This is a genomic window from Gardnerella sp. DNF00753 (assembly GCF_049244275.1).
GTDB lineage: Bacteria > Actinomycetota > Actinomycetes > Actinomycetales > Bifidobacteriaceae > Bifidobacterium > Bifidobacterium greenwoodii.
Genome location: NZ_CP058393.1, coordinates 115,343 through 173,013 on the forward strand (window position 1 = coordinate 115,343; position 57,671 = coordinate 173,013).

General features: G+C 41.7%; 49 protein-coding genes and 1 pseudogene (1 of these 50 cut by a window edge). 33 read left to right on the top strand and 17 right to left on the bottom strand.

Annotated features, from left to right (window positions below; genetic code table 11):
* Positions 1–215 precede the first annotated feature (215 nt).
* From HXT33_RS00510 to HXT33_RS00520, 3 genes are all read left to right on the top strand, one after another.
* Entirely contained in the window at positions 216–773 is a 558-nt protein-coding gene (locus HXT33_RS00510) for a peptidase (protein ID WP_421787103.1), read from the top strand.
* Positions 774–1,372: 599 nt separating this feature from the next.
* Positions 1,373–2,623, top strand: coding sequence for a Fic family protein (locus HXT33_RS00515; protein ID WP_421787105.1), 1,251 nt, complete (start codon positions 1,373–1,375; stop codon positions 2,621–2,623).
* 8 nt (positions 2,624–2,631) lie between these two features.
* Positions 2,632–3,687: an FAD:protein FMN transferase gene (locus HXT33_RS00520; protein ID WP_421787107.1), complete on the top strand. Its 1,056-nt coding sequence runs from the start codon at positions 2,632–2,634 to the stop codon at positions 3,685–3,687.
* 337 nt (positions 3,688–4,024) lie between these two features.
* Here the strand turns inward: HXT33_RS00520 and HXT33_RS00525 are convergent, their stop codons facing one another.
* Positions 4,025–5,434 (bottom strand): sensor histidine kinase, encoded by a 1,410-nt coding sequence (locus HXT33_RS00525; RefSeq protein ID WP_421787109.1) that lies wholly within the window; start codon positions 5,432–5,434, stop codon positions 4,025–4,027.
* Between the two features lie 6 nt (positions 5,435–5,440).
* Positions 5,441–6,142, bottom strand: coding sequence for a response regulator transcription factor (locus tag HXT33_RS00530; protein ID WP_004135887.1), 702 nt, complete (start codon positions 6,140–6,142; stop codon positions 5,441–5,443).
* Positions 6,143–6,281: 139 nt separating this feature from the next.
* On the opposite strand from HXT33_RS00530, the gene HXT33_RS00535 reads away from it, so the two are divergent.
* The 10 genes from HXT33_RS00535 to HXT33_RS00580 all read left to right on the top strand — a co-directional run bounded on the left by HXT33_RS00535 (position 6,282) and on the right by HXT33_RS00580 (position 16,953).
* Positions 6,282–7,046, top strand: coding sequence for an ABC transporter ATP-binding protein (locus HXT33_RS00535; protein ID WP_116712553.1), 765 nt, complete (start codon positions 6,282–6,284; stop codon positions 7,044–7,046).
* Positions 7,043–7,768 carry an ABC transporter permease gene (locus tag HXT33_RS00540; protein WP_119487076.1) on the top strand — a complete coding sequence of 242 codons (726 nt, stop codon included), beginning with the start codon at positions 7,043–7,045 and terminating at the stop codon, positions 7,766–7,768. The genes HXT33_RS00535 and HXT33_RS00540 overlap by 4 nt, the downstream gene beginning before the upstream one ends.
* A 59-nt stretch (positions 7,769–7,827) precedes the next feature.
* A complete protein-coding gene (locus HXT33_RS00545; protein ID WP_004132068.1) occupies positions 7,828–8,592 on the top strand; it encodes an ABC transporter permease in 765 nt (254 codons plus the stop codon).
* 311 nt (positions 8,593–8,903) lie between these two features.
* On the top strand, positions 8,904–10,646 hold the full coding sequence (locus HXT33_RS00550; RefSeq protein WP_421787112.1) for an FTR1 family iron permease: 1,743 nt from the start codon (positions 8,904–8,906) through the stop codon (positions 10,644–10,646).
* A gap of 90 nt (positions 10,647–10,736) precedes the next feature.
* Positions 10,737–11,381, top strand: a complete 645-nt coding sequence (locus HXT33_RS00555) for an iron transporter (RefSeq protein WP_246906102.1) — start codon at positions 10,737–10,739, stop codon at positions 11,379–11,381.
* Positions 11,382–11,489: 108 nt separating this feature from the next.
* Complete coding sequence (locus tag HXT33_RS00560) at positions 11,490–12,761, top strand: DUF2318 domain-containing protein (protein WP_119521409.1); 1,272 nt, start codon at positions 11,490–11,492, stop codon at positions 12,759–12,761.
* Positions 12,762–12,771: 10 nt separating this feature from the next.
* Positions 12,772–14,106, top strand: a complete 1,335-nt coding sequence (locus tag HXT33_RS00565; protein ID WP_004135872.1) for an ABC transporter permease — start codon at positions 12,772–12,774, stop codon at positions 14,104–14,106.
* Complete coding sequence (locus HXT33_RS00570; protein WP_004135870.1) at positions 14,096–15,391, top strand: ABC transporter permease; 1,296 nt, start codon at positions 14,096–14,098, stop codon at positions 15,389–15,391. The genes HXT33_RS00565 and HXT33_RS00570 overlap by 11 nt, the downstream gene beginning before the upstream one ends.
* Before the next feature lie 53 nt (positions 15,392–15,444).
* Entirely contained in the window at positions 15,445–16,290 is an 846-nt protein-coding gene (locus tag HXT33_RS00575) for an ABC transporter ATP-binding protein (protein WP_004134099.1), read from the top strand.
* A 45-nt stretch (positions 16,291–16,335) separates the two neighbouring features.
* Positions 16,336–16,953 carry an FMN-binding protein gene (locus HXT33_RS00580; protein WP_421787116.1) on the top strand — a complete coding sequence of 206 codons (618 nt, stop codon included), beginning with the start codon at positions 16,336–16,338 and terminating at the stop codon, positions 16,951–16,953.
* Between the two features lie 141 nt (positions 16,954–17,094).
* Here HXT33_RS00580 and HXT33_RS00585 read toward each other — a convergent pair whose 3' ends face one another.
* Positions 17,095–20,403, bottom strand: coding sequence for an InlB B-repeat-containing protein (locus HXT33_RS00585; protein WP_421787118.1), 3,309 nt, complete (start codon positions 20,401–20,403; stop codon positions 17,095–17,097).
* A gap of 221 nt (positions 20,404–20,624) precedes the next feature.
* Here HXT33_RS00585 and HXT33_RS00590 point away from each other — a divergent pair.
* Positions 20,625–20,951 (top strand): annotated as a pseudogene (locus HXT33_RS00590) (DUF3800 domain-containing protein); the annotation flags it as partial.
* Positions 20,952–21,079: 128 nt separating this feature from the next.
* On the opposite strand, the gene HXT33_RS00595 reads toward HXT33_RS00590, so the two are convergent.
* Complete coding sequence (locus HXT33_RS00595) at positions 21,080–21,316, bottom strand: hypothetical protein (RefSeq protein ID WP_004135860.1); 237 nt, start codon at positions 21,314–21,316, stop codon at positions 21,080–21,082.
* A 260-nt stretch (positions 21,317–21,576) separates the two neighbouring features.
* Here HXT33_RS00595 and HXT33_RS00600 point away from each other — a divergent pair, with 260 nt between their 5' ends.
* Positions 21,577–21,858 (top strand): hypothetical protein, encoded by a 282-nt coding sequence (locus HXT33_RS00600; RefSeq protein WP_004135859.1) that lies wholly within the window; start codon positions 21,577–21,579, stop codon positions 21,856–21,858.
* 4 nt (positions 21,859–21,862) lie between these two features.
* On the opposite strand, the gene HXT33_RS00605 is transcribed toward HXT33_RS00600, so the two are convergent.
* Entirely contained in the window at positions 21,863–22,366 is a 504-nt protein-coding gene (locus HXT33_RS00605; protein WP_032841559.1) for a hypothetical protein, read from the bottom strand.
* A 193-nt stretch (positions 22,367–22,559) separates the two neighbouring features.
* Between HXT33_RS00605 and HXT33_RS00610 the strand changes: the two genes are divergently transcribed.
* From HXT33_RS00610 to HXT33_RS00635, 6 genes are all read left to right on the top strand, one after another.
* The gene (locus tag HXT33_RS00610; protein WP_004135855.1) at positions 22,560–23,300 is read left to right on the top strand and encodes a response regulator transcription factor; all 741 of its coding nucleotides are present in this window, start codon (positions 22,560–22,562) and stop codon (positions 23,298–23,300) included.
* Complete coding sequence (locus tag HXT33_RS00615; RefSeq protein ID WP_102695034.1) at positions 23,294–24,517, top strand: histidine kinase; 1,224 nt, start codon at positions 23,294–23,296, stop codon at positions 24,515–24,517. Before HXT33_RS00610 ends, HXT33_RS00615 begins: the two co-directional genes overlap by 7 nt.
* 273 nt (positions 24,518–24,790) lie before the next feature.
* Positions 24,791–25,084, top strand: coding sequence for a DUF2089 family protein (locus HXT33_RS00620; RefSeq protein ID WP_004134118.1), 294 nt, complete (start codon positions 24,791–24,793; stop codon positions 25,082–25,084).
* Positions 25,081–25,254 carry a hypothetical protein gene (locus HXT33_RS00625; RefSeq protein WP_004129684.1) on the top strand — a complete coding sequence of 58 codons (174 nt, stop codon included), beginning with the start codon at positions 25,081–25,083 and terminating at the stop codon, positions 25,252–25,254. The genes HXT33_RS00620 and HXT33_RS00625 overlap by 4 nt, the downstream gene beginning before the upstream one ends.
* 118 nt (positions 25,255–25,372) lie before the next feature.
* Positions 25,373–25,684, top strand: coding sequence for a type II toxin-antitoxin system RelE/ParE family toxin (locus HXT33_RS00630; protein ID WP_421787120.1), 312 nt, complete (start codon positions 25,373–25,375; stop codon positions 25,682–25,684).
* Complete coding sequence (locus tag HXT33_RS00635) at positions 25,678–25,965, top strand: addiction module antidote protein (protein WP_004129679.1); 288 nt, start codon at positions 25,678–25,680, stop codon at positions 25,963–25,965. The genes HXT33_RS00630 and HXT33_RS00635 overlap by 7 nt, the downstream gene beginning before the upstream one ends.
* Positions 25,966–26,054: 89 nt before the next feature.
* On the opposite strand, the gene HXT33_RS00640 is transcribed toward HXT33_RS00635, so the two are convergent.
* Together HXT33_RS00640 and HXT33_RS00645 are read right to left on the bottom strand one after the other, a co-directional pair.
* Positions 26,055–26,726, bottom strand: a complete 672-nt coding sequence (locus HXT33_RS00640; RefSeq protein WP_421787122.1) for an ABC transporter ATP-binding protein — start codon at positions 26,724–26,726, stop codon at positions 26,055–26,057.
* A gap of 6 nt (positions 26,727–26,732) precedes the next feature.
* Positions 26,733–28,931 (bottom strand): hypothetical protein, encoded by a 2,199-nt coding sequence (locus HXT33_RS00645; protein WP_421787124.1) that lies wholly within the window; start codon positions 28,929–28,931, stop codon positions 26,733–26,735.
* A gap of 586 nt (positions 28,932–29,517) precedes the next feature.
* Between HXT33_RS00645 and HXT33_RS00650 the strand changes: the two genes are divergently transcribed.
* The 3 genes from HXT33_RS00650 to HXT33_RS00660 are packed head-to-tail and all read left to right on the top strand — an operon-like array spanning position 29,518 to position 31,874.
* Complete coding sequence (locus HXT33_RS00650) at positions 29,518–29,979, top strand: hypothetical protein (RefSeq protein ID WP_004129675.1); 462 nt, start codon at positions 29,518–29,520, stop codon at positions 29,977–29,979.
* A gap of 34 nt (positions 29,980–30,013) precedes the next feature.
* Positions 30,014–30,667: a LuxR C-terminal-related transcriptional regulator gene (locus tag HXT33_RS00655; protein ID WP_375169140.1), complete on the top strand. Its 654-nt coding sequence runs from the start codon at positions 30,014–30,016 to the stop codon at positions 30,665–30,667.
* Between the two features lie 34 nt (positions 30,668–30,701).
* Positions 30,702–31,874 carry an exodeoxyribonuclease V gene (locus tag HXT33_RS00660; protein ID WP_421787126.1) on the top strand — a complete coding sequence of 391 codons (1,173 nt, stop codon included), beginning with the start codon at positions 30,702–30,704 and terminating at the stop codon, positions 31,872–31,874.
* Positions 31,875–32,222: 348 nt separating this feature from the next.
* On the opposite strand, the gene HXT33_RS00665 is transcribed toward HXT33_RS00660, so the two are convergent.
* The 5 genes from HXT33_RS00665 to nrdH form a co-directional block, all read right to left on the bottom strand.
* A complete protein-coding gene (locus tag HXT33_RS00665) occupies positions 32,223–32,816 on the bottom strand; it encodes a hypothetical protein (protein WP_410296386.1) in 594 nt (197 codons plus the stop codon).
* A 364-nt stretch (positions 32,817–33,180) separates the two neighbouring features.
* Complete coding sequence (gene nrdF / locus HXT33_RS00670) at positions 33,181–34,260, bottom strand: class 1b ribonucleoside-diphosphate reductase subunit beta (RefSeq protein ID WP_004134133.1); 1,080 nt, start codon at positions 34,258–34,260, stop codon at positions 33,181–33,183.
* Between the two features lie 102 nt (positions 34,261–34,362).
* Positions 34,363–36,597, bottom strand: a complete 2,235-nt coding sequence (gene nrdE / locus HXT33_RS00675) for a class 1b ribonucleoside-diphosphate reductase subunit alpha (RefSeq protein ID WP_410313753.1) — start codon at positions 36,595–36,597, stop codon at positions 34,363–34,365.
* Between the two features lie 68 nt (positions 36,598–36,665).
* Positions 36,666–37,166 (bottom strand): class Ib ribonucleoside-diphosphate reductase assembly flavoprotein NrdI, encoded by a 501-nt coding sequence (gene nrdI, locus HXT33_RS00680; protein WP_004134137.1) that lies wholly within the window; start codon positions 37,164–37,166, stop codon positions 36,666–36,668.
* A gap of 3 nt (positions 37,167–37,169) precedes the next feature.
* Positions 37,170–37,430: a glutaredoxin-like protein NrdH gene (nrdH, locus tag HXT33_RS00685; protein WP_004134139.1), complete on the bottom strand. Its 261-nt coding sequence runs from the start codon at positions 37,428–37,430 to the stop codon at positions 37,170–37,172.
* Positions 37,431–37,792: 362 nt separating this feature from the next.
* Between nrdH and gndA the strand changes: the two genes are divergently transcribed.
* Complete coding sequence (gene gndA / locus HXT33_RS00690; RefSeq protein WP_421787130.1) at positions 37,793–39,247, top strand: NADP-dependent phosphogluconate dehydrogenase; 1,455 nt, start codon at positions 37,793–37,795, stop codon at positions 39,245–39,247.
* A 101-nt stretch (positions 39,248–39,348) separates the two neighbouring features.
* On the opposite strand, the gene pgl is transcribed toward gndA, so the two are convergent.
* The 4 genes from pgl to HXT33_RS00710 all read right to left on the bottom strand — a co-directional run bounded on the left by pgl (position 39,349) and on the right by HXT33_RS00710 (position 45,415).
* On the bottom strand, positions 39,349–40,173 hold the full coding sequence (gene pgl / locus HXT33_RS00695) for a 6-phosphogluconolactonase (RefSeq protein ID WP_019260666.1): 825 nt from the start codon (positions 40,171–40,173) through the stop codon (positions 39,349–39,351).
* Between the two features lie 90 nt (positions 40,174–40,263).
* Positions 40,264–41,205 carry a glucose-6-phosphate dehydrogenase assembly protein OpcA gene (locus HXT33_RS00700; RefSeq protein WP_102695020.1) on the bottom strand — a complete coding sequence of 314 codons (942 nt, stop codon included), beginning with the start codon at positions 41,203–41,205 and terminating at the stop codon, positions 40,264–40,266.
* Positions 41,202–42,782 carry a glucose-6-phosphate dehydrogenase gene (gene zwf / locus HXT33_RS00705; protein WP_004135828.1) on the bottom strand — a complete coding sequence of 527 codons (1,581 nt, stop codon included), beginning with the start codon at positions 42,780–42,782 and terminating at the stop codon, positions 41,202–41,204. Before zwf ends, HXT33_RS00700 begins: the two co-directional genes overlap by 4 nt.
* Positions 42,783–42,913: 131 nt before the next feature.
* A complete protein-coding gene (locus HXT33_RS00710; RefSeq protein WP_421787132.1) occupies positions 42,914–45,415 on the bottom strand; it encodes an acyltransferase family protein in 2,502 nt (833 codons plus the stop codon).
* Positions 45,416–45,604: 189 nt separating this feature from the next.
* On the opposite strand from HXT33_RS00710, the gene HXT33_RS00715 reads away from it, so the two are divergent.
* Positions 45,605–46,099 (top strand): inorganic diphosphatase, encoded by a 495-nt coding sequence (locus HXT33_RS00715; protein WP_308582051.1) that lies wholly within the window; start codon positions 45,605–45,607, stop codon positions 46,097–46,099.
* Positions 46,100–46,188: 89 nt separating this feature from the next.
* Here the strand turns inward: HXT33_RS00715 and HXT33_RS00720 are convergent, their stop codons facing one another.
* The gene (locus HXT33_RS00720; RefSeq protein ID WP_116794375.1) at positions 46,189–46,980 is read right to left on the bottom strand and encodes a beta-carotene 15,15'-monooxygenase; all 792 of its coding nucleotides are present in this window, start codon (positions 46,978–46,980) and stop codon (positions 46,189–46,191) included.
* A gap of 273 nt (positions 46,981–47,253) precedes the next feature.
* Between HXT33_RS00720 and HXT33_RS00725 the strand changes: the two genes are divergently transcribed.
* The 7 genes from HXT33_RS00725 to HXT33_RS00755 form a co-directional block, all read left to right on the top strand.
* Positions 47,254–48,027, top strand: a complete 774-nt coding sequence (locus tag HXT33_RS00725) for a winged helix-turn-helix transcriptional regulator (RefSeq protein ID WP_116794374.1) — start codon at positions 47,254–47,256, stop codon at positions 48,025–48,027.
* Between the two features lie 9 nt (positions 48,028–48,036).
* Positions 48,037–48,708, top strand: a complete 672-nt coding sequence (gene nth / locus HXT33_RS00730) for an endonuclease III (RefSeq protein ID WP_415704018.1) — start codon at positions 48,037–48,039, stop codon at positions 48,706–48,708.
* A gap of 136 nt (positions 48,709–48,844) precedes the next feature.
* Entirely contained in the window at positions 48,845–50,335 is a 1,491-nt protein-coding gene (locus HXT33_RS00735; RefSeq protein ID WP_421787629.1) for an ABC transporter substrate-binding protein, read from the top strand.
* Positions 50,336–50,382: 47 nt separating this feature from the next.
* Positions 50,383–53,142, top strand: coding sequence for a valine--tRNA ligase (gene valS, locus HXT33_RS00740; protein ID WP_421787135.1), 2,760 nt, complete (start codon positions 50,383–50,385; stop codon positions 53,140–53,142).
* A gap of 119 nt (positions 53,143–53,261) precedes the next feature.
* A complete protein-coding gene (argS, locus tag HXT33_RS00745) occupies positions 53,262–55,058 on the top strand; it encodes an arginine--tRNA ligase (RefSeq protein WP_421787137.1) in 1,797 nt (598 codons plus the stop codon).
* Positions 55,059–55,314: 256 nt separating this feature from the next.
* Complete coding sequence (gene brnQ, locus HXT33_RS00750; protein WP_421787139.1) at positions 55,315–56,862, top strand: branched-chain amino acid transport system II carrier protein; 1,548 nt, start codon at positions 55,315–55,317, stop codon at positions 56,860–56,862.
* A 370-nt stretch (positions 56,863–57,232) separates the two neighbouring features.
* A protein-coding gene (locus tag HXT33_RS00755; RefSeq protein ID WP_004135811.1) for an ABC transporter substrate-binding protein crosses the window boundary here: on the top strand, positions 57,233–57,671 show its 5' end (the start). Its footprint extends 842 nt past the window's final position; only the first 439 of its 1,281 coding nucleotides appear in the window; its start codon is at positions 57,233–57,235; its stop codon lies off the right edge, out of view.

Consider the following 57,671-nt stretch of genomic DNA (forward strand, 5'->3'; position numbering starts at 1 on the left):
TACGCGCTTTTACTTGAATATTTTTGTAATTTTGTTGATATTTTCTGTGTTGGACGCTTATTTTTGCTCTTGACTTTTTCGAACGGGGGGGGGTATGTTAATAACAGCTTTCAGCTAGATACTCTATCTGAAAGTTATCCACAAGAGATTGATTTTGTGGGTTTATGTTTTTCACTGCGTTTTAAGCGTGGTGGAGAAGAAGAAAGGAAAATATTATGTTGAATAAGAAGGCTATCGCCGCACTCGCTGCTGGCGCCACCCTCGTTTCCGGCTTGGCTTTCGCCGCCCCAGCAATGGCTGACGGTGATCAGACTGCTCCAAAGACTGATCAGACTGCTCCAAAGGCTGATCAGGGTAAGGCTCCTGCTGCTGGTGATGAAGCTACTTATGATAAGTCATTCTATAAGACTGAGGACTCTCAAGATCTTGCTGATCGTTTGAATAAGGAGAAGAAAGAGAAGGAAGAGAAGGCTAAGGCTGAAGACGAGAAAGATAAGTATGAGCATTCTCCATTTGGCAATAAGGACATGGATTACAAGAAGTGTGTGAAGCTTTACGGTAAAGATTCTCTCGAGTGCAAAGCTGTCGCTGACTACCTCAAGCGTCATGGTCAGAAGGTTGATGACAAGACTAACGATAAGAAGGCTGACAAGAAGGCTGAAGCTAAGAAGGCTGCTCCATTGGCTAAGACTGGTGCTGCTGTAGCTTTGGCTGCTGTTGCTGCTTCCGTGCTTGCTGGCATGGGTGTTGCTCTTCGCAAGATCCGTCACTAAGCTTTTAGCACATTAAGTGTGTTGATTGTTTAATGATTTGTGAGCGTGCTGTATGTGAGTATGGTGCGCTCACTTGTTAAATCTTTCACTCAACGTGCTGCGAATGCTGTCTAGTGCTTTGTGGCGGGTTTGCTTTCGGGCTTTTGCATGATTCTACTGTTTTGCCAAATCTCTTTCTTCACGGTAGTGTTGTGCGCTGGCTTTCGGGGGCGTGACTGTTGAGTGTTTGGCTGGCTTGTTTGTTAGGGAAACGAGTCGGTTTTGTTAAAGGGCTTGGGTTTGGTGCTACTAGGGGCATCAGGCTCCAAGCCCTTTCTTCGTATGCGTTCCTATTTATGCTAAGCGACTAAAACAGCACGCGCGTGAGTAGTTTATACCGCTGTTTTGCCAAAATGTCGGTATAGATGAATGTTTTTTGCGTGCTATGCCTTCATTTTGCGAAAATGTAGGTATAGAATAGATTTTTACGTTAGCTATGCAATCATTTTGTGATAAATGCGTTGTTTGTATATAAGCAAAATATTGCAAGACATTACTACAAAATCATCAATAGCATAAACGCAATAATGTAAACGCAATAATATAAATGGAGTCGCATTATGGATTACAAAACAATACGCACAATAGTTGCAATGTCTAAAAGTAATGCAAAACCTTGTGATATTGTGGAAGAAGAATATCGATTGCGCATTGATAATCCTGCAACCTATCGTTCTGGAATCATATTTGATGCGCATGAGATTTTTGCAATGTGTGTAACGGATCTTGTAACGTGCATGAATTATATTGCGAATACTGAAAAAGCGGTTGAAAAAGCGTGGAGTAGGTTGCCGCGGTTTGCTCAGCGCGAGTATTTAATGCAACTTATTGCAAAAGAAGTGCAAAATACCAACATTATTGAAGGTGTTCACAGCACTAGAAAAGAGCTTTCCAAAGCACTTGATGCTGCAAACGAGCAGAATAAGCATACGCGTTTTAGTGAATTTACTAAGCTTTTTCTTGAACTTGCAGATTCAAATGAATGTGACACTTCGATTCCACAAACCTTGCAAGATATACGAAAAATCTACGACAGTATTATGCAGGGCGAATTAGAAACAAATAATATTCCAGATGGTGAGATTTTTAGGAGTGGAAAAGTAAGTATTCGCGATGGTGCAAATAATGTAGTACATGATGGAGATGCAACGGAAGCGGAAATTCAAAAGCATTTAACGCAGATGTTGCGTTTGATGAATAGTAGTGACGTTCCAACGCTTATTAAGGCGTGCATGTGCCACTATGTTTTTGAGAGCGTGCATCCATTTTATGATGGAAACGGTAGAACTGGGCGGTTTTTGCTTGCTTTGCAATTGCATGAGCAGATTTCGATGCCAACAATTTTGAGCTTAAGTTCTATAATTTATGCAGAAAAGTCTGGATACTATGCTGCTTTTTCTAAAGCTCAGGAACTGTTTAATTGCAATGATTTAACTATGTTTTGTTGCACAATGTTGGAATATATTGTAAAAGCACAGGGCGAAGTGTTTGAGAATATTAGTGTGCAATTAAAGCACATTATTTACTGTATGGGTAAGCTGCGTGAGCTTTTTCCAGAGGAAGAAATTTCTAAAGTGCAGCGTGAAGCTCTGTCTATTTTGTTGCAAAATAAGCTTTTTTCGTATAATCCAACTCCAATGACTCGCAAGCAACTAAGCGAATACGTTGGCAATGCAATTGATGAGAAGATTGGTGAGAGAAAGATTGTGAGCGCGCTTAACGGTTTGATTGATCTTGGAATGGTTGATTCTATTGGCGAACGCCCTCTTCGGTATGAGCTTTCTAAAAAAGCGAATGAAATGTTTTCGTGAGGAAAGCGATGTTTAGGAACGTTGTGGCGATTGAGCGCGCGCTTGGAACGGGGATTATTATTTCCAGCAGCAAGCCGATTCCTGAGCGCGCTGAGCAGCGGATTCGCGCTTTTGTTGAAGAGTATGAATCGGTGCTTTCGCGTTTTCGTGCAGATTCGCTTGTTTCGCGCATGGCTTGTGCGGAGCATGGCGGCGATTTTGAGTTTCCATCGTGGGCGCAGCCGCTTTTTGCGATTTATGACGAGTTTTACGCTGCCACGCACGGAGCTTTTGATGCTTGCGTTGGCGCGGATCTGCTTGCGCTTGGCTATGATAATTCCGTGCAATTCGTTCCGGAGTCGAAAGCTGGCGAAGGTAAGGATGAGAATATCAGCAGTGGCAGCTGGAGCAAATATCGCCGTGCTCTGCCAGTTGCGTGGGCAGATATTTCGCGAGATAGTGGCAGCGCAACGCTTCACACGAATCAGCCAGTGCAGCTTGATTTTGGGGCAGCTGGAAAGGGCTATTTTGTAGATCTTGTAGCGAAGATTATTAAAGATGGGCTTAGCGGCGATTCGCCTTCGGATTGTGATTCGACTGCGGATTGCGATTTTTTGGTAAACGCTGGCGGAGATATGTGCGCTTGTTTTAGTGAAGAAAATAGCCAAATAAAAGTGGCTCTGGAAAATCCTTTTGACACAACTCAAGCGGTAGGTGTGGTATCAATTGCAAGCGGAGCGCTGTGTGCATCGTCTAGTGCAAGAAAGCGTTGGAAAGTAAAAGACGCAAGTTATTTAGGAAAAGATGCAAATGGCTTTGAGTCTAATTTAATTGCGACTCACTTGATTAACGCTTTAGATGGAACTCCTGCGCAAAAACTTTCTGCAAGTTGGACTTACCTTCCTGCTAAAACTTGCGCTTTTCCAACTGCTTACGCTGATGCGCTCGCAACTGCGTTGTTCGTATCGCAAGAAAGCGATTTGCAAAAAATCGTGCAAACTACCGGCTCTGAGTTTGCAGTAATCTCGCCAAATCATGCGCTTCGTAAAACGGCCGCCTTCCCCGCGCGCTTTTTTGCTGAATAATGCTGGGTAATGCCGAATGGTGTTGACTAATGCTGAATAATGCCAACTAATGCCCAATAATGACTATGCGAGCTAGCTTGCTTGCAAGAATCGAAGCTAGACGCAAGCAATACGGTAGCGTTGCAATCAGCTTCCACTTTCAAATGTGCATAGTAAAATTGTAGAATAAATTTTACTGTAAAGTAAAAAATTGCAGAGAAGAAGATTATGTGTGATGTCTTATAAAACAGTTGATTCTTTAATGCGACATCTTAGAGATAACGGCTTAATTATTTCTGGTAGTGTACAAAAAAGACAACTAATAAATACTGGATATTTGGGTTATAGGCCAAAAGACCTATAACCCAAATTTTTTACTTGGCATTGTTAACTCAACCTTAAACCCACCGTATTTGCTTCTACTTATATCAACTGTTCCATTATGAGCGCCAATAATCTGCTGAACAATCAGCAAACCCAAACCATGCCGTTGCTCTGCAGTACTTGTATCGCAAATCATATAGTGCGGTTCATGATTAAGCTTTTCGATTTTTTCATCTGAAACACCTATACCGTTATCTTCAACACAAATAATACAATTATTATTATTTGCAGCAACGGATACATAAATCGTACACCCATTTTCATTATGAGATATGCTGTTCTGAATAAGATTAGATATTGCTCGTTTTAATAAATCTTTGTCTACATTAATATTGCAAACAGTCAATTCTGTGTCCGTTTCCCATTTAATCGAAAACTCATCTTGCATACCCATATTCATAAAATCCACAACAACTTGCCTAACAACAGCAACAACATTTTCTTCTTTTTTCATAATTGGTTGCATATTGTATTCAAGTTTTGAAGCCAGATTAAGGTCATTAATCAAATTCTTCATTCTGGCACTTTGCTTAATAATCATCGTCGCTTTTTTACGATCTTCTTGCGAAATATGTAGAGAATTTTCTAACTGTCCCGCATATCCCATCACCATAGATAACGGCGTACGAATATCATGCGAAACCCCAGCTATCCAATTTGCTCTTGCAGTCTCCCTTTTTCTCAATTGTTCTTTTTGTATTTGCAAAATATCGGAAGCAGAATTTATGTTAGATGAAATTTCTGAAAGCGCTCCTGTTTCTGGAATATGCACGCTTTCTCCACTAGATAAACGTTGTATCCCTTTTGTAATCGGATTAATTGATTTTAGTAGTTTTATATTAGCTATTAAATAAATTCCAAGAATCAGCAAAATGTTGATAAATAATACGCTTAAAACAATCTGCGGAAAATTTGAGATTAAACTGTAGTTCCAACTTGGTCGCGTATGTTTCCAAAAGCTGTTGTGTGGAAATCCGACTACAACAACTCCACCCTTATTTCTGCCAGTGTAAGTTGGATAACCGTCAATGTAGCCAACGCTCAAATTAGCTATATCAGACAAAGTATAGTCGTTTGGAATACCCGCAGGAACATTTTCTGTTTTCCACACGACTTTCAACGTATTATTATCAATCAGAATTGCCCATGCGCCAGAATTTGTCAATTTGGAAGACATATTTTTGGATAATGCATAATCCCCACTTGCGGATAATTGTAATGCTTCTCCCGTCTCTTTTGCTATGCTATAAGGAGACATCTCTTTATCGGGAGCGTAATTTCCTATAAGTACAATAAACGCAATAATATTCATTAATACTATAAGCACAGAGCTTAGTAGAAAAATACTTATGAAGCGTTGTATTAGTTTTGGTATGCTTTTCATTCTGCTTTACTCCACAATCAGCTTATATCCTAAACCTTTAACTGTTATTAAAGAAACAGGCTGCGATGGATTGAGTTCTATTTTTTCTCTGATACGACGTATATGTGCCATTAAAGAATTTTCATATCCAAAAGGATTAGCTCCCCATGCAGCTTCACATAACGCGTCAATTGTTACAATGCATCCAGCATTTCTATAAAGTGCAGAAAGTAAATCATATTCTTTGGCTGTGAGTGGAATATGTTCGTTATTTTTTATTACTTGGGCAGAAGAAAAATCAATCTGACTATTTTTCAGTTTAACAATGGGATTTTCGCTCTTGTAGCTTCGTCTTAAAATTGCCATAATGCGAAACGTTAGATCTTTTGGAAGAAACGGCTTTACAATATAATCGTCTGCTCCTAAGTCAAATCCCTTAAACTTATCTTCATCTTCACCGCAAGCAGTAAGGAATAAAATAGGACAATCACTATATTGTTTTATCTGCTTCATTAGCTCAAACCCATTACCGTCGGGGAGCATAACATCAAGGATTGCTAATTCTGGACGTAATTTTTGTGTTGCTTCTACTGCATCTTTTATACTTTTTGCAGTCGTTATATTATAAAAACCGTATTCGTTTAATATGGATACAACCATATCTAGAAGTTCCTGCTCATCATCAACAAGTAGCAGATGCTTGTTCAATAAATAATCATTCCGATTCATGGAGAACCCCCTAACATATATTATGCCATGTGAATATTCATTTTTTGACCTCGCATAAAAATGTAAGGTAGATGTAAGGTGAAGAGAATGTTGTAGAAAGGTTGACGCAATATCATAAATCCTGAAAGGAGATATTGCCATGAACAATATTGTTACAACAGAACATTTAACAAAAAAATATAAATCATTTATTGCTGTTAATGATGTTTCACTTCATATTCGCAAAGGTAGCATTTACGGCTTTCTTGGGCCAAATGGAGCTGGAAAATCTACAACAATGAAAATGCTCCTAGGTCTTACGGCTCCAACAAAAGGTGTATTTACAATAGACGGAAAGCAGTTTCCTGCCGATCGCATACCTATTTTGAAAGAAATAGGCTCATTTATTGAATCACCATCTTTCTATGCAAATCTAACAGGTAGAGAAAATCTTGACATTATACGTCGCATTTTAGAACTACCTAAGAGTGCAGTTGATGACGCATTAGAATTAGTAGGTCTTTCTGAGTTTGCAGACCGTCTTGCAAAAAAATATTCGCTTGGCATGAAGCAAAGGCTTGGTCTTGCTGGAGCATTGCTTGGTAGACCACCTATTTTGATTTTAGACGAGCCAACAAATGGACTCGATCCATCTGGCATACACGAAATCCGAAATCTGATTAAGTCACTGCCAGATCTTTACGATTGCACGATTCTTATTTCTTCTCATATGCTATCCGAAATTGAGCTTATTGCAGATGATATTGGAATACTTAATCACGGACACTTGTTATTTGAAGGTAGTTTAGATGAACTACGACAGCATGCATTACGATCTGGTTTTGCTTCCGACAATTTGGAAGATATGTTCCTATCCATGATTGATGAAGACAATAAGATCAGGAAGCAGAGTGCAAGACTATGAAAACGCTTGTAATTGAACTAAAAAAATGCAAGAGAACTGGCTTTATAGCTCTTATGATTGCTATTGGCGTTATGGGAGCAGCGTACGCTTTTGTGAATTTTATTGTACGAAAAAATACATTATTAAACCTGCCTTTAGCTCCTATGGATATTCTTCTTACACAGCTTTACGGCATGATTATGGTGTTAAACATGTTCGGCATAATAGTTGCCGCATGCATTATCTACAACATGGAATTTAAGGGAAATGCAGTAAAAAAGATGCATATGCTGCCTATGAGTGTTCCTGCTATGTACCTATGCAAATTTATGCTGCTGACTGTTCTATTACTAATCGCTATTTGCATACAAAATTTAGCACTTGCAAAAATCGGTGTAACAGATTTGCCACAAGGTACGTTTAATGTAAGTACTCTTATATCTTTTGCTGCATATTCATTTATTACGTCAATGCCTGTATTGTCCTTTATGATTTTTGTATCATCACGATTTGAAAACATGTGGGTGACGCTTGGAATTGGTGTAGCAGGATTTTTAAGCGGCATGGCATTGGCTTCTTCAGACGTTGTGCTTTTTATGGCATCACCTTTTATAGTTATGCTAAAACCAGCAGTTGCCATGAGTGCGCAACCTAATACTACGGTCGTAATCGTATCCATAGTTGAAACACTTCTGTTTTTATGTTCTGGATTGTGGGCGGCTAAGAACCTGCACTATGAATAAAAACATGCACTATAAGTAAAAACTTGCACTATATAACTATGAATAAGGAGATTATGAAAATGAGATTTTTTGAACTTCTTAGAATCGAATTTAAGAAAGTAAAGCGTAGTAAAATTATTCCTTTGATTTTTATTGCACCGCTAATTGTGGTTGGATCTGGTGTAGCAAGCCTTCATAGATACTTCACTCCAGAATATACACACGCATGGGCTGCTATGTTTATTCAAAGCGCATTAGTCTACTCATATTATCTGCTTCCGCTTAGTATGATTGTTATTTGCGTGATGATTGCAGGACGAGAAACAAGCAATAACGGAATACTAAAAATGCTGGCACTGCCTGTTAGCAGATACGCGATTTCTGCCGCAAAATTTTGCGTACTGCTATTTTATTTGCTTATGGAAATGGTCGTATTTTTTGCCGTATTCGTTATAGCAGGATTGTTTGCAACCAGTAGCACGGGAGTTACAGAAACGCTACCAATTATGTATCTACTAAAATGGTGTTTAGATCTGTTTTTGACTATGATTCCAAGCGTAATAGTCATGTGGGCGATTACTGTGCTTTTTGAAAAGTCAATGTTATCCGTTGGATTAAATATACTTCTTGTAATTCCTGGCGTATTAATAGCAAATACTCCACTTTGGATAGTTTATCCTTATTGTTACAGCGGATATATGGTTTCCCGCTCTCTACATGCAGTTACATCAACAGGATTAGGAAACGGATTTAATCTTATACCATTTTTGCCATGTGCAATTGCAATATCTGTGTTTGTATTTTTGATTGCAATAACACAATTTGGTAAAAAAGAGATGAGATAACAAATGAAACGAAATAACAAATGCAGATGTGACTTGCAAAATCTCATATGAGGTTTTATCTATACACAAAACGCGCGCATTTCCCGCGCACTTTTTTGCTGACTAATCACGAAAAATGATATTGATAATTCTCGTTATCAATATCATTTTTGCAATATTTGCGTGTTTTTTGCTCCGAACTATATCAATCTACATGATATGTCGATATTATGTACCTGTGGGGCCTTTGATGGCAAGTTTTAGTTGGGTGCGCTCAATCGGGGTAGAGCGCGTTGAGAAGCAGGAAGTGTAAGAAGACACGAGGAGATGTTATGCGCGCGTGTAAAAGTGTGCGCCGAGTTGTTTCCGGTGCTACCGCGCTCATGCTGGCTGTATGCATGGTTATGTGCATGTCTATGTGCACGTTTGCGAGTTTTGTTATAAGCTCGTTTGCTGTAACTGAGCCAGCTTTTGCAACAGACGCAGATCGTTCGTACGCTAGTTGGTCGGATGTTTCTAAGGCGATTGATAGCCAATTGCAGCAGGGCCAAAGTGAATATAAAAGCGGCAATAATTCGGGAGCTGCCACACGATTCCAGGCAGCTTACAATTCCGTTTATGTTGCTTCGAATATGATTACTGTTGTTCGAGATACTTTTGGTCAGAATAAAGTTCAATCGCAAAGCGATCAATTCCAGCAGTTGCAAACGCTTGTGTATCAGCAAAATCAGGTAGATCAAATAGCAGCTGTGTCGAAAGCTCTTTCGGCAGATGTTGCGCAGACTGCAGCTCAGCTTGACTCAAACTCAAAAATAGATAAGCCGAATATTTACGCGCAAAAGCTTCGTGCGCAAATCAAAGCAGAGCGTAAAAAGCTTGACGCTGCAAAAAAGAAGAATCTTGGACGCAATGGCCGTACGTGGAGTCAAGTTGCTCGAGAAATGAACGTTATTCTCGACAAATCCGTTGCAACCTACAAATCTGCAAAAGGCAACAAGTCTCAAGTTGCAGCAGCAGTTGATTTAATCAACGAAGCCTACTACCAGTATTACGAAAAGCTCGGTTTTGAGAAGAACGTAATGAATGCAATAAGCGGTAGTCGCGTTTCAACAGTCGAATATCAGTTCAAAGAGTGCCGCCAAGCAATGAACAACGGAAAAACGGTTGAGCAAGCTAAAAAGTTCGTAACGGATCTTAAAGCAATGCTTATTGAAGACTCGGCGAAATTAGACAAAGGCGCATCTTCAAACGCGAATCCGTTTATGCAGTTTATAACAAGTTCTTTCGGACAAGCTTTTGTGATTTTGCTTCGCGAAGGCTTGGAAGCGCTGCTGGTTGTTGCCGCAATTATTGCGTACCTGATTAAATCCGGCCACAAAAACATGGTTAAGTACATTTACTTAGGACTTGCTGCCGGTATTGTGGCTTCGTTGATTGTTGCAGCTCTGTTTGGCTTACTTTTCAACGGTTCCGGACCTCAGCAAGAGATTACAGAAGGCGTGGTTGCACTGTTTGCAATGCTTATGCTTTTGTACACAAGCAACTGGATGATTTCGCGTTCTTCCGTACAAGCGTGGAATAAGTATATTAGTGATCAGACTACGGCTGCAGTGTCTAAAGGCAGCCTGATTTCACTCGCTCTGCTTAGCTTCCTTGCGGTGTTCCGTGAAGGTGCAGAAACTGTAATCTTCTATCAGGCTATTTTTGCTGTTTCAAGCGGAGCTGACTCCCTGATTTGGGGTGGTTTTGCTGCCGCTGCTGCAGTTCTGGTAGTTATATTCTTGCTTATTCGTTTTGCTTCCGTTCGCATACCAATTCGCCCATTCTTTACCGGCACAAGTGCTCTTATGTCTGTGCTTGTGGTGATTTTTGCCGGCGGTGGCGTGCATGCCCTTATTGAGGGTGATGCGCTCGCAGGTATGTATATTCAAGTCTTGCCAACTAACGATTGGCTTGGGTTCTATCCGTACGTGGAAACGATTACGGCTCAGATTGTTGCTGCAATCGTGGTAATTTCGCTACTTTGCGTGTCTATTGCGCGGAGTCGTGGAAAGCGCGCGATAGAAGGTAAATAGGCAAAATTAAATAAACAACAAATAAATAACTAAATAACAACTAAACATAAATAATAAAAATAACTAATCAATCAAAAGAAAAGGTTAGATATGAAGAATAAAAAAATGATGGCAATTGCAGCTTTGGCTCTCGCAGGTGTGCTTGCGCTTGCCGGCTGCGGTTCTAACGGAAATTCCGCAAAGTCTGCTTCTAAGTCACAGGCAACCGAGCAGAAGGCTGACGACAAGGCTGATGACAAAGGCGGCGATAAGGGCTTTGAAGAGGTTCCAGTTGGCCCTCACCAGGATCAAAACATTGGACCTCTTACTATTGGCGCCGTGTACTTCCAGCCAGTGGACATGGTTCCAGCTGGCATGGGTTTGAAGGCTTCAGAGGCTAGCTTCCACCTTGAGGCAGATATTCATGCTAACCAAAAAGGCACTAAGCTCGGCTACGGTAAGGGCGAGTTCATTCCAGATTTGACTGTGAACTATGAGATTGTTGACAAGGCAAGCGGCGAATCCGTTGGCAAGGGCACTTTCATGCAGATGAATGCTTCCGACGGTCCTCACTATGGTGCAAACGTTAAGCTCGACAAGGCTGGAAACTACAAGCTCGTACTTTCAGTCGAATCCCCAGAAAAGAAGGGTTGGATGCTTCACGTTGATCCTGCTACCGGCGTAACCGGCCGCTTCTGGACTGAGCCAATCAAGGCCACATTCGACGATTGGAAGTACACTCCTCGTCAGTGGTAGTAATAGTTAGTAATAATTAGTAATAGTTAGTAATAACAATTAGTGATTGTTAGTAAATATTAGAAACTATTGAATAATAGATTGTAACTAATAGCAAAGGAGGGAGTTATGCTCAGACTGTTCGTAACAGTGCTTCCTGGGCTGCTCCCTCTTATGCTACTTACGATGGGCTTAAGTGCTTCTCTTACGGTTGGTGAGGGGCGAGATAAGCCGCTGAGTGCGCGCTGGAGACTGTATGGATTGTCGTTTGGCACAGTTGCTGCACTTATTTTTGCAATTCTTCGCGCAAGCGTAGTAATTAATCAGCGTAACTTTGTGAACATGCCGGCGCTTTGCGTTGCAGTTCCTTTCGATATTGCAGCGATTGCTGTTGTAATTCGCTCTCGCAAAACTGTTGAAAACTGGCGTGAGCATCCACTTGCAATGCACATAAGCAACGCAATTGGCGCGTGCGCACTAGCATTTACAGTATTTTATGCGCTTCCGGATGTTATTTTGCAGCTTACTATTTTTGTAGATTCAAGTACGCCGCCTTTTACATCCGACATGCTTCTGCGCGCGCTCGGATTCGTGCTTGGTGCAGCTGCCGCGATTTGCATAAGTCTTATGGTGCGCTCTTTGCGAGCCACATCTAACGCAATTTCCTTCAAAATTGCAATTGTGCTCAGCATGATTATTCTGCTTGTGCAGCACGTAACTTCACTTTTGCAGATTATGCAAGGAAGTATCCTGCTTTATATTGACGACTTTTCTTTCAGCGTGCTTGTTTGGCTTATTAACAATAATCCGCTTATGATTATGGCGCAAATTAGCGTATTTTTGATTCCTGCAGTTGCGTCTCTCGTAATCGGTTTTAAGACGGCAGTAGTTGGCGAAAATGCTGCAGAAATTCGCACAAAGCGAGCTTTTAAGCGGAAATCTCGAAAGTCTGCGCTCGCAGCACTTTTGGCTGCGCTTACAGTAATACTTACGCTTACTGCAGGCGTATCTATTATGAATATTAAGCCAACTCTTACGCCTCCTGAACCGTACGAATTGCACGATGGCTTGGCAACTATCAACTTTGTGCAAATTTCAGACGGCCACCTTCATCGTTTCCAATACAAAGCAAAAGATGGCACTGTTATGCGCTTTATAATCATTAAAAAGAATGGTGGAGCGTACGGTGTTGGCTTGGACGCGTGTGAAAACTGTGGAGATGCAGGCTACTACGAAAAAGACGGTAAGATTATTTGCCGTAAATGTGACGTAGCAATTAACTTAGCAACTATTGGATTTAAAGGTGGTTGCAATCCGATTCCGTTCCCGTACAAGGCTGGGCATGGCAAAATCACAATTCATACTGCTGATTTAGACGTGCTTAGTTCGCACTTTAAGTAAGGAGCAACTAATGTTTATGATGCGCATGGTTGCTCGATCTCTTGTGAGGCAAATAAAAAAGCGTGTGCTGATTGCGCTTGTAGTGTGCTTAAGTGCGTGCGTTAGCGTGTCAATGCTTAGCGTTGTGTACGACGTTGGAGACAAGATTAACGCCGAGCTTAGCTCGTACGGTTCGAATATTGTTGTTCAGCCAAAATCTAGCGCTGTTGTAAATGATTTGTATGCTTCTCGCGAGCAGGAAGACGCTGCTTCTTTGCATAATTTAGCAGCTGCCGAAAGCCAAGAGTCTACTGCTTTTTTGAAGGAATCAGACGCTGCAAAAATTAAAATGATTTTTTGGGCGTTTAATATTACGAATTTTGCGCCGAAAATAAAAGTTCACGCAAATCTTGAATCGAAGTCTTCTACTAAAACTGTTGTGCCTATTGTTGGAACTTGGTTTAATCGCAAACTTGCGCTCGCTTCAGGGGAAACAACTGTTGTTGGTGTTCGAGGCTTGCGCTCTTGGTGGAAAATTAATGCAGGCCGTTGGGCAAAAGATAATCAATCCGAAGCAATGGTAGGTTCGCAGTTAGCTGAGCGCTTGCACTTAAAACTTGGTCAGCGTTTGCGTTTGCTTCGTGACGGACGCGAGGTTTCGCTGCGCTTGGTTGGCGTATACGATTCTGGTGACGACGATAATAACGCAATTTACGCGAGCTCTAGCGATGCTCAAAACCTTGCAAATAAGCCGAATATGGCTGATTTGATTGAGGTAAAAGCGCTTACTACTCCGGAAAATGATTTAGCGCGTAAGGCGGCTAAAAATCCGGCAGCGCTCAGCCAGGAAGAGTGGGAAACTTGGTATTGCACTGCTTACCCGAGTTCGATTACTTACCAAATTGAGGAGGTAATTCCTGGAGCTGTTGCAAAGCAGGTTCGTCAAGTTGCAGCTCTTCAGGGTAACGTGTTAAATAAGACGCGCGCTGTTATGGTTTTGATGACTGCTTTGAGCTTGATTGCTGCGGCTGTTGCTGTGGCGAATCTTATGGCTGCTTCGATTTCTGAGCGTTCGGGCGAGCTTGCCTTACTCAAGGCTTTAGGTGCGCGTGATGGTGCTGTTGCTCGTCTTATGCTTATGGAAACCGCGGTTATTGCGTTTGGTGGAGCGTTACTTGGCATGGCTTTAGGATTTGCGGTTGCGCAGATTATTGGTTTTACAGTGTTTGGCTCTGCGATTTTGTTCCGACCAATGGTATTTGTTCTGGTGTTTGTGCTGCTTGCGTTGACTGTGCTTGCGGCTGCAGGCTCGTCGATTCGTTCGATTCTGAGTGTGCGTCCTGCGGAGGTGCTTCATGGCAGGTAAATCTTATATGACTTCCAACAATTCGATGTTTATAACTATGCTATTTAGCGCGGTATTTCGCCGAAAATCGCGTGCTTTAATGGCTGTTATTGCAACTCTTGTTGGTGCTGCTACGCTGTTTTGTTTGGCTGCAATCTGCTTGGTTGTGCCTCAGCAGATGAGCGACGAAATGCGTGCGTATGGAGCGAATATTATCGTAACTCCTTTAGAGGGTGAGTGGAAAAACGGTATTGATCGCGCAATGGTTTTGCACACAAACGATATGGTTCTTGCAAAAGGTGCTATGCGTTCTGCTACGTATCGTTACGAAAATGTGCGTATTAACGCAGCTCCGTATGTTTTAGCAGGCATTGATGTGCGCTCAGTAAAGTCTCTTAATAAGCATTGGAATGTAGACGGCTCTTGGCCGAGCAGCGGAAATGTGATGGTTGGGCGAGATGTTGCTTCGTCGATGGGCTTAAAAATAGGTTCTCGTATTGCGATTGCGTATAGGTCTTCGGATAATACTGACGGATCGCATAAGCCTGCAGAAAAGTCTGAAAGTAAGTCCGCAAGTAAGTCTGCAAATAAGTCTGCGAATCAGTCTGCGCAAAATTCATCTCAACAAAAGCTTGTTGAAGGCCGCATTTCAACGGATATTATGGATACTCACGGCACAACTTTCCGCGTTTGCGGCATTTTGGACACTGGCGGCGCGGAAGATTCCATGCTTTATTCTCTTAATGCGGATGTTAATACTCTTACTAGAGTTAAGCGCGGAGCAGACGTGATTGCTTACTCATCTTCTGCACCTAGTGTTGATGCGGTTGTTAGAAGCATTAACGACATGACTTCTATGCGTGTGCGCGCTCAGCAGGTTACTAAAGTTACTGCTGCTGACACTGGTATTATTACAATGCTTCGCAGCCTGTTCTGCATTGTGTCGCTAGTTGTTCTAGTGTTGATGATGGTTGGTGTGAGTACCACTATTTCTTCGATTGTGCAGCAGCGTCGAAATGAAATTGGTTTGCGCAAGGCTTTGGGTGCGAGTGCCCGGAGTATTGGCGTGGAGTTTACTGCCGAAGCTGGATTATACGGTTTCGTTGGCGGTATTGCCGGTACGGCAGTAGGGTATGTGTTTGCACGTTTGCTTGCAGCAATGGTGTTTGCTAGAGATTTGGGCGTGAATTGGTGGCTTGTTGCATTTTCTGTTGCATTTAGCCTGATTGCTTCTTGCGTTGCTGCGTTGCCGCCTGTTTTGCGCGCTTCAAAAATTGACCCTGCGATTGTGCTTCGAGAAGAATAGCTTTTAGAGTGATTTTAGAGTGATTAGCTAAGGATTTGAGTTAAGGATTTAATATGACAGAGAATAAAGAAACTAAGCCGGAGAACACAAAAGCTACGCCAAAAATGCTTTTGACTTTGGACCATATTTCCAAGATTTACGGATCTCTTCGTGCGGTTGACGATTTGTCGCTTACTGTGCCAGAAGGTGAGTGGCTTTCAATTGTTGGCTCGAGTGGTTCTGGTAAAACCACGCTTATGAACATTATTGGCTGCATGGATTCGCCATCTAAAGGCTCTGTGTCTTTGCAAGGTCGCAAACTTGAGGATTTGAATGCAGGTCAGCTTGCAGACGTTCGTAAAAACGTAATTGGCTTAGTTTTTCAAAAGTTTTATCTCGTGCCGCATTTAACGGCAGTTGAAAACGTGATGGTTGCGCAATACTATCATTCTGTTGTTGACGAAGCTCAGGCAATGGATGCTTTGGATCGAGTTGGTTTGAAGGACCGCGCTCACCATTTGCCAAGCCAGCTTTCGGGAGGTGAGCAGCAGCGTGTTTGCGTTGCGCGTGCGCTTATAAACTGCCCGAAGTTGCTGCTTGCGGATGAGCCGACTGGTAATTTGGATGAAAAAAATGAGCAGATTGTGCTCGACTTGTTTAAGCAGCTTCATTCCCAGGGCACTACGATTATTGTTGTAACGCACGATTCTTTGGTTGCTCAGTGTGCGGATCGCGAAATTATGCTTAATCACGGTGTGCTTGTTGGTGAGCGCTGGAATAATGAGGATGCTCGCAAAGCGTACGAGGCGATTGGTGGAAAGCCTGCGTTTACGAGTGCGCATATTGATGAAAGCGTTGCGGAAGCTTTGCAAGACCATGAGCCTACTAAATCGCCTAAGTTGGCGAATTTAGATGATTAGTTGCGCGAAGTTTTAAAATATACAAGATTTAAAGGCGATGATTTTATGGTTTCAGATAATATGTTTCACGATGTTTCACGCGATGATTTGAAATCCAAAAAAGTTGCAAAAACCGTTGCTACACTTGCGATTGTAGCCGCGTCGTCCGCTATGTTTTCTGCTTGTGGCGAGCCAAGCGCTGTGCCGATGAACGATGAGTTCGCTGGTAATTCCGGTCAGAGCGCGGATGATGGTGGTAATCCTTCTGGCAAGTACGATGCTGGCGCTCAGCAATCTAAATCTTCTGCGCAAATTGAGGATTCTGGAGATTCGCAAGATTCTAAAAACCAGCAGAATCAGCCTAAAACAGACACCGGCAATTATAAAGATGGCGACTACAAGATTAAAGCTACGTATGGCCCTGTTGCAGAAGATAGTATTGAAGTAAATTTAAGCGTTGCAAATGGAAATGTTAGCGATGTGCAAATAACATCTCATCCGTTTACGCCGATTTCAAAGGGTCATATGGATGCATTCTCAAAGGCTATACCCGGCAAAATCGTTGGAAAACCGTTAAAAGATTTGCATATTTCGGTTGTTGCTGGAGCAAGTTGGACTAGTGATGCCTTCAACAAAGCGCTTGATGTTGCTCGCCAAGAGGCTTCAATTCAATCCGCAAAATAATTTACAGCAACCTTAATTTTTAATATAACCGTGATTAATATAACCGTGATTATATTGTTGAATATTTGTGTGTATTAATAGGGGTTAGTACTGCAGTTGTTTTTACAATACTAACCCCTATTTTGTTTGTTTTTTATGAAATTATTGCTTATTTATTTTTATGCGCTTTAATTTTGCTATTACTACAGCAAGTCCGAATATTGCAATCGCAGAAAAGGCAGTCAGTAATATTTCGCTTCCTGTTTTTGGAAGTTGGTTATTTTCGTTTTTGCGCTTTTCTATGATTTTATTATCTGGATTTTCTTTTGGAAGTGGTGTAGTGTTTTGTGTTTTTTCTGGAGTCGGCTTATATTTTGGCCATGGTGTTTGTTCTGGGTTTGGTTCTGGAATAGGTGTTGGTTCAGGAATAGGTGTTGGTTCAGGAACTGGTGTTGGTGGTGTTGGCGGTGTCGGAGGAGTTGGAGGCGTCGGAGGAGTTGGAGGCGTTGGAGGCGTTTGTGGATCATATTCTACGGTGAGAGAAATACCATTAGCACCTGCTGCTGCGTCAGAGTTTTTCCCTTCGCTTGTTTGTGAGCCGTTCCAAGTAAAGTCAAATAATTTCGTTGTTCCATTAAATGTTGCAGCTGCGTGGAATGAGCCCGATACGGTTCCAACAATTGTAGCTTTTCCGGAGAAATCTTGGTTTATCTTTATTCCCGGAATAGTGATTTTCATTGCGTCGCCAAGATTTGTTTGTACTGCTGTCTGCAATTCCGCATACGTTTTAATACCAGATTTCAAATTAATAGTAACTGTTACAGTCTTGTCTTTAACTTGCACATTCTGGATAGCAAAAGTATCTGAGAACCCATCGAGCTTAAGCGTATTTTTTGTGATATTTTCAGGCAGCGTTAAACCGTCTGGGATAGTAAATGTAGCCATGAAAGAAGATGTCATATCGCTGAGAGCAATATTGCTATAATTTTCCTTTTTCACTGTTTTAAAAGTATTTTCTATCGCTTTCATTTGGTCTTTTACTACTGAAGCTGCGATTGTTCCAGTGAAATCAATAGTTTGTCCTGGTGTAACTTTGTATGCTGTAGTTGCTGTGTTATCGCCAGTTAATAAATCTGCAGGAAGATCAATATTCTCCTGCTGTATGTGTTCAATGCTTGGATCAATCTTCCACTTAAGGTAGAAGGTAAGATCATCGTTCACTTTTGGATCATTGTCAATAGTAGCTTTTTCTGTTCCATCCTTGTCTTTGAACCAGTAGTAGTAATCTGTGCTATACACATAGCCAAAGAGTGAGTTTTCTTTTTTCTCATTTATTAAATGATAATATTTGCGCGTGGCAAGATTCGTATAATTTGCATCTGAATCGGAACTTGCTTTGCCACTAATGCCAGGTGTGTCTATATTGACATTATCATCCAAACTTTTAATAAGATTGATTAGCGTCTTGTTTTCGCTAAATTTTGCTGTTTTCTTCACAACAGCAACTTCTCCGCCGCGCTTATCTTTTTTAATCTCAAATACTTTTGTATTTTTCTTAAAGATGCTGCTATCGGAGAAAGTTCCGCCATTCGCAGAGAATTTTACTGTAAATTCTTTTTCTTCCCAATTCGCATATAAGTCAATTAAGTTTTTATTCTTCGCTATAGCAATATTGCTACCTGCTTTTACAGTCTCACCTTTGCCGTTTTTCTCTGTGGTCCAACCTTTGAAGACCATTCCTTCGCGGGCAAATTTTGCATTATTCTTAATAACTTCGTCGAATGAAAGAACTTTGCTGGTGCGTTTTGGGTTAGTTTCACTAACAAGGTATGTTGCATCATCTTGAGCGCAATTATGGTAGCGAACAGCATAAGATGAGGCATCTTTTTCCCATTTTGCATACACTGTTGTGTCGCTTGCTATAGGCATACTTTCAGTAAATTGTTGCTCTTTATTCTCAGCGTTCTTGAAGAACCACCCGAGGAACTTATATCCAGGAGCAATTGGATTTGCTGGTACTTCAGTACTTCCTCCTGCCACTGTTTTTGCAAAGTTTAATGCGTAACCTCGTATGGCAAGGGATTCTTTTGCTTTAGTTGAAGAGTCAGAGAATATAGCTTCTTTAGCTTTTTTAGAATCCTCAGCTTTTGTATCATTGAGCTCGAATGTCACTTTTGCTGCTGGAACCCATACGTGTTTTTCGTTATCTTTAGAAGCTTTTTTAACTGAGTATATGTAGGTAGTTCCATTTTTGTTAATTGGTTTTATCTCATTTACAGAACTATCGGCAAGAGTAAAGAGATTTAGCCTTTCATTACCATTTTCTTCACCGTTTACAGGAACAGTGCTTCCCTTGTTGCTGTGATAATCAGGAGCATATGTAACCATGTGTGAGCCTCCAGTCACAACATAGTTATTTTCTGTTCCAGCTCCACCGTCTGCATTTTTACTTGCTGGGCTATCTATTAAGCAGTCTCCTCTAAGTTCAATAGAGCCTTTTTCTTGAGCTCCAAAAAGCGCTCCACTATTTTTTCCATTACCTTTGATTGTAGAATCTGTGAGAATTACTTTTCCGGTATTTACATTTAAGCCGCCAGTGCCACCATTATTAAATTCAAGAGTAGAGTTGGTAACAGTTAATTTTCCGTTTTCTATTCCAACGGAAATGCCTGCTGTAGATCCTGCATTCGCAACAATCCGTGAATTATTGGTAACAGTTGAGTTGCCTTGAATTGTTAAACCAGTTGAGTTCCTCCAGCCAATTTTATTAATAACAAACTCCGAATTATCCATGTTTAATTTGTTTACGTAGTATGTCATTCCAAAGCCTGCTACAGTAAGTGAAGAATTCTTCAAAGTTAAATCTCTTGCATCAAACCATGTGCGAATTTGTGATTTAACGTTAATAGTAGCGTTTTCGAAAGTAATACCATCAACATAAAAATCTGTATTACATTTGTCGTCAGCAGTAATTTTTAATTTATCTTTACTTGTACCTTTTACTGTTCCCGCAAGGTAGATTCCGTGACTTTCTTCTTCTGCGTTATCTTTGAAAGTGTATGTGCCGTCCGTAATAAGAGAGCCTTGTTCTGCTGTAAGAGCTACCCTAAATGCAGTCATTTTCAATTCGCCGTCACCGCGAAGTGTGGAACCAGATTTCAGCGTGATGCCATCGTTGGTATTATTCGAGCCTGCTATTGTGGCGCCGGATTTATCGATAGAAAGTGTAATGCCTTGTGGAATTTCTATAGGTGCATTAAGTGAAAAATTGCCTTTAATGTTGATATTTGCAGGTTTTTGTGTGGCTTTTTCAAGAGCTTTTTGAATAGTTTTTAATGGCTTACTTTCAGATCCATCGTTGGAATCTAATCCGTTTGTGCCATCTACAACAAGTTGTGTTTTTGGAGCTGGGTTAGTTACGGTTACTTCTGCTGATGGGGGGGGGTAATAGCTAATGCACTTATTGGACATGCAGAAAGTAGTGACATTGCTGCAATGATAGTTGAAGTAGTAAGTATGCGCATGCCGTTATATTTATTATTTCTTCTCATTGTTAGCTCCATATTGTCTGCGGAAGTTTGACATTAGTTAATGCATCGTATCAATACAATTTCTACACTATACCAGTAGAAGACGAAAGTATACTCGTATTTATATTAAATGCAATAGCTCATAAATATTTACATAATCTAATTTACGGAATGATAGTTATTGATGCTCGTAATAGTAAGCAAAATAAGCAACTTGATGATTTCCATTTTGATCTGCTTAATAATCATGACTCACATCGAGCTGATTATAACCATTTAATTGAAGGATTATTTATAGCAGCTTCGCATCACAGCGTAGGTGTACAGTTTGCAGATTTAGTTGCAGGAGCAGTTTATAGAAAATGCTCTAAAAGAGATTCAACTTTTTATAATATGATAAGAAATAACGTTCGTAGAAATAGTCAAGGTAAGGCGGAAGGATTCGGAGTAGTCGCCGTGCCTAATGGTAGCCGCATTATTGAAAATTGAAATAATAAAAATAGACGCCGTGTTGAAGATTAACCTCAAACCTGCAATATGGCGCAGTCACGGCGTAACGAAATTATATCATAAATTGCTTATTGTTTGCAATATTGCGTTTTAGTACCATAGCTATCTTACTCCTTGACTTCAAAAATAGTGCCTTCGTTTCGAGTCATCGTTGCTGTGCTTGCTCCGGTAGTTGCTATAAATGGAATAATAGCATTACTGTATTCGTGCATGAACTGTACAAAATCATGATTCCAAGAAATAATCGCAACGTACAAAATAAAGAATTCGAATGCTGTAAATATTGCCCACTTAAGAATCCAAATAAGCGTTTCTTTAATAAGTTTTATATAGTACTTGCTCATGAGTTGTTTCCCTTCCAATTTGCTGTTTTGTTTGTGAGCATTGTAGCTAATTCGCGTACATTGCTTCTCGTTCATACGTATTTTGTATTTCTAGTATAAATATTGCAATTTTTTGCAGCAATATGATGTACTCAAAACTCAGTACTCAAGATTGCGCGGAAAATGTTTGTAATTAGACTTAAAGCAACGCACAAATATATTGAAAATATGTGTTGCGAATATAAGTTGTGAATATGTTACAAATACAAGGAGATACAAACATGAATAGCACAAATATGGATAGTGAAAATACTGTCAATCAAACTAAAGAGCAGGAAGATAAACTTGCGGAAAATAGTAGCGAAGAGCTTTCGCAAGATGAAATTGATGAATTAGCTAAGCAATTAGAAGAATTCTTTACAAAATATATTGTGCTAGAAAATGGCTCTTTTATTGTAAAAGAGGATGCTATTATTGCAGACGGTTATGGCGATCACATAGAATATTTTCACAAAGCTGCAAAAGGATTTAACGTTGCAATAGAAAAGCAACATAAGCATTAATTCCTTAGAAATCGCTTTCATCAATAGGGTGACCTTGTGGGCGCTTTATTACTCGCCACAAAATCACCAATGTTAAAACGCCATTTGCAATTCCGTAGTAATAAATCCAAGGAACGTGAATAAGCCCACAAATAAAGCATGAAATAATATTTATTAAATTATTTGAGTAATTGTTGAGTATTTGCTTATTTTGTGATTCGACTTTTTTGCGTTCTTGCTCAAGAGTAATTATGTAATCTTTGTTGTTCTCTGTATTCTCAACGTCACTACTTATGCTGTTAGCGCCCGCGCCGCTAAGCTTAGATATATTATTTTCTATATACGCATTTTTTGCTTTAATAACGCTGTTGAGCAAGAAAAAATATGCACAAGAATACATTGCAACAGAAAGAAGTCCTAGAACAAGCCACAAAGCGAAAAGGTCAAAGCTACGCATAAAAGCAGCTGCTGAGGCAAACGCCATCGCAGCTACTTCTGCGGAGTGCAATACTACTAGTCGTTTTGTCATATAATCCTGCTGCAATCATTATTAAAAATGAATTTTCAACGCAACCAAAAGTCACATATTGTTACTTATTATAATCACATTTGATTTACATGCATTACTTGTAATCATTTATTACTACACGATTTGCTCTACTTTGCGCATGCTTATAAAGTAGAATATAAGAAAAGTAGCATAAGATTGCAAGAAAGCCATTATGCAAAAAACGTATGCAATAGTAGATAACGACCCATTAGTTTTAGCGGTTATGCGAAACGTGCTCAGCAAGCTTTTGCCAAATGAGTACGCTTGCAAATGGTGCGTAAAATCAGGCGTGCAAGCTTTGGAATACTGCCAAGTAACAAAAACTACTCCAGATTATATTTTGATTGATATGTCAATGAAAGACATGTCTGGAGTAGAAGTAATACGCGCAATTCGCGAAAAAAACAACAGCATTATTTTAATTGGTATGACTTCTTACGATTGTAGATCCTACGCTTCGATGGTTTCGCAAGTTGGCGGGCAAGCGATGGTTGCTAAAGACAATTTCAAAGGGCTAGCAGAAGCTTTGCAATATTGCGATAAGCAGAATGTGTATGGCTGCCGTTGCGTTAAAGACGTTGCTTACGATTTTGCTACACCGCAAGAATCTTTTATTAGGCTTTCTAAATCAAGGTCGCGCAGCGTTTTGCCGCCTCAAGAACTGAAAATCATGGATCTGCTTGCTAAAGGTTACACAACGAATCAGATTGCGGCTCAACTTGGCCTTATGCCAAACACTATTAACACGCATATTCATAGAATTTACAAAAAATTGCATGTTTCTAACCGAGTGCAAGCAATATCCGCGTTTGCTGCAATGCAAAATCGTGAGCAAGATAGTAATCTGCAATATTTGAATGATTCGCCGCAGAATCATCCAAATTTTTTGCAAGAAACGGATAACGCATGTTAATGAACACATTTTCGCGCGTTATCGAGTTGGTTAAAAGCTGGAAAATTCAGCGAACTTTATTCATAATATTGGCGATTCTTGTAGTATCAATGGACGTGCAATCTTGCAATACAGCTGGTTTGTGGCATAACCCGCAGCAATCTGTGTGCCAATACGTTTGGATGTTTGCAACTTTTCTTATGATTGCTTTTCCGCGTCAAATATCACTCGTAACTCCGATTTTGTATTGTTTAACGCTAGCAATGCCAGGTGTAAATGCAACTTGCTTTCTTTTTTCATTGATTGCTAGCATGTTTGTTGCAGGCTTTTACGATTCGTGGAAGTATTTGCTTTGTGCATACATAGTTTCGTTGAATATTATGTACTTTGCAAAAATGGCGTACATTCCGCTTACTTTCCCTTGTTTTATTCTTATTTCCATGATTTGCGGTTACGCTTTGCGCAAGTATTTGACCATGTTGGAGGAAAACAGTCGCGCAAAAATGGATATTGTGCGCAGCGAATTCCAGTCTTATATTGCGTCTGTTGCATTGCAATTGCACGACGATGTGAACAATGAGATTACTGATATTACGTTGCTTGCAACGGATGCTTTATATGCTGAGAAAAGTGATCATACAAAAGAATCGTTAGAGCAGATTATTGAACATTCGCGTAATGCACTTTCCAAAGCGAGACTTGTTATCAGCCTGCTTGAGCAAGCTGAACAAAAGTATGATGATTCTTTAGATTCAAATATTGCTAGCACGCAGTTTATTTATGGTTCTAATGGCAATAATTGCATGACTTTGGCTGATTTTCTATGCAATATTCGCGCACGATTGCAATCTGAGCGTAAAATTTGCGAGCAGCTTGGGTATTATGGCTCTATAACAGTAAATGATGAAAGTTCGGGAAGTAACGATTTTGCTGTATCTGCAATCGTTAATGGCGAAAAAGCTCAATGTGCTATTCGCATGTGCAGCGAGCTTCTTACTAATATTCGTAAGCATTGCAGTACTAGCGTTGATTTTTCTATGAATGTTACGGTTGATGAGCGTGAATGCAAAATAATGTGCATGAATTCGATTTCGACGTTGAACAAGTTTGGCGAAAAGCTTGTTTTTGGCAAAGGACTACTATTCCACAAAAAATCTGTGGAACGCTTAGGCGGATCTTTAAAGGCGCAAAAAGATGATGACACTTGGTTGGTCAATGTTGTTATTCCGCTAAACTAACATCACTCAAATCATGAGTTATCGTGGCAAAAATTGCAAATTAGCAAAAATCACAAATCTAGCAAAAACTGCCACGATAACTACATGTTCTCATATGTTACGTAAATATATATCTTTATTATTTTGGCGACAAGACGGCAATTTTGGCGACATAAAAATGTCGCTTTGCGTCATATCTCTCATGCTCATGCTTGACAAACTCATACAGCGACTTTAATATTTTTAATAAAAGTTTAATTTAATTAAAGTTTATAGGCTGAAGAAAGGGGTGATATGGATCACATTCCAAGATGGATGGCTAATCTCACAGATGAAGATATGTCGTTTATAAAGAACTTTGTATTATCGTCTGGATCGTTAAAAGAAATGTCGCAAATGTATCAAGTCTCTTACCCAACGATGAGAATCAGGCTTAACAGGCTCATTGAAAAAATTCGAATAAGCGACAATGAACCAGAAGACCCGTTCGTTCTTTTAGTAAAGAGTCTTGCTATTGACGATAAATACGATGTTGACACAGCTCGAACACTCATAAACGAATATAGAAAAAGAAAGGATGAATCATGAGCTATGCATTATTTGGTCCGATAATTGACATTCTTATCGCACTTGTTATATGTGCTTTAGTGTTCTTTATTGCAAGAAGTCTTATTCGCTATGCGCATTCTCTTAAGAAGGACGATAAGTCGTCTAAGCAGTCTGCAGAAGATAAAAGAATTGCGTTACAGGACTTATAAAACACAAAAACCGAGTTATCGTGGCAGTTTTTGCTAATTTTGCAATTTTTGCCACGATAACTGATATGACTGTTTACTTATTATTGCAAAACTGTATCCTACAGGATAAAATATTTTTATGGAGATACTTAAAACAGATGAGTATCGCAATTGGATGAAAAAACTTCGCGATACGCAATATAAAGCTCGAATTAACGCGAGGCTGAGATTATGTGAAATTGCAGGCAAGCCAGTAGGTGATTTGCATCCAGTTTGCAATGGTATTAGCGAGCTGCGTTTTACTTTTGGGCCAGGATATCGTGTGTATTTTGCGCAAAAAGGCTCAAAACTAATGCTGTTACTCGCTGGTGGAGATAAAAGTAGTCAAAGTAAAGATATTAAACAAGCAAAGATACTCCTTGCACAGTTAATTGAGGAGAAGAAATGGTAAATATAAGTAAATGGGATGCGAGTGAGTATCTTGAGAACGATGATGATGTTATTGCGTATCTCAATGCAGCAGCAGAACTAAATGATCCTTGTTTACTGCAAGCCGCTATAGGCGATATTGCAAAAGCTAGAGGAATGAAAGAAATTGCTCAAAAAGCCGAGGTTGGAAGGGAAAGCCTTTACAAAAGCTTAAGACGAGACGGCAATCCCAGCTTCCAAACTATTGCGAAGGTTGTTCAAGCATTAGGTGGACGTATTGCAATAGAACCAGCAAATGCGTGACGCACACAGTTATCGTGGCAGATTTTGTTAATTTTGCAATTTTTGCCACGATAACGCGAAATTTAACAAGGGGAAGAGAAGCAATGCAACTACCGAGCTAGCGCCTCAATATGTAACACACGATCACATCGCTGAGCAATCAAAGGATCATGTGTCACTACAAGCAATGTCTTGTTATATTCTTTATTCATCGATTGCAATTGCGCAAACACTTTATCAGCAAGATCTCTATCAAGTGAACCCGTCGGCTCATCTGCCAAAATCAACGAGCCAGGTTTCAGCATTGCACGAGCAATAGCAACTCGCTGCTGTTCACCACCAGAAAGCACAGCAATACGGTCATTTTTAGCATACTCAATATTGAGTTCAGCAAGAACTGCATCAATCATTTGGTGTTTAACAGACTTTGACTTTTTATTATATGCCATCGCAATCCACAAATTATCAAATACAGTTCGATTATTGAGCAATGCAAACGATTGAAATAAATAGCTAATATGATAACGACGTAACTTAGTAGCAGCAACAGAATTAATAGCTGGAAGTTTTTTGCCAGCAATCTTTATTTCACCTTTATCATAGGTTTCAAGCATGCCGAGAATGTTTAGAATAGTGGATTTTCCAGAGCCGGAAGCCCCCATTATTGCTAACGATTCTCCTTGTTGCACACTAAAACTAAGATTATTTAAAACCGGTCGATTCCCATATGATTTATAAAGATTGCGTACACTTATTAAAGGTTCAATACTGTTATTTTGCATTATCGACTACTCCTTTACCATAGAAGTAATGTGTTTATTACTCAAATAATATGTTTGTATCGTTAATAATATGAGTTCAATAATTGCCGAAATCAGCACATATATCATGCCAGAACGAGTCCGTTCAATCGAAGCAATAACAAAAAGTACTCCTTGAACGAGTCCCACAAGCAAGAATGGCATAGAGAATATGCGTAATAGCGAAAAACCAAGCAATCGTTTCACCGCAATACTTTCTTGATAGCATGCTGCAAACATAGCAATAATCGCTATAAGCAATATCAACATAAGCAGGGTAATAAGCAGAATTACGCTACCAAACAATTGCAACGTCTGCATAATCGTCTTTTGGTAGCCTGCAATGCATTCTCCTACTTGTAAGAATTGAAGATGATTATCATCAAGATGATACCGTGCAGTATAAGCGTCGCTCAGATATCTAGCTGCTGCTTGATCATTCAATTTAATGTAGCTATTGTCAAGACCGCCAGCAAGTAATGATTCACTTTCAGACGCATTCAAATTATCACTCGTCGCATAAAAAATAATAGGATCTTTTACCATAACTTTATGATGAATATCCGTAGACCAGTTAAACCACTCACGAGAAGGATGATACGTGCGGAATGCGAATTGTGGATGCGCAGTAAACTTGGTCGAAACATCAGTAGACGTTAGGTTGTCTGACTCTTGAAGCCACCGTCTCATCGAAGTCTGCTCTTGAGGATTATATGTGTCGGGAATGAAGTAAATGCGCACACCCTGACGAGCAAGGTTTTTGACCTCGTTATCTACAGTAAATCCTTGATCTTGCAAGTACTTAGGCGACGCCACAAACGACCAGAATGGCTTAGAAGGCACATGCTTATATACGCTACCATTGCGCCAATCTTGTAGTATATCCGCATCAAAGAAACTTGTGTAAATAAGCCTTACTCCTGGCTTATCCTCAATGGAACGATACCATGCAAAAGCATCTTTGGCATACTGCGTCGATTGACCAGATACCGAAGCACCATCTTGCCCTACGAGGTGGTGATACATAATTCTCTGGTTTAATACAGGATGCCACATACGAGCAACTTCCACACTTTTCGTCAACTCGCCTATTGGCCCATCTATGCTATGCACACCTTCTAATACGCATGTTGATGCAATAGCATAAACGAGTGCAAGAGCAATAAGCATACCACGTTTGGTGATACGATTACGAATTGCATCTACTGGTTTTACAGAGATAATCATCAAAATGACTAATGCACTGAGAAGCAACACAACTGCAATAACTGGCAACGCTATAATCAGCGCCTGCATTAACAATTGAATATTCCATATAAATCCGTGAGTAAATAAACTCATCACGATACAAACAAGAGGATATACGGCGAGTGCTGAAACAAGTATCGGCATAAGATGACGCAAAGCAAACGATGAACGCGACCAACCCAGCAACAAGTAGCTTCCCAATGTTCTATACGAAAGATACCCATCAGCGATTATCGTAATGCCAAGAAGCAACACTGTTACAATGCATACAATAATAAAAGTAAGTTGATTAAAACTATTGGATCGTGCTATTCCAGATTTTCCACGTTGAAAATCTTGGTAGGTTGTACCAGCGATGCGAGCAGCTTGAGTAACTAATGCATGGTAGTCTCGATTGGAAAGTCCCACAATCCTGTAATCACCAAGCTTTGTTTTACTATTGTCGACGAGGGCATCTAATTGACGAACAACTAAACGCGAACCCTCAATGGAAATAGTGGGCAGATCAGCAAGCATGTCTGCTTTTGCCATATCAAGTCCAAGCGTTTTGTTACTTTCGCTGTGCAATAATTGCGTAAAGGCATGCGATGTCAGAATCGGCGTTCCGAGATATGACAAAGTAATCAAATCTTCTTTGCCTCGAGGATTGCCAAATATGCCAAGCTCAAAACCATCTACACCGGCGTCACTCGCTGCCAAGCGCATATCATTACGAACCACAAAAGCATTATGCTGAGCAACAGTATTCTTGAGTAATGCATAAATTTGATCAGCTTTGTCTTCTGTCACACCGCGTAATGAAAAAAGGCGACTCGTCTGCGGATATATAGCAATACAATCACCCAAGGAGTCGTTCATTTTTGTCAAACCTAACAGCGATGCAAATAATGCAAGCAGAAGAACAAGTGCGCATGACAATGAACGCAACAATCGAGACATCGCATCCCCTATGATAAGTTATTCATACATACAGATTATTTGCAATCCCAATATGTAGTAGCACATGGAACCAATGCCATGGAAACTACTAGTACTACTGTCGATGCAATACGTGAAATTTTTCTTCATCGTAAACCTCCAACTTATTTATTGGGGGGGGGCAATGTGTCTCCCACTAACATGATAGATTTACTTGTTTGTTGCGTCAACAAGAAATGTTAAGGATGCGTTTTAATCGAGTATTTGGACGAAGCTTTGCGCAGCAGATGTAAGTAGGCGGTTAATCTGTGATACATAGTGCTGTTTCGTTGTTATGTTATACGAGTTATCGTGGCAAAAATTGCAAATCCAGCAAAATCTGTCACGATAACTCCATAAGTAAGCCTCTATTTAAAAATAGTTCCAAAACGGAAATATTATTAAATATTGATTGTTGAGAACATGCAAACTGCCAATAGTAAAAGTTTTTTAAAAGTTTTTCTAAAAGCACTATCGTTAAAAATAGGTACGCCTATTTGTGTAGATAAAATCTGCACGTTAGTATGTTGGTAATTTACAAAACAAGAATCACGAGGAGGTGCTTATTATGACTAATCCTTTGCGCGGTATACGAGAAGAAGATATCGTCAAGTACTTTAAAGCGCATAATCTTTCAGTTGGCAAAACATATGTGCTTACTATGAAGTATGACCCTTGGTGGAAAGATTTAATCAAACTATTTTTGTTACCTAAATTATTCTATGTAGCGCAAAGCGTTGTTGCGCGTATTATTGCTGCCACTAATAATGAGTTTATTATTGTTAATCCGAATGTCATTTTAGGCTCGGGTAATCTAGCTAAATTAGACGATAAGTATCTTCGTCGTATTGCGTGGAATCAACTCACTAATTTTGAAGTTATAAGTAAGCCAACAACTCAAATAATTCGTTTTACTGCGAATGGCAAAACCGAAGAATGGAGTGTGCCAACGGAAAGTGCTAGCGTATGGCACTTTAATGTGTACAATCTTGATAATTTGAGAAAAACAATACAATCGCACATCTCTTGATAAGTGGATTCCAAAACAAGATACCATATATTGTATGAACACTACTTACGCAATTGTTGATAATGACACGCTTGTATTGCGATATATGCAACTTCTTCTAAAAAGTCGTTTGCCTGAAAACTTTGTTTGTTCATGGATGTGCTCTTCTGCAAAACAAGCTATTCATCGTTGCGTTACAGAAAATACTCCTGACGTACTTTTAGTAGATATGTCAATGAGAGAAATGAGTGGCGTTGATGTAATTAAGGCAATTCGCGAGCGCAATAGCAATATTGTTTTAATCGGCATTACTTCCTACATGTTAGATGAATACGTATTGCAAGTGGCTAAGTCAGGTGGTCAAGCGCTAGTACATAAAGACAATTTATCAGACGTAGTTGCAGCTATCCAATCGCGCGCAACAAGCTACGGGTGTCCAGAATTGCCACAATATATTGACTATTTTCACACTCCGCAAGAATCATTTAATATGATTTCTCAACTTCCGAAGACTTCAGTTTTGTCTCCTCAAGAATCGGAAATTATGCGCTTGTGCAAACAGGGGTATTCTACGAAAGAGATTGCAGATCAGCTTAATGTGAAAGTTTCAACAGTCAACACGCATTTACGGCGTATTTATGGAAAACTTCAAGTTAAAAGTCGTATGCAAGCGCTCGCTGCGCTCGCAAAATACTCGCATGACATATAACGTGTAAGAAATTAACGTGTAAAAGTAGGTAGTTATGAAATTATTAACGCGTATGATCAATTTTTTGCCGCATGATGCTTGGCAGAAAATTGGAATTGGTGCAATCATAAGTTGTACTTTGATTCTTGAAATTTGTTCCTATAATAAGCTTCATTACTACTCTAATTGGCATGCAATTACGGTTGAAATAGTATGGATTGTAATCTGCTTATGCATTGCAATATGGCCACGTAAGGCATCTTTTATTGTGCTCATTTGGATGCCGTTGGTAATTATTGCGCCAAATATCAACTACTCATCTATGATGCTTACTATATTGATTTGTTTGGCAATTGCTGTAATTACTCAACCTTGGTACACTGTGCTTTCTTCTTGCGGGGTATCTTCATGGTTCTTTATTATCTGCGATTTTCAAAACGCTTATGTGTTGGCGTGGTGGCTTCTTATCACTCTTATTTCTAGCGCAATCGTAAAATACTATATTGCTACTATTCACCAACAGCAGGAACAGTTATTTGCACAGCGTTACAACGTTTTTCAAAAATATGCCACTATTGCAGCAATTCGCATGCACGATGAAGTAACTAATGAGCTTTCCAGCATTATGATGATGGCCCAACAATCTATTGAACCTCAAACAACTCATGACCAAGAGCATGAAAATTCTCGAGAGATTCTTCAATGTGCTACTACAACTATTCATAAAGCACGTAATATCATTTCTCTTCTTGACAATGCTACAACTGCAAGCACTAGCGATGTTATGCAATCTACTACATGTTATAAAGATTTTTGCACAGGCTTACGTGTTTTATTTGACTGTGAACAAAAGTCATTTGAAAAGCTTGGCTATATTGGTTCCATTGACTTGAGTAGTGATTTAACTGCTGAAGATTCTCGGTCAATCCATTTGCCTTTTGAAGAATGTGCTCAAATTGAATATATTTGCAGAGAACTACTTGCGAACGTAAAAAAGCATGCTGCAAAGCCTAAAGAATACGCTATGAATGTAATGCTTAATGACCATGAATGTCATATTACGTGTATAAATAGTGCACAACGCGGTATTCTTTCTAACTTGCAATTAGGATATGGACTGCGTTTCCATAAGATGCTTGCGGAACGAGTTGGAGGAACTTTTAAAGTTATTGAAGATGGCGATTCGTGGATTATTAATGTACACGTTCCACTTCATGTAGAGAAATAGTTATTGTGCAAGCATAAATTATTGTGCTTTCTTGCGCTTTAATCGAGTACTTGGATGTATTTCGACCGAGTATTTGGACGCTTTTCAATCTAGTATTTGGACGTATTTCGACCGAGTATTTGGACGCGTCTTTGCGCAGCAGATGTAAGTAGGCGGTTAATCTGTGATGTAGAATGCTTTTCCATTGCCACGATAACGCGTGATTTCGGCCGCGCGATATGGTCGTAACTATTGTCTCGTAATCAGTTAAAAAATATTGCCTGTTCATCAACCTCGTCGATGCACAGGCAATATTTTCAAAACAACAAAATTTGGTAAATAATCTAAATTTTGCGGCTAAATCGTTTACTAATTTGCTACGTCAAGAACCACTAAACGTTGTCCGCCATAAGTTCTTGCATCAAGACAAGTTTGAATAAAGTAAGCAGATTTAGGGAATTGCTCAACATATCCTTTGAACTGGCTTAGCAATTTATCCGCGCTTCCGCCACCCTCAAAGTCTTTATAATCTGCCACTTTGTAATCTTTGCCGTTTAGTTTAACAGGCATGCCTTTTTGGAGTTTCTTTAACAACATTCCTGAACTGTTTAAACGGTCAACAACCATATAATGACCAGTAGTAACTTGGAACCAGTCATCTTGAAGCGTCCAGTGGTAGAAAGCATCTTTAACGTAAGCCAACTGATCAGGATAAGCATCCCAAATAACGCGTTTAGTTTCGCCTAGGGCTTCCAAAGTTCCTTCTTGCCCTTTTACAAAAGCTTCGGAGATTTTCTTCTTTGGAGCCTTTTTGACTGATTTTGAATGTTTTTTAGCAGACTGGTGGGCTATTTTTGTTGGCTTCGGATTGTTTGCTTTGGAGTTACCGCAGGCTGCTAGCCCCACCAGCGAGCTGAAGAGCACTACAATACAAAGTAATTTTTTATAAGTCATTTTCCCCATAAATGGACTTCTTTCTTCTTATAGATGCGTCTAACGGCTGTTAGTCATCCTTACAAACTTGGACTCCAACTTTAGTGCCAGCTCAGTTCAGTTCAAAAATCTTGGTTTGAACGTGAGTAGGAGTGATGGCCACTGCCGATTTTTGCATAAACAAATCAACAAGACCGGTTCCTTTTCACATAGTGTACCATAAAGGCTGAGTGACCTGTGTTATTTTTTGACTTCTAGCTTTTATATAGAATCTATTTTGCTGCAATAATTTACCTAACTAAATTAAAATTGGTTAGCTAATTAAGATAATTAGCTAACCAATCAGTTAGTTATTCAGTTATTCAGTAAATTAGTCAGTAAGTCAACTGTGCGATTAGAAGTCCCAATCGTCGTCGTCAGTTTCAACAGACTTGCCCATAATGTAGCTGGAACCAGAGCCGGAGAAGAAGTCGTGATTTTCGTCGGCTGCAGGAGAAAGAGCTGCGAGAATTTCTGGGCTTACGTGAGTTTCTTCTTCGCTGTACTTAGCAGGGTAGCCAAGGTTCATCAAAGCCTTGTTAGCGTTGTAACGCACGAAGTCAAAAACGTCATCGTGGAAGTCAAATCCTTCGTAAATCTGACCAGAATACTCAACTTCCAAATCGTACAAAGTGTCAAGCAAGTTCATAGTGAACTTTTCAAGATTCTTCTTATCGTTCTCGCTTCTAAGCTCCAAACCGCGCTGGAACTTGTAGCCGGAATAGTAGCCGTGAATTGCTTTATCGCGCAAAATCAAGCGAATCATGTCGGCAGTGTTCATCATCTTACCGCGAGAAGCAAAATAAAGCGGAAGATAGAAGCCCGCGTAAAGAAGAAGCGAAGAAAGCATAGTTGCTGCAATCTTGCGCTTAAGCGGATCTTCGCTCTCGTACTCGCAAAGCACGGTGGTAACGCGCTGCTGCAAAACGTCGTTGCCAACAGCCCAACGGTAAGCTTCGTCAATCTCCTCGCTAGAGCAAAGAGTGGAGAAAATAGAGGAGTAGGAGCGAGCGTGAATTGACTGCATAAAAGCAATATTCGTGTAAATAGCCTGCTCGTGCTCCGTGCGAGCGTGCTCAATTTGGCAAAGCTCGCCAATAGTTGCCTGGCTGGTATCGAGTAAAGTCAAGCCTGTAAAAACGCGAGTAGTGGTCTTGCGCTCAAGGTCGGTGAGGGAACGCCAAGAAGGAATATCGTTGCTCAGCGGAACTTTTTCTGGAAGCCAGAAGTTAGCAATAAGGCGATTCCAAACGTCCAAATCTTTGTCGTCAATAATATTGTTCCAATTAACTGGGCGCACGCGCGATCCGTGATGGTAGCGGTACTGAGATGGTGTGATAGAAGCTGCCATCATAGCGTCGTCTGCGATTACGCGATTCGTGCCGAAAGGCTTATCGAGACTACTGCGCAGTTCTGTTGGGCTGAGTTCTGTCATTATTACTCCTAAATTATTTGTTTCATACTACGTTTTATAAAATTTTTAAGTTTTGATTTAATCTTTAAAGATTTACGGCGCTGCGATTTACAGCGATGTGATTTACAGCGTGCAGCTTACGCAACCCTCGATTTCCGTACCTTCCAAAGCCTTCTGGCGAATACGAATGTAGTAAAGAGTCTTAATGCCCTTACGCCATGCGTAAATCTGAGCCTTGTTCAAATCGCGAGTAGTAGTAGTGTCTGGGAAGAACAAAGTAAGCGACAATCCTTGATCCACATGCTGAGTTGCTTCAGCGTAAGTGTCAATAATCGCCTTCCAACCGATCTCGTAAGCGTCCTTAAAGTACTGCATATTGTCGTTCGTCATGTATGCGGCAGGGTAGTAGACGCGACCAACCTTGCCCTCTTTGCGAATCTCAATGCGAGAAGCAATAGGGTGGATTGAACTCGTGGAATGGTTGATGTACGAGATTGAGCCAGTTGGAGGAACGGCCTGCAAATACTCGTTGTAAATGCCATCGCGCAAAATCTCGTCGCGAAGCTGCTCCCAGTCCGAAACGGTTGGAATCGCAACGTTAAAGCGAGCAAACAAATCGCGAACCTTTTGAGTTTTAGGTTCAAGAGAGCGGCTGCCATCTGTGTACTTATCGAAGTAGTTGCCTTTGCCTGCTGGCTTAGCGTAAGCGCTTGTCTTAAAGCTTGCAAAAGCAGTCCTGCGCTCTACAGCCAAAGCGTGAGAAGCCTTATAAGCGTGGTAAGCAACCGTCATAAAGTACATGTCTGTAAAGTCAAGAGCTTCCTCGCTTCCGTACTGCATGTGCTCGCGAGCAAGGAAACCGTGCAAATTCATTTGACCCAAGCCAATAGCGTGACCTTCCGCGTTTCCACGACGAATCGAAGGCACAGAATCAATAGAAGTATGCTCCGAAACAGAAGTGAGCGCACGAACAGCAAGCTCAACGCTTGTGCCCAAGTCGCCATCCATTGCCTTAGCGATATTAAGAGAGCCAAGATTGCAAGAAATATCGCGACCAACGTGGCTATAAGACAAGTCGGCGTTATAAGTGCTTGCTTCCTGAGTTTGCAAAATCTCGGAGCACAAGTTGCTCATAGTAATGCGACCCTCAATAGGATTTGTGCGATTTACAGTGTCTTCAAACAAAATGTAAGGGTAGCCAGACTCAAACTGAATTTCCGCAATCGTCATAAAGAATTCGCGAGCGTCGATGTACTTCTTGTGAATGCGAGGATTTGCAACCATCTCATCGTAATGCTCGGTAACGGAAATGTCTGCAAAAGGCTTGCCATATTCGCGCTCAACATCGTAAGGACTAAACAAAGCCATCTTTTCCTTACGCTTAGCAAGCTCGAAAGTAATATCTGGAATCACAACACCCAAAGAAAGCGACTTAATACGAATCTTCTCGTCTGCGTTCTCGCGCTTAGTGTCAAGGAAACGCATAATATCTGGGTGGTGAGCGCTAATATACACTGCACCTGCACCCTGTCGAGCACCAAGCTGATTAGCGTAAGAGAATGAATCTTCCAAAAGTTTCATAACAGGAACAACGCCACTCGACTGATTCTCAATGCGCTTAATAGGAGCGCCAAGTTCGCGCAAATTCGTAAGAAGCAGAGCAACACCGCCGCCGCGCTTAGAAAGCTGCAAAGCAGAGTTAATTCCGCGTGCAATAGACTCCATGTTGTCTTCCAGGCGCACGAGGAAGCAGCTCACGGCCTCGCCGCGCTGAGCTTTACCAAGATTCAAGAACGTTGGTGTAGCTGGCTGGAAGCGGCCTGCAAGCATCTCGTCCAAATAGTTGAGTGCTGCTTTTTCGTCGCCGTCTGCGAGTTCCAAAGCGACTGCAGCTGCGCGCTGAGCGAAGTTTTCCAAATACTGCTTGCCGTCAAAAGTCTTTAAAGCGTAAGAAGTGTAGAACTTAAAAGCGCCCAAGAAAGTACCGAAAGTGTGGTGAGCGGCTTCTGCGTGCTCATAGAATTTATCGAGGAACTCGTCGCTGTACTTTCCGAACACGTTGCCGTTGTAGTAGTAGTTGTCAATCAAATAATTCAAGCGCTCGCGAGTGGAAGCAAACTTCATGCTGTGCTCTTGCACGTAACCCGAAACGTAAAGCTTTTCTGCTTCCGTGTCTTTATCAAACTGAATGCCTTTTTCTGGATCGAAAAGACCGAGCATAGCGTTAAGAACGTGGTAGTCGCGGCTGTTGCGAATGCGTTCTGCTGTGCTGCTTGCAGCTGCGTTTGCAGTTTCGCTGGAGTCAGTGTGATCAAGATTAAGCGAAGTAGATTCGCTCATCGGATCCGTGCTATTCATTTGATTGATTCCTTTCTTCATGCGTTATTTTTTTATTTTCAAACGCTGATTGTTTTTGATTATTTTGATTATTTAGTTTCTTTTGCTTCTTTTAGTTGTTTTAAAAATTTCGGTATTCCCTGCGCTACTTTTTCAATATCTTCTTGAGTTCCCGTGAGCTCAAACGAATACATATTTGGGATTGCGCACTTTCCTGCAATCTGACCGCCTGCAGCGCAATAAGCATCTCCAAAATTCGTATTTCCGGAAGAAATTACTCCGCGAATAAACGAACGATTTTCGCGATTGTTTAGGAATTTGCGTACTTGCATTGGTATTGCTTTTGCAATATTTCCGCCGCCGTAAGTTGGTACGATTAGCACGTACGGTTCTCGCACGTTTAATTCCGGGTCTTTTGGCCGAAGTGGTATGCGATACACGTTTACGTTATTGCTAGGAAAATCGCAATTTTGCACGAAGCGTAATGTGTTTTCGGAAACTGATGAAAAGTAGACTACAGCTCCGATTGATTCGCCTTGTGCGCGAGATTCTGGCTCGCTTGGCTGTTGGATGCTTTCTTGTTCACACATTTCTCATGCTTCTTTTGCTGTTTCTGCGGAAGTTCCGAGTTTATCCGCAATTTGTGCGATTAAATCTGGGCGGTAACCGCTCCAGGATGTGTCTGGCGCAATAACTACAGGTGCTTGACGGTATCCTGCATTGCGCAATTGATCCAGTGCTTCAGGGCTTTTTGATAAGTCTACAGTTTCGAAGTTCACGCCAAGTTTTGTGAACTGTCGTTTAGTGGCATCACACTGTGGGCAATGAGGTTTTGTAAACACTGTAATTGTCATTTCAATCTCCTCTGGTGATGGGGAATCGTTAGATTCCGCGGTGTTAGCACAAAAGCCAAAAGTCAGCATACTACTCATAATTACTATTTGTAGTGGTGTGTCGATTATTCAAACACTACATATAGTTATTGTTTATATTTACAGAATCCGCGTGTTTGTAAGCGTGTCGTACTTTTTTGGAGATTTTGAGAACGATTTGTTTGTATTAAAAATGTAATTTATATCACAAAATTTACTTAGTGTAACTTGCATTTTTTGCATCGAAAATCTTGTGCATATAGGCCGATAAAATTAAAAAGTGTGTTTCCTGAAGGGGAGTAACGCAGAAACGAAAATATAACAACAAGATAAGAGGTGTCGTAATGACTCAAGCTCAGGCAAATATTGGCGTTGTTGGCTTGGCTGCAATGGGATCTAATTTAGCGCGAAATCTTGCGCATCACGGAAATACTGTGGCAGTTTATAATCGTCATTATTCGCGAACTGAAACGTTAATGAATGAGCACGGCACTGAGGGTGCTTTCGTTCCAGCTAAAACTGTTGAAGAATTTGTGGCCTCTCTAAAGCGTCCGCGCACGGCGATTATTATGGTAAAAGCTGGCGCTCCTACGGATGCTGTTATTGAAGAGCTTGCAAATGCTATGGAGCCTGGAGATATTATCGTCGATGGCGGAAACTCTTATTTTGAAGACACGATTCGCAGAGAGCGCAGCATTCGTGCGCGCGGTCTTCATTATGTTGGTTGCGGTGTTTCTGGAGGCGAGGAAGGAGCTTTGCGCGGCCCTTCGATGATGCCTGGTGGAACTGAAGAATCTTGGAAGACTCTTGGACCTATTTTGAAGTCTATTGCGGCTGTTGCAGAAGGCGAGCCTTGCGTAACGCATATTGGTACCGATGGTGCTGGTCACTTTGTAAAGATGGTTCACAATGGCATCGAGTACTCGGATATGCAGCTTATTGCTGAAAGCTACGATTTAATGCTTCGCGGTTTGGGCATGAAGTCCGACGAAATTGCAGACGTGTTTAGCGAGTGGAATAAGGGTGAGCTTGATTCTTATTTGATTGAGATTACTGCGGATGTGCTTCGCCAGAAAGACGCTAAGACTGGTAAGCCTTTAGTTGAGATGATGGTGGATCACGCTGGCATGAAGGGCACTGGCACTTGGACTGTGCAGTCTGCTCTTTCGCTTGGAATACCGGTTACGGGTATTGCTGAAGCTGTGTTTGCTCGCGGACTTTCTAGCCAAGTTGCATTGCGTGAAGCTGCTGAAAGCCAGGGTTTGACTGGCCCGGATGTTCATTTTGATTTGAATGATGCTGAGCGTAAGGCGTTTATTGAGGATATTCGTCAAGCTTTGTACGCTTCTAAGATTGTTTCTTATGCTCAGGGCTTCGATGAGATTGCGGCTGCTGCAATTGAGCATGATTGGAAGATTGACCAGGCTGCTGTTGCTCGTATTTGGCGAGGCGGCTGCATTATTCGTGCTCAGTTCTTGAACCGCGTTTCTGAGGCTTTTGAGTCCGGTGAAGCAAGCGTTTCTTTGCTTTTTGCACCGTACTTTAAGGATGCTATTGAAAAGTCGCAGGCTGCTTGGCGTCGTGTTATTGCGCGCGCAGTTGAGCATGGTGTGCCTGTGCCAGCATTCTCTAGCTTGCTTGCCTACTACGATGGTTTGCGTTCCAAGCGCTTGCCAGCTTCGCTTATTCAGGCTCAGCGCGATTTCTTCGGCGCTCACACTTACGGCCGAATTGACGAGCCGGGCGTATTCCACACTTTGTGGGCAGATTCTAATCGTCCAGAAGTAAAGCAAGATTAAAACAAATAATATTTAGAATAAGCAGGCCTCTGCATAATAATGCAAAGGCCTGTATTTTATTTTATTCTTTTTAATATATTTTGTTGCTGAATTTTATGCAGTTATTCAATAGCAGCTTGCAGTGTGCTTGCGGTGGTTAGCCAAGAGATTTCCTCAGTTCCGTTTGCAAAAGACGCAGGATATTCAGGATTATTAGCTCCCGAAAGTGAATTCATTAAAGCAGCGCCCTTTTCTGCTCCGGCAGTCAAAAACCAAGTGCGGCGACTGTGAGCCAGCACAGGAACTGTAAGCGACAATCGCATTGGCGGAAGCTTAGGGGAGTGGTTTACTCCAACAACAATGCGCTCGCGATTATTAACCTGCGGCAATCCCGGGAAAAGCGAAGCCATATGCGCGTCCGGGCCCATGCCAAGAATTGCTAAATCAAATACTGGCTCTGGCCCAAGTAATCCTGTAATTTCTTCCTCATAGTCGCGCGCTGCAGCATCTAAAATAGCGTCATTTTCAGCGTCGCTGGCTGCTGCAATTTCTTCCGCACTACGCTCATCTGCAGGCATCTCGTGAATATGAGATTCTGCCAAAGCTTTGTGAGAAGTAAGTAAGTCAAGCAGCGCTTCGCGAGTTTTGCGTGCGTTACGATCCTCACTATCGTAAGCTACGAAACGCTCATCTGCCCACCAAATATGCACTAAATCCCAATCAATCACCGTTAAAAGCGGATTGCTGGCAAGCATTTGGAACATGCGAATCGAATCCGTACCGCCAGTAATAAGTAAATGGAATGGCTTGTCGAGATTTTGCACATTAGCTTGTGACTCCATAAGAAGAATTGCCAAGCGCTGAGCTGCAACGGCTGAAAGTACGTCGGGGTTATTGTAGCCGTAAACGCTTGCGTTGTGTGCAAAAGTAACTTCATTATCTGTCATAATTATTCCTTTATGCCGTTAAAAATGTTTCACACGCTGTTTCATACGTTGTTTCACAAGTTGTTTCACGCGTTGTGTATTTTTATAGACTTAATTGTTTTCTGCAGGATTATCTCGAACCAGCTGTGCGTAAATTTCGTCCGGATCAATTCGTCGCAATTCCTCACTTAAGCAATCATCCAAGGTGCGAATAGGAAGCGCAATTGGTTGAGCGGTCTGATAGGGAAGACTAATTAAAGCCTGATCTCCGCCAGCAGGGCGAGTAAGAGACAAAGTGCCATCCTCACGCTCTAAAGTTACGGAAGTAATAGCTTTAGCCTCAGGATTCTCAACTATTTCTACAGGCACTCGCAAACTGCTCTTAAGCCAAGCTGCCAGTAAATGCAAAGAAACATAGTGCGTAGGGCCAGTAACTTTTGCGCTAGTAATTGGCAAATGCGGAGGCTGATCGAGCATAGAAGCAAGTAACGCGCGCCAAGGAGTTAAACGCGTCCAAGATAAGTCTGCGTCTTGCGGAGACCAGTTTTTGCGCAAGTTTTGAACAGTTTTAAGAGTGTCGTCTGCGCGCTGAGCATCAGTAATTCTGCTACTTGCCATAGCTCCAAGCAAATCGTGAGCAGGGTCTTCCGGAGCGTTCGTCGGCCACCACGCAACAATCGGCGCATCTGGCACAAGTAGCGGAATAACAAGCGTATCCGGGTGGCGAACCAAACCGTTATGCGGATACAAAATAATAATCTCGCCAGCTCCAGCATCAGCGCCAAAACGCACTTGAGCGTCAAGATTTGGCACAATTTCTCCGCGCTCAGCAGCATGTTCGCTAGACCAGTCGCGAACCATAGCAATAACGCGGCAAGGATGCTCGCGGCTCGCAGCATTAGCAGCTTCGAGAGCATGTTCCAATTCTTGAAGATCTGTGTCTATTAAAAGAGTAAGCACGCGCCCAGTTGCGGATTCTCCACGCTCTTCGTGCAATTCGTCGATTTTTTGCGAAATTTTACTGGTATTAGTATCAGGAAGGTTGATAATCATGGCAGCCTCCAATGGCGATTATTACGAGCAAGCATGTCGTCTGCTTCCTTAGGACCCCAAGTTCCAGCGCGATACGGCTGTGGTTGTGTGCCAAGTGAACTCCAAAATTCCTCAATAGGATCGAGAATCTTCCAGCTCAAATCTACTTCTTCAGTAGTTGGGAACAGTGGAGGCTCGCCAAGAAGAACGTCAAGAATCAGACGCTCATAAGCTTCAGGTGAACTTTCAGTAAATGAACGTCCGTAACTAAAGTCCATAGAAACGTCGCGGACTTCCATAGCAGTTCCGCCAGGAACTTTCGCTCCAAAACGCATAGTAACGCCCTCATCTGGCTGCACGCGAATCACAATAGCATTGCTACCAAGCTCTCGAACAGCAGTTGATTCAAACGGCAAGTGCGGAGCGCGCTTAAAAATCACGGCAATTTCTGTAACGCGTTTGCCTAAACGTTTGCCAGTGCGCAAATAGAATGGCACTCCAGCCCATCGGCGAGTGTCAACGTCTAGTCGCACAGCAGCATACGTTTCAGTAGTGCTTTTAGGGTCGATTCCTTGTTCTTCCAAGTAACCAACTGCTTTGTAAGATCCTTGCCAGCCTGCTGCGTACTGTCCTCGAGCAGTATTGGCAGCCAAGTCTTGAGGTAGTCGGATTGCGGATAGAACTTTCGTTTTTTCAGCAGTCAAATCGCTAGCGCGGAAACTTACAGGCTCTTCCATAGCAGTAAGAGCCATAAGTTGAAGCAAGTGGTTTTGAATAACATCGCGCGCAGCACCAATGCCATCGTAATAACCGGCACGCCCGCCAATACCAATGTCTTCAGCCATCGTAATTTGCACGTGATCAACATAATTTGCGTTCCAAATTGGCTCGTACATTGCGTTGGCAAAACGGAAAGCCAGCAAATTTTGCACGGTTTCCTTACCTAAGTAATGGTCGATTCTAAATACGGAATTAGGATCAAAAACTTCTGAAACAACGCGGTCTAATTCGCGAGCGCTCGTTAAATCATGTCCGAAAGGCTTTTCGATAATTACGCGACGCCACGCGTGCTCGGAAGAGTGAGAAAGTCCAGACGCTGCCAACTGTTGAGCAACAATAGGGAAGCTTGAAGGAGGAATAGACATGTAAAATGCGTGGTTTCCGCGCGTGCCGCGATCTCTATCTAATTCATTTACTGTTTTGCTTAAACGTTCAAACGCAGACGCGTCGTCAAAAGTGCCGCGCACAAAGCGTATTCCTTTTGCAAGATTAATCCAAGTTGACTCACGAAATGGTGTGCGGCAGTGTTGCTCAATATTTTCGCGCACAAAATTTACGAAATGCTCATCAGTCCAGTCTCTTCTCGCAAAACCAGTTAAACCAAATCCTGGTGGTAAAAGCCCTCGATTAGCCAAGTCGTATACGGCTGGCATAAGTTTTTTGCGTGCTAAATCGCCAGTAATACCAAAAATTACTAAACTGCACGGGCCGGCAATGCGAGCCAAACGTAAATCTCTAGGATCTCGTAATGGGTTCGTCCACGCAGACGCATCATCAGCAGTGTGTTGCGTGTTAAAAGGAATCCTCAACTCAGTCATACATACTATCGTAATATTTCGCTGCTATTTTTCCTACACGAGTCGTTATTTTCATTGAGATTCGTTATAGGATTTGCTTGTATCGTGCGCAAAATACTTGTAGTTATGCCAAAATTCGCGTTATTGATAAATCAGGCTCCGCATAGCGCGAGTCGAATCATTTTTGCGTATTTTGGACCGCCAACTGGGGTTAAATGCACGCCATCGTCAGTTAGATATTCAGAATGATCTTTGCTGAAACCATTCCAGTCAATAATGCCAACATTAGGATGCGTTTGAGCAAACTTACGAAGGCGGTCGTTGGTAACGTCTTGCCATGGCTGTGGAACTCTAGTTGTAACGAAATAAACAGGCTTACCCTTAGCAACATCTACCATGTGCTGAAGAACGCTGTCGTCGTGAGGCGGGCCGTTTGTTCCTAACGCGTAAATAACAACATCCCCAGCATGTTTGTTCGAAATATCTTGAGCGTATTCGTCAGCTCCGTGGAAAATCTGCCTGCTTACTTTTCCGTCAATATAGGCATTAGGCATTACTTGTAGCAAGTATGGTTTTGCGCCTTCGGTAATAGAGTCGCCTACCATAGTTAAGTTTACTGAGCAAGTGTTGTGCTTTTTATCAATACGAGTGTGTGATGCGGAAAGATTTTGCGGAACTTTTTCTGCAATTGGGAAAAGCACAGGATGCTTTGATGGTGTTGGCGGAAGCGCTTGTTTTACTACAGACTTGTGCAATCCTTTTGTTTTCTTATTTGAAGCGGATGCGTTTGCCTTTTTATTAGTTTTTGTTTTTTCTGCTTCAGCACTTTTAGCAGCATTTACAGTTAGTTCTGGTCGAATTTGTATTGCGCGTTGTTGAGCAATACTATTCCAATTCAACGGCAAAGCAATTAAGAAAATAGTTATTACGCAAACTATTGCTAATGCTACGAAATGTACTAATTTTTGCAGATATTTTTCTGTTTGTTTTTCAAATAGTTGATAGAAACATTCTGCTACTGCAACAATTACTACAGCTTGCAAAATCTGCTCTTCCCAAGAAACAGTTGTTGTTCTTGTGGCAGGATTGCACAATTCCAAAATTGGGAAGTGTACTAAATAAATAGCAAATGCGCGCTTTCCAAGATAAGATAACGGCGCAAATGCGAAAATTCTTGAGCAAATATTATCAGTCTGAGTGCAAGACCACAGTATTAGCGCGCAGACCGCAGCGGTTATTGTGTATCCACCAAAAGTAAACGCTGAGGATGTGCCGTCTGCATAAACAAAGCACAAAATCAGAACTATTGTTGTAACAATACCTATTAAGGATCTTTGCCACGCGTGCAAAGGGTTGTAAAACACTGTTTTTGGAGCGGTAAATACGTTATCTGGAAGTTCGTGTATTTCAGATTTAGAAGAATCTTCTAAATCTGTATTCTTGTAGTCGTCTTGCAAAATTTCAGCATTGTCAGACAAATCAATTTGTAATCCAGCTCGCAAATCTTCTGGAATACTATTTTCAGCAGGAGATTTTGCAGCATTTTCATCAACCTGCTTGTTGCTTGTGTTCTTTTCAGCATAAGTTTCGTTTGAAGAAGAGCTAGTAATACCAGATTTCGGCAATATTGTGGAAATCTTAACTATTGCATGCTTATTGCCACGAATCCAATAAAATACGCGAATAATCCAAGCGTGTAATGAATGTTTGGTAAACCAAGCCCCATACATTGCCAGCATTGCTCCTAGCAAGAATTCCGATGCTCTTGTGTCAAGAGAATAATAGACGCGAGCTGGAGTAGTGTAATCGCCAAACATGTAGGCAAAGGTAAACGTAAGTATTGTAGAAAGTATCGCCAATCCTGCAGTAATATACATGCGAGTAATTGCGCGTTTAACAAGCTTCACGAGGGCCGTAAGAATAAGTGGCCACACAACGAATGCTTGCATGATTAAGCCAAGATACCATAAGTGTTTAATTGGGGAAGGTAATCCTGTTTGCTCAAAATACGATAGTTTGCGCGCAACGTACATTATGTTGCTAAAGAAGCCAGCTCCAGAAAAAGCATCCGCTTGTAATTTTGGAAGTAGACTTGGCGAAAAAAGCCACATTATTGGTGCGCTAACTCCAATAATTCCAAGTGTTGGTGGCCAAATTCGCTTTAAACGATGCCAAATGTAGTTAAAGTAGCAAGTGATTAATCTTTTAAATTCGCCAGTTTTTGTTTTACTTTTCTCAATGCTGTTTGCATTGCTACTTATGTTTCCGTTTGTGTTAGCGCTTGTGCTGCTGCTAGTTTCGGCACTTTTTTGAGAGTCTAAATAGCGAAGTATTGAATGTGTACAAAAGTATCCAGCTAAAACTAAAAATAGCGTTACTCCTAAAAATCCTCCAGAAAGTGTGCTTGGACGCATATGGAAGCAAACAATTCCAATAATTGCTAAAGCGCGCAAGCCATCTATTGCAGGATTCCGTTTAGATTCAATCTGATTTTTTACTTCACTAACAGTATTAGTTGATTTAGCGCTTTCATTTGCAAGCTTTTTATTTACGAGTGTTTTACTAGCATTATTTGCGGCCTCAGCTTCCTTTTGGCGGAAGTTTCTATTGGCCGGTGAAACAGTGGAAGTATTCACGCGTTTCTTCTTTGTCATCTTGCCTGCGCTTCGTCAACCATGCTTTTGTGTGTGCACATATTGTGTGTAAAACAGAGCCATAATAACTGTGTCTTTCGACACTTTTGAACCTCAAAGCGTGTTTTGAAATAATGCTTTCTTTAGTGCGCGCTAAAGTGAAATATAACAGTTGTGTCAATTGTTATTAAAGATAATAAAGGAGCCAAAATGGCAGAAACTTTTAACGTTGTGGTAGAAATCCCACGTGGTTCTAAGAACAAGTATGAAGTGGATCACGAAACCGGTCGTGTTTTCTTGGATCGCACACTTTTCACTGCAATGGGTTACCCAGATGATTACGGATACATTGAAGGAACTTTGGGCGAAGATGGTGACCCTCTTGACGCTCTTGTTATGATTCCAAACTCCGTATTCCCAGGATGCGTTGTTGAGTGCCGCGCTGTTGGTTTGTATCACATGGTTGATGAAGCTGGCGGAGACGATAAGGTTTTGTGCGTTCCAGCAGACGTTCGTTTCGACGATATCAAGGATATCGATGATGTGAACGAATATCACAAGGCAGAAATTAAGCACTTCTTCGAGCAGTACAAGGCTTTGGAGCCGGGTAAGGAAGTCCTTCCTGGTGACTTCTGGGCTGGTGTAGATCAGGCTGAGAAGGAAATCGTCGCAGCTCGCAAGCGTTTGGAAGAAAGCGAAAAGTAGGTTTTGCTTTCTGAATAAAAAATCCCCTGCGAGTTCATGGAAAAAATAGTTAAAAAAATAAACTCACAGGGGAAACCTATAATGCATTTTCATGCAACTAACAGCATACCAAGTCCCGCAATATAAATCAACATTCCTGAAAACATTATTGGAAGTAACGAAATAGCAACGTCGCGAGTTACGTTATTTTCGTAGTAATTTTTGCAATTATTCCTAACCCACAAATACGAAAGTCCGGAAAGCAAAATTACCATCAATATGCATAGTGCAGCAACAAATATTCCGCCGTCTGTGTTGCGCAAAGATGGCATAAATCTAATAATAGAAGGCAAAAACATCCAGCCAGGAAGAGCTGCACAAGCAATACTTGCTGTTAGAGTGTGAGAAAGGTTTCTAACTAAATTTGTGCGGTTTTCGCGTAGCATTTGTCTTAAGAAAGTTATGAATGTTGCTGCTACAAGAATTAGCACAAACGACACAGCCCAACGCTCATAAGGCCGTATTGCTGCAATGAATTTACTCATTGAAACAGTTTCATTGTCAATAATAACGCTTTGTGGAAGCCAGCCTTTTAGCGCAAGAGTTGCGCACCATGCTGAAGCTATGCAGGATAGTAAAGCAATAGCTCGATCAATAACATTTCCGTGCAGAGGCCAAAAAGTAAGGAAAGTTAAAAGTATAAGCGCACAAATAACAAGAGTTATTTTTGCTGTTGCTATTGGTAGTGCAGATGCTCCTGCAATTAGTATCACAACAAAAATCTGGCTTGCAATCATTGCTAGAAAATTAGTGTGAGGAATATGTGCTTGTTTTTGAGTGCTAGTACAAGAAGTAGCATCGTTCTGCACTTGTTTATTGCAGATATGTGTTTCGTCGCTCATAGCACTCCTATTTAAGGTAAATATTCGCTCTTATGAATAGTAATATGTGTATAAACTTGATGCATATTACTTATTTCTTATTACTAATGTAGCTTACAACCTGCACTTATTGTTTGTGCTTGTTGATTACACAGAACTTTTGAATTGCTGTATTGTTGACGCAACTTTACGCGAAATAAATTAAAGGTAAGTCGATATTTTTCGTAGCATGGTTTACAATTCCTGTAAAGGCTTGTATTTGGCATTGCATTATTTGTTGGCTGGAGGCATCACATGACCGATATTACGTTGATGACTTCGTGCGCTTCTCCGGCAACTGTTTTGCCTTCGCTAGCGCTGCTTTCTCATAGAGTGCGCGTCCTTTCATTAGATTCTGCGAGTTTATCTAAACTTCCTGCGCAAACAGTTCTTCTAATTGATGCTCGTGAAGATTTGGCTTTGGTTAAATCTTTATGCGCTCTTTTGCGCGCTGAAAATATTACAGTTCCAGTCGTATTAGTTCTTACAGAAGGTGGATTTACTGTAGTAAATTCCTCGTGGAATATTAATGACGTTGTTCTTACAAGCGCTTCACCTGCAGAAGTAGAAGGAAGATTGCGCTTAGCTTCTCAGCGTATTGCAAGTAATGGGTCGTTTGCGCAATCTCAAGATTCTCAAATTAGTGATTCTGCTGTTGACGATGGAACAATGCGCTCGGGTGATCTTGTTGTTGATATGCGCAGTTATACCGTGAGCTTGCATGGCCATCCTGTTGATTTAGCTTATAAAGAATTTGAATTACTAAAGTATTTTGTGCAGAATCCTAGGAGAGTGTTTACTAGAGCACATTTGCTTCAGGAAGTTTGGGGATACGACTACTACGGTGGCACTCGAACGGTTGACGTTCATATTCGACGTCTTCGCGCTAAGCTTGGTGTTGAGTACGAGCATTTAATTGGTACGGTAAGAAATGTTGGGTATCGTTTTGATCCGTCTGAGGCGGAAGAAAATAGCGATGCGGATGAAGATGCTCCAAGCGATTCAGATGCTTCTTCAACGAACTTATAAATTTATAGTATGAAAGAATCAAAACAGGAAAAACTTGCGCGTATACACGAAGAGTATGATCTTCTTTGCAAGGAAATACCTGATCCTAAATGTGCGCTTAATTTTTCTAATCCTTTTGAGCTGCTTATTGCTACTGTTTTAAGCGCTCAAACAACCGATAAGCGAGTTAACTCTGTAACTCCGGAACTTTTTGATACTTTTCCAGATTCACGTTCGCTTTCTGCTGCTTCAGTTGAGCAAGTCGAATCTATTATTAAACCTCTTGGATTTTATCGAGTAAAAGCTCAGCATATTATTGCGCTGTCTGTACGTTTGGAAAGCGCTTTTCATGGCGTAGTCCCCTCAAGAATGGAAGATTTAACATCTTTGCCTGGAGTTGGTCGTAAAACGGCTAATGTTGTTAGAGGAAACGCTTTTGGATTGCCTGGTTTCCCTGTAGATACTCACGTAATACGCGTCACAGGCCGTTTAGGTTGGCGTAAAGATTGCAATAAGTCTAAAAAGTATGCAAATCCAGAATCTATTGAGAAGGAAATAACATCTTATTTTGAGCCTGCAGATTGGACTAATCTTTCTCACCGTCTTATTTTGCACGGCAGAAAAATATGCACTGCTCGCAATCCTAAGTGCGCTTCATGCCCTCTAAAAACAACATGTCCTTCGTCTAATATATTCATTTAGGGCAATTGCGTGTTGTTCTACATTCAGTTGTTGATATAAACTATGAACTATGTCAAGAACAGGCAAATACGCATATCGTACTTACAGATCATCTCATGGTCGTTCTAGTGCAGGTTGGGTTCCATGGGTTGTATTCATGGTTGTTTCTGTAGTAATGATTGGTGTTTTGTGGCTTGGATGGCAGATATACCAAGGGCGTTCGCCTATTGATTCTTTTACGCATCCTGCTGGTAATTCGGTGTTAAAAGTCGGTTTAAGAACGGCTCCGGATTCTCTTGATATTCGTAAAGATAGCAGCGATTCTTTGCAGCAGGCGTTAATTGGCAACGTGTATGAAACTCTCGTAAAACGTGGTGACGATAACAGTTTGCAGCCTGGCTTGGCACAATCTTGGGATGTTTCTCAAGATGGATTAACGTATCGTTTTAATTTGCGCCAAGGTGTGCGATTTTCCAACGGTGACGTTATGAATTCTGATTCTGTGTTGCAATCATTGCAGCAAGGAATTACTAATAATTATCCAGGTTATGAAGCTTTAAACACTATTAAAACAGTTGCTAACCCAGATAATCATACTGTAGTTTTTACGCTCACAAAGCCTAACGCTTTACTTTTACGTCGACTTTCGGGTAGAGCTGGAATAGTGTATGACACTAAAGCTGTTGCTATTGATTATGCGAATGGTGCTTTAGGAACTGGTCCTTTTACTGTTAGCAGTTACAATAAAGGACATTCTTTGGTGCTTGTGCGCAATAATAGATATTGGGGTACGCCTGCATCTTGCGCAAGTATTACTTTGCAATATTTTGATAGTGATACCGCTTTGGCAGATGCTATGGGGAAAGGCAATATTCAGATGGCTGTTCCGCTTGAAGGCAATGAAAACAAGCGTCTTGCTGCTATTGCGGATACAAAAATGGTTGAAGGCCAAAGCACTCGCGTTCGATTCCTTGCATTTAACTCGACTGTTGCATCTATTTTCTGCGATGAGCAAGCGCGTAAAGCTGCTAGATACGCTATGAATGTGCAAACAGTGATGGCTGCTGATGGTAATGGTGGTGTTCCTGTAGGCGGACCTATTGATCCTCTTTCAACAGGATATGAAGATTTAACTGGATTGTATCCTTATAATCCTGCAAAAGCTGGCCCACTTTTCCATTACTTCAGCTCAAGTTATTTAGGAACTATTAGCTTCCTTGTTCCGCAAGGTGAAGGCGATGTTGGCCGCGAACTGTCTAAGCAAATTAGCTCTGTAAGCGGTTTTAAGGTCAATCTTGAAGAGGTTGATCAAAAAACTTTGCAACAGCGTATAAGCGAAGGCAAATATGATATTGCTCTTACAACTTTGAGTAATACTTTAGATGAAGGTGCTTTTGCAGAAAGTGGCTCGCCGTTTGTTTTGCAGGATTCTCGAGCTCAGCAGGCTTGGGCGAATGCAGTCCACTCAAGAAATGCTTCCGAATATGAAGCAAACGTTCGTGCTTATGCGCGTGAAGTAAGCAATAATGCTGCAGCACACTGGCTTTATGCTCGTAAAAGCATAATGGCTGTGAAATCTAATATAAGCGGTTACACAAAGAATATGACTGATCAGCTTCTTCCATTGCACGATGTAAGCGTGAAGTAGAAAGAGTAAGATTTGCGTTGTCGAACTGAGTTTCTAATATTCAGTTCATGAGTGAACAGGATAATAACGCAGTAAAACACGCACATTTAACACCATTGCCTAACAAGGTTGGTGTTGATGGTCTTGAAGACAAGTGGCGTAATAATTGGGAAGAAGCCAAGACTTACGCTTTCCACAATTCCCGCGACCGCAAGGCCGTATATTCTATTGATACTCCACCTCCAACCGTTAGTGGCCACTTGCACGTAGGTCACGTATTCTCTTACACGCATACGGATGTGATTGCGCGTTATAAGAGAATGCAAGGCTTTGACGTGTTCTACCCAATGGGTTGGGACGATAACGGCTTGCCAACAGAGCGTCGCGTGCAAAACTATTACGGCGTGCGCGTAGACACTTCGCTTAAATATGATCCTGATTTTAAGCCGCCTTTTGAAGGCACTGAAGGTAAGAAGATTGAGGCAAAAGATCAGGTTCCTGTAAGCCGACAGAACTTTATTGAGCTTTGCGAACGCTTAACTTCTCAAGATGAGAAGCTGTTTGAAGCTTTGTGGCGTAGGCTCGGTCTTTCTGTGGACTGGTCGCAAACTTACCACACGATTGGCGAGCAGCCTCGCCGAGTTGCACAAAAAGCATTCTTGCGCAATCTTGCTCGCGGAGAAGCGTATCAGAAAGATGCTCCAGGCTTGTGGGATGTTACATTCCAGACTGCTGTTGCTCAAGCTGAGCTTGAATCGCGCGAATATCCTGGTTTCTACCATAAGATTGCGTTCCGTTTCGAAGATGGTACGCCAATTTATATTGAAACTACGCGCCCAGAATTACTTGCTGCTTGCACATCTTTGATTGCAAATCCAGAAGATGAGCGCTACAAGAAGTACTTTGGTCAGGAAGTTTACTCACCGCTATTTAAGGTGAAGGTTCCGATTTTGGCTCATTCTGCTGCTCAAATGGACAAGGGTGCTGGCATTGCAATGTGCTGCACTTTCGGTGACGTAACAGACGTTGAGTGGTGGCGCGACTTGAATCTTCCAACTCGACCAATCATTCAGCGAAACGGTCGCATTGTGATGACAACTCCTGATTGGATTACGGACGAGTCTGGCCGTGAAATGTTTGAGAAAATTGCTGGTAAAACCACCTTCTCCGCTCGTAAAGAAGTTGTTGAAGCTTTGCAAGCTGCTGGAGATATGGAAGGCGATCCAAAGCCAACAAAGCGTATGACGAACTTCTACGAAAAGGGCGATAAACCTTTGGAAATCGTCACTTCTCGCCAATGGTACTTAAAGAACGGCGGTACGGACGAAAAGTTAAACGCTGAGCTTATTGAGCGCGGCAAGGAACTTAACTTCCACCCAGACTTTATGCGCGTGCGCTACGAGAATTGGGTTCATGGCTTGAATGGCGACTGGCTTATTTCTCGCCAACGCTTCTTTGGTGTGCCATTCCCACTTTGGTACCCAGTAAACGAAAATGGGGAAGTGGATTACGAGCATCCTTTGACTCCTAGCGAAGATCGTTTGCCAATCGATCCAACTATTGACGTTCCAGAAGGCTTTGATGAATCTCAGCGTAACCAGCCAAATGGCTTTACTGCCGAGCAAGACATTATGGACACTTGGGCCACATCTTCCTTAACTCCACAAATTGTGACTCGTTGGGAAGAGCCAGGTGAGGAAAACCAGGCTTTGTTTAAGGCTACTTTCCCAATGGATTTGCGTCCACAAGGCCAGGATATTATTCGTACTTGGCTGTTTAGCACGGTTGACCGCGCGTATCTTGAAAACGGCTGCTTGCCTTGGAAGCACGCTGCGCTTTCTGGCTGGATCTTGGACCCAGACCACAAGAAGATGTCTAAATCTAAGGGAAACGTTGTTGTACCAAATAAGCCAATTGAAGAGTTTGGTGCGGATGCTGTGCGCTACTGGGCGACTTCTGCAAAACTTGGCTTGGATGCAACTTACGACGAAGGCCAGATGAAGATTGGCCGCCGCCTTGCGATTAAGCTTTTGAATGCTACTAAGTTTGCGCTCGCGATTGGCCGAGAAAACGATGAACATCAAGTTTTGGAGCCTGCTAGCGCGGATTGGGATTTTGCAAACGTTACGGAAGTTTTGGATCGCTCTGTTATGGCAAAGCTTGCATCCGTTATTCGTACCGCAACTGATGCGCTTGAATCTTACGAGCATTCCAAGGCTTTGGAAGCAATCGAAACCTTCTTCTGGGAGTTCTGCGACGATTACATCGAGCTTGCAAAGAATCGTGCTTACGGTACTGCAGAATCCACTGGACGCACTCCAAGTGAAGCTGCTGTAAAGTCTGCTCGCACAACTCTTGGTCTTGCGCTCGACGCTTTGGCTCGCCTGCTTGCTCCTTACTTGCCTTACGCTACGGAAGAAGTGTGGAGTTGGATGCACGACGGCGAAGGTTCTGTGCATCGTGCAAGCTGGCCATGCGCTAAGGCATATGAGGCTGCTGCAAACGGTGTTTCTGCAGACACTTTGGCTTACGCGGGCGAGGCTTTGGCTACTTTGCGAAAGATTAAGTCTGAAGCAAAAGTTTCTATGAAGACTCCTATTTTGCAAGTGACTTTGAACGTTGCAGAAAACGCTTACAAGTCTGTTGAAGAGACTTTGGGAGACGTTGCGGAAGCGGGTCGCGTTACTGGAGAAGTAAAGCTTAACGCTGTTAAGGCTGCAGATGCTGGAGATTCTTCTGATTCTGAATCTGCGGAATCTGATGCAACTAACGTAAACGTTTCTGTTGCTCAAAGCGAACTCGGCGAAGCTCCTGCAAAAAAGAAGTAATCGCCAGTAATCGAAAATAGTTAATCGCAAAACAAAAGCGCTGGAAGTCAACCTTCGACTCCAGCGCTTTTTGTGTATTTAATCGCTAAGCATCGCGCGGTAACGCTAGACTGTAAACCATGAATCCAGAAAGCTTAAGTGAATTAATTGAAAAAATTGCTAAAGATTTAGTAGCAAGCGGTAAAGCTGGCAGTCTAACAGAAGATTTGATTCCTGCTGCCGAAAAACTTGCAGTTATGCGACCAAAAGATCGCGCGCACGGCGATTGGGCTACGAACGTTGCTATGCAGCTCGCTAAAAAAGCTGGTATGAAGCCTCACGATTTAGCGGAACTTTTTGCCGAGCGTTTGCAAGATGCGGAAGGTATTGCGCGCGTAGAAGTGGCAGGCCCTGGCTTTATTAACATAACGCTTGATTCTGCGTCTGCCGCGGCTGTTGTTGACGAAGTCTTAAAGCAGGGCGCGGATTTTGGGAAAAATACGCATTTAAGCGGCAAAACTTTGAATCTTGAGTTTGTTTCCGCAAATCCAACTGGTCCAATTCATATTGGTGGAACTCGCTGGGCTGCGGTTGGCGATTCCATGGCTCGAGTTTTGGAAGCGAACGGCGCAAAAGTTGTGCGCGAATACTACTTCAACGATCACGGCGAGCAAATCAACCGTTTTGCAAAGTCTTTAGTTGCTGCAGCTCATGGCGAAGAAACGCCTGCAGACGGCTACAAAGGCGCGTATATTAACGAAATCGCGGATGCTGTTATAAAAGAATCGCAAGCAGACGGCGTTGATATTCTTTCTTTGCCTAGAGTCGATCTTGGTAAAGACGAGGAAGGCTTGCCGCTTGGCGAAGGTGATTCCGAGCAGCGAGAAGAGTTCCGAAAGCGCGCAGTTCCAATGATGTTTGCGGAAATTCGCAAGTCAATGCGCGATTTTCGTGTTGGTTTTGACGTGTGGTTCCACGAGAACAGCCTGTATGAAGATGGCGAAGTTGAGCGCGCTATTACAGACTTGCGTGAGCGTGGAGATATTTTTGAAAAAGATGGCGCAACTTGGTTTGAATCCACCAAGCATGGAGACGATAAGGATCGCGTAATTATTAAGTCCGACGGCAATTACGCCTACTTCGCTGCAGATATTGCATACTATCGCAACAAGCGTCACCGTGATCAGAATCCTGCAGACGTAGCAATTTACATGCTCGGCGCTGATCATCACGGCTATATTGGCAGAATGATGGCAATGTGCGCGGCTTTTGGAGATAAGCCAGGCGAAAACATGCAGATTCTTATTGGTCAGCTTGTAAACGTTATGAAGGATGGCAAGCCAGTGCGCATGAGCAAGCGCGCTGGAAACGTTATTACGATTGACGATTTAGTTGATGCAATTGGCGTTGATGCTTCGCGCTACTCGCTTGCACGCACCGACTACAACACAAGCGTTGATATTGATTTGGATTTGCTTGCTTCTCACAGCAACGATAATCCTGTGTACTACGTGCAATACGCTCACGCACGCAGCTGCAATGTAGCTCGTAACGCTGCAGATGCTGGAATTAGTGCAGATGGAGCCGATTTAAGCTTGCTTAATACCGAGGCAGACGGCGAAGTGTTGGCTGCTTTGGCGCAATGGCCTGCTGCTTTGGCACAAGCTGGCGATTTGCGCGCTCCTCACCGCGTTGCGCATTATCTTGAGGATTTGGCCGCAAGCTACCACAAGTGGTACAACCTTGAGCGCGTAGTGCCAATGGAGTTAAGCGACCCAGAAAATCGCTTGCCAGAAGAAGAGCGTGAGGCGGCTCGCATTGCAAAGTGCCCAGAGCCAGCTCGTGCTGCAGCCAGGCTTAAGCTTAACTCTGCTGTGCGCACAGTAATTGCAGAAGGCCTTGATTTGCTTGGTGTTTCTGCTCCAGAAAAGATGTGATTTTGCTTATTTTATATAAGGTTTAGAGCAAAAACGTATAGCATTTTTTGATTAAGTAGGACGTTGGTAATATGCCAGCGTCCTACTTATTTTTTGATAAGAAGACACGCGCGAGATTGTAAATTTATGCCGATTAAGTACATGTGATTTATTAAGATACCCCCTAATATTATTTTCGCTTTAAATCCACAAGAAAGTCAGGGATTTGGCTGAATAATATGCTTAAACAATTTTTCACCATATAGGAGGTGTAAGCATGAGCGTCACAACACAAAGTGTCAGCACAGACAGTGCCCCGAAAAAAAGGAACCTGACAATTATTGAATCCGCATACGTGGCGGTCATGTTGTTTGGCATGTTCTTTGGCGCAGGAAATCTGATTTTCCCTGTGTTTCTTGGAGCTAATGCAGGCACTAATTCTGCGCCTGCAGCATTAGGATTTATTGTTACTGGCGTTGGCTTGCCATTGCTTGGCGTTACAGCACTCGCAATGAGCCGCGCAAACGGTCTTTTTGAGCTTTCAAGCAAAGCTAGCAAAAAGTACGGCATGTTCTTCACTTGTGTGCTGTATTTAACAATCGGCCCATTCTTTGCAATCCCACGCTGCGCAACAACTTCATACACTGTTGGCTTAGAGCGCGTTGTTCCGCAAGATGGAAACGGTCAGCTTTACTTATTCTTGTTCTCAGTAGTGTTCTTTGCGCTTGCGTTCTTCTTTGCTATGAAGCCAAGCGGCATACTTACGTGGGTTGGTAAAGTTCTTACGCCAATCTTCCTTGTGTTCCTAGCGATTTTGGTATTTACAGCACTATTTTCTCCTGTAAGTGGCGCTTCTGCGGATGCTGCTCCTATGGGAAATTACGTTAATAAGTCATTCTTTACAGGATTCTTAGATGGCTACAACACAATGGATGCTTTAGCTAGCTTGGCATTTGGAATTGTGGTTGTTAGTACTATTCGCCAATTTGGTGTAAAGGATCCTAAAGATGTGGCAGTGAATACTGCTCGTTCTGGATTCTTTAGCTGCTTGCTTATGGCAGTGATTTATGTTGCGATTGTTGTTGTTGGCGTGCGTAGCCGCGCGCTGTTCCCACCTGCGGAAAACGGTGGCGTAACTTTGGCGCAAGTTGCACGCTACCATCTTGGTAACGTTGGCTTATTCGTGCTTGCTGCAACTGTAACTCTTGCATGCTTAAAGACTGCGGTTGGCTTAATCGTAAGCTGCTCGGAAACCTTCTCTAAGTTATTCCCTAAGGGCCCTAGCTACCGTGTTTGGGCTGTGTTGATTACGCTTGTTTCGTTCGGCCTTGCAAACTTTGGTTTGAGCGCAATCATCGAATACGCTGTTCCAGTATTAATGTTCTTGTATCCACTGTCAATCGTGCTTATTCTTTTGGCTTTGTGCGGTCGACTTTTTGGAAATTCCAAAGTCGTGTACGCTTGGACACTTGGTTTTACTGGCGTTGCAGCTGTATTTGACTTTTTGAATAGTTCGCCAACAGCTTTGCGCAACGCATTGCATATGAACGATATGTTGATTGTTGCTCAAAACTGGTTGCCGTTCTCGGAATTTGGCATGGCTTGGGTTTGCCCAGCTGTTGTTGGATTTGTTGTTGGCTATGTGCGCATGGTTTTATGTGACAACAAAGGCATGGAAGAAGTGGCTCGTGCAGCTTCTGGCCCAGATCTTGAAGGCAGCGTTGCTAGCGACGATGATTATTCTTCAAGCAATGCTGAGTTTAACGATCCTGCTGACTTCGCTAAGTCGAACGTTGATGAACCTAATTTTAGTGAGCAATCCTAAAGTTTTGTAGCGTGTATAGATAGTCATAGTAATCGCCATATTTTGATGCGTATTTTACGTAACAGGATATGGCGATTTTTGTTAAAACGCGCACTTGACTTATTTATTGGAACGATTTAGTATATTTCAATAACGAACAAAATAATGTGCAATCTAAAGTAATTCTCGCTTAGCCAGTAAAGCAAGATACAAAAGGCACGCGTCTAATGCTCGATGTTGAGGCATTAGCAAAAGTGGTTGTTCATGAGTGAAAGGAGTAAACGACGCTGTTTGCAGCATAAGTCTGGCGTTGCTATATATCAAATGATTCATTGGGCGGTATGTCCAAGAACCTTTAAGTTTCTCTAAATATTTCTAAGGAAGAACAACGATGTTGAAACTAAAAAAGTTTGGAGCAATCTCTATGATGCTCGCTGCTGCGCTGTCTCTTACTGCATGCGGTGGCGGCACAAGCTCTACAAGTAATACTCAAGGTAAAACAACCGTTTCTGTTTGGCACTACTGGGATGGTGCTAATGCAGATGCTTTCGATAAAAAAGTAAAAGCATTTAATGCTTCGCACAAGAACATTGAGATTAAAACTACAAATGTTCCTAATGCTGATTTCTTAACAAAATTACGTGCATCTGCTACGTCAAATACTTTGCCTGATATGGCCATAGGTGATTTGATTTGGATGCCTCAAATGGCGCAAATTGGCAAATCTGCAGACTTAAAAAAGCTTCTCAAGCCTGAAGTAATTGATAATATTAACCCAGCATTGAAGAATTTCGGTTCAATTGACGGTCATTTAGTATCAGTTCCAATGT

Bases quoted from the DNA above. Each gene is read 5' to 3' on its own strand.
- HXT33_RS00550 (WP_421787112.1), top strand. From the start codon at position 8,904: ATGCGCGCGTGTAAAAGTGTGCGCCGAGTTGTTTCCGGTGCTACCGCG.
- HXT33_RS00635 (WP_004129679.1), top strand. From the start codon at position 25,678: ATGGTAAATATAAGTAAATGGGATGCGAGTGAGTATCTTGAGAACGAT.
- valS (WP_421787135.1), top strand. From the start codon at position 50,383: ATGAGTGAACAGGATAATAACGCAGTAAAACACGCACATTTAACACCA.
- HXT33_RS00725 (WP_116794374.1), top strand. From the start codon at position 47,254: ATGACCGATATTACGTTGATGACTTCGTGCGCTTCTCCGGCAACTGTT.
- HXT33_RS00720 (WP_116794375.1), bottom strand. From the start codon at position 46,980: ATGAGCGACGAAACACATATCTGCAATAAACAAGTGCAGAACGATGCT.
- HXT33_RS00630 (WP_421787120.1), top strand. From the start codon at position 25,373: ATGGAGATACTTAAAACAGATGAGTATCGCAATTGGATGAAAAAACTT.
- HXT33_RS00515 (WP_421787105.1), top strand. From the start codon at position 1,373: ATGGATTACAAAACAATACGCACAATAGTTGCAATGTCTAAAAGTAAT.
- HXT33_RS00660 (WP_421787126.1), top strand. From the start codon at position 30,702: ATGAAATTATTAACGCGTATGATCAATTTTTTGCCGCATGATGCTTGG.
- nth (WP_415704018.1), top strand. From the start codon at position 48,037: ATGAAAGAATCAAAACAGGAAAAACTTGCGCGTATACACGAAGAGTAT.
- HXT33_RS00655 (WP_375169140.1), top strand. From the start codon at position 30,014: ATGAACACTACTTACGCAATTGTTGATAATGACACGCTTGTATTGCGA.
- HXT33_RS00650 (WP_004129675.1), top strand. From the start codon at position 29,518: ATGACTAATCCTTTGCGCGGTATACGAGAAGAAGATATCGTCAAGTAC.
- HXT33_RS00570 (WP_004135870.1), top strand. From the start codon at position 14,096: ATGGCAGGTAAATCTTATATGACTTCCAACAATTCGATGTTTATAACT.
- HXT33_RS00540 (WP_119487076.1), top strand. From the start codon at position 7,043: ATGAAAACGCTTGTAATTGAACTAAAAAAATGCAAGAGAACTGGCTTT.
- HXT33_RS00585 (WP_421787118.1), bottom strand. From the start codon at position 20,403: ATGTCCAATAAGTGCATTAGCTATTACCCCCCCCCATCAGCAGAAGTA.
- HXT33_RS00645 (WP_421787124.1), bottom strand. From the start codon at position 28,931: ATGTCTCGATTGTTGCGTTCATTGTCATGCGCACTTGTTCTTCTGCTT.
- HXT33_RS00605 (WP_032841559.1), bottom strand. From the start codon at position 22,366: ATGACAAAACGACTAGTAGTATTGCACTCCGCAGAAGTAGCTGCGATG.
- HXT33_RS00565 (WP_004135872.1), top strand. From the start codon at position 12,772: ATGTTTATGATGCGCATGGTTGCTCGATCTCTTGTGAGGCAAATAAAA.
- HXT33_RS00610 (WP_004135855.1), top strand. From the start codon at position 22,560: ATGCAAAAAACGTATGCAATAGTAGATAACGACCCATTAGTTTTAGCG.
- HXT33_RS00600 (WP_004135859.1), top strand. From the start codon at position 21,577: ATGAATAGCACAAATATGGATAGTGAAAATACTGTCAATCAAACTAAA.
- nrdF (WP_004134133.1), bottom strand. From the start codon at position 34,260: ATGACAGAACTCAGCCCAACAGAACTGCGCAGTAGTCTCGATAAGCCT.
- HXT33_RS00530 (WP_004135887.1), bottom strand. From the start codon at position 6,142: ATGAATCGGAATGATTATTTATTGAACAAGCATCTGCTACTTGTTGAT.
- pgl (WP_019260666.1), bottom strand. From the start codon at position 40,173: ATGACAGATAATGAAGTTACTTTTGCACACAACGCAAGCGTTTACGGC.
- gndA (WP_421787130.1), top strand. From the start codon at position 37,793: ATGACTCAAGCTCAGGCAAATATTGGCGTTGTTGGCTTGGCTGCAATG.
- HXT33_RS00580 (WP_421787116.1), top strand. From the start codon at position 16,336: ATGGTTTCAGATAATATGTTTCACGATGTTTCACGCGATGATTTGAAA.
- HXT33_RS00535 (WP_116712553.1), top strand. From the start codon at position 6,282: ATGAACAATATTGTTACAACAGAACATTTAACAAAAAAATATAAATCA.
- HXT33_RS00560 (WP_119521409.1), top strand. From the start codon at position 11,490: ATGCTCAGACTGTTCGTAACAGTGCTTCCTGGGCTGCTCCCTCTTATG.
- HXT33_RS00510 (WP_421787103.1), top strand. From the start codon at position 216: ATGTTGAATAAGAAGGCTATCGCCGCACTCGCTGCTGGCGCCACCCTC.
- HXT33_RS00620 (WP_004134118.1), top strand. From the start codon at position 24,791: ATGGATCACATTCCAAGATGGATGGCTAATCTCACAGATGAAGATATG.
- nrdE (WP_410313753.1), bottom strand. From the start codon at position 36,597: ATGAATAGCACGGATCCGATGAGCGAATCTACTTCGCTTAATCTTGAT.
- HXT33_RS00575 (WP_004134099.1), top strand. From the start codon at position 15,445: ATGACAGAGAATAAAGAAACTAAGCCGGAGAACACAAAAGCTACGCCA.
- HXT33_RS00735 (WP_421787629.1), top strand. From the start codon at position 48,845: ATGGTTGTTTCTGTAGTAATGATTGGTGTTTTGTGGCTTGGATGGCAG.
- HXT33_RS00700 (WP_102695020.1), bottom strand. From the start codon at position 41,205: ATGATTATCAACCTTCCTGATACTAATACCAGTAAAATTTCGCAAAAA.
- HXT33_RS00545 (WP_004132068.1), top strand. From the start codon at position 7,828: ATGAGATTTTTTGAACTTCTTAGAATCGAATTTAAGAAAGTAAAGCGT.
- HXT33_RS00555 (WP_246906102.1), top strand. From the start codon at position 10,737: ATGAAGAATAAAAAAATGATGGCAATTGCAGCTTTGGCTCTCGCAGGT.
- HXT33_RS00625 (WP_004129684.1), top strand. From the start codon at position 25,081: ATGAGCTATGCATTATTTGGTCCGATAATTGACATTCTTATCGCACTT.
- HXT33_RS00665 (WP_410296386.1), bottom strand. From the start codon at position 32,816: ATGGGGAAAATGACTTATAAAAAATTACTTTGTATTGTAGTGCTCTTC.
- HXT33_RS00715 (WP_308582051.1), top strand. From the start codon at position 45,605: ATGGCAGAAACTTTTAACGTTGTGGTAGAAATCCCACGTGGTTCTAAG.
- nrdH (WP_004134139.1), bottom strand. From the start codon at position 37,430: ATGACAATTACAGTGTTTACAAAACCTCATTGCCCACAGTGTGATGCC.
- HXT33_RS00710 (WP_421787132.1), bottom strand. From the start codon at position 45,415: ATGACAAAGAAGAAACGCGTGAATACTTCCACTGTTTCACCGGCCAAT.
- nrdI (WP_004134137.1), bottom strand. From the start codon at position 37,166: ATGTGTGAACAAGAAAGCATCCAACAGCCAAGCGAGCCAGAATCTCGC.
- HXT33_RS00640 (WP_421787122.1), bottom strand. From the start codon at position 26,726: ATGCAAAATAACAGTATTGAACCTTTAATAAGTGTACGCAATCTTTAT.
- argS (WP_421787137.1), top strand. From the start codon at position 53,262: ATGAATCCAGAAAGCTTAAGTGAATTAATTGAAAAAATTGCTAAAGAT.
- HXT33_RS00595 (WP_004135860.1), bottom strand. From the start codon at position 21,316: ATGAGCAAGTACTATATAAAACTTATTAAAGAAACGCTTATTTGGATT.
- zwf (WP_004135828.1), bottom strand. From the start codon at position 42,782: ATGACTGAGTTGAGGATTCCTTTTAACACGCAACACACTGCTGATGAT.
- brnQ (WP_421787139.1), top strand. From the start codon at position 55,315: ATGAGCGTCACAACACAAAGTGTCAGCACAGACAGTGCCCCGAAAAAA.
- HXT33_RS00615 (WP_102695034.1), top strand. From the start codon at position 23,294: ATGTTAATGAACACATTTTCGCGCGTTATCGAGTTGGTTAAAAGCTGG.
- HXT33_RS00525 (WP_421787109.1), bottom strand. From the start codon at position 5,434: ATGAAAAGCATACCAAAACTAATACAACGCTTCATAAGTATTTTTCTA.
- HXT33_RS00520 (WP_421787107.1), top strand. From the start codon at position 2,632: ATGTTTAGGAACGTTGTGGCGATTGAGCGCGCGCTTGGAACGGGGATT.